Source organism: Mycobacterium sp. E735, from assembly GCF_001666955.1.
GTDB lineage: Bacteria > Actinomycetota > Actinomycetes > Mycobacteriales > Mycobacteriaceae > Mycobacterium.
The window spans coordinates 1-43442 of sequence record NZ_LZIX01000202.1 but is presented as its reverse complement, the minus strand read 5'-3'; the positions used below and the strand labels follow the sequence as shown (position 1 = coordinate 43442).

At 68.1% G+C, this 43442-nt stretch carries 39 protein-coding genes, 1 tRNA gene and 2 pseudogenes; 22 read left to right on the top strand and 20 right to left on the bottom strand.

What is annotated here, in order from left to right; translation table 11 throughout:
- Nucleotides 1-383: pseudogene (locus A5704_RS29810) on the top strand (homoserine dehydrogenase); the annotation flags it as partial.
- Nucleotides 384-473: 90 nt separating this feature from the next.
- Here A5704_RS29810 and lysA read toward each other — a convergent pair.
- Nucleotides 474-1892: a diaminopimelate decarboxylase gene (gene lysA / locus A5704_RS16220; protein WP_067783883.1), complete on the bottom strand. Its 1419-nt coding sequence runs from the start codon at nt 1890-1892 to the stop codon at nt 474-476.
- Nucleotides 1889-3541 (bottom strand): arginine--tRNA ligase, encoded by a 1653-nt coding sequence (gene argS / locus A5704_RS16215; RefSeq protein WP_067889877.1) that lies wholly within the window; start codon nt 3539-3541, stop codon nt 1889-1891. Before argS ends, lysA begins: the two co-directional genes overlap by 4 nt.
- Before the next feature lie 115 nt (nt 3542-3656).
- Between argS and A5704_RS16210 the strand changes: the two genes are divergently transcribed.
- Nucleotides 3657-3729: transfer RNA gene (locus tag A5704_RS16210), tRNA-Arg, on the top strand.
- Between the two features lie 75 nt (nt 3730-3804).
- Here the strand turns inward: A5704_RS16210 and A5704_RS16205 are convergent.
- On the bottom strand, nt 3805-5238 hold the full coding sequence (locus tag A5704_RS16205; protein WP_067889874.1) for an MFS transporter: 1434 nt from the start codon (nt 5236-5238) through the stop codon (nt 3805-3807).
- Between the two features lie 165 nt (nt 5239-5403).
- Here A5704_RS16205 and A5704_RS16200 point away from each other — a divergent pair, with 165 nt between their 5' ends.
- Genes A5704_RS16200 through A5704_RS16190 form a run of 3 tightly spaced genes read left to right on the top strand, consistent with a single transcriptional unit; the run spans nt 5404 to nt 7934 of the window.
- On the top strand, nt 5404-6147 hold the full coding sequence (locus A5704_RS16200; RefSeq protein WP_082954887.1) for a GntR family transcriptional regulator: 744 nt from the start codon (nt 5404-5406) through the stop codon (nt 6145-6147).
- A 12-nt stretch (nt 6148-6159) separates the two neighbouring features.
- Entirely contained in the window at nt 6160-6870 is a 711-nt protein-coding gene (locus tag A5704_RS16195; protein WP_067782021.1) for a phosphonatase-like hydrolase, read from the top strand.
- Complete coding sequence (locus A5704_RS16190) at nt 6867-7934, top strand: zinc-binding dehydrogenase (protein WP_067889868.1); 1068 nt, start codon at nt 6867-6869, stop codon at nt 7932-7934. The genes A5704_RS16195 and A5704_RS16190 overlap by 4 nt, the downstream gene beginning before the upstream one ends.
- Before the next feature lie 11 nt (nt 7935-7945).
- Here A5704_RS16190 and A5704_RS28405 read toward each other — a convergent pair whose 3' ends face one another.
- Nucleotides 7946-8158 (bottom strand): hypothetical protein, encoded by a 213-nt coding sequence (locus A5704_RS28405; protein WP_156737688.1) that lies wholly within the window; start codon nt 8156-8158, stop codon nt 7946-7948.
- Nucleotides 8159-8188: 30 nt separating this feature from the next.
- Nucleotides 8189-9955, bottom strand: a complete 1767-nt coding sequence (locus A5704_RS16185) for a GNAT family N-acetyltransferase (RefSeq protein ID WP_067747682.1) — start codon at nt 9953-9955, stop codon at nt 8189-8191.
- A 90-nt stretch (nt 9956-10045) separates the two neighbouring features.
- On the opposite strand from A5704_RS16185, the gene A5704_RS16180 reads away from it, so the two are divergent.
- Both A5704_RS16180 and A5704_RS16175 read left to right on the top strand, forming a co-directional pair.
- The gene (locus A5704_RS16180) at nt 10046-10825 is read left to right on the top strand and encodes an alpha/beta fold hydrolase (RefSeq protein ID WP_067889865.1); all 780 of its coding nucleotides are present in this window, start codon (nt 10046-10048) and stop codon (nt 10823-10825) included.
- Between the two features lie 189 nt (nt 10826-11014).
- Nucleotides 11015-11779: a S9 family peptidase gene (locus tag A5704_RS16175; RefSeq protein WP_067889862.1), complete on the top strand. Its 765-nt coding sequence runs from the start codon at nt 11015-11017 to the stop codon at nt 11777-11779.
- A 44-nt stretch (nt 11780-11823) separates the two neighbouring features.
- Here A5704_RS16175 and A5704_RS16170 read toward each other — a convergent pair whose 3' ends face one another.
- Nucleotides 11824-12324 carry a nitroreductase family deazaflavin-dependent oxidoreductase gene (locus A5704_RS16170; protein WP_067889859.1) on the bottom strand — a complete coding sequence of 167 codons (501 nt, stop codon included), beginning with the start codon at nt 12322-12324 and terminating at the stop codon, nt 11824-11826.
- 108 nt (nt 12325-12432) lie between these two features.
- On the opposite strand from A5704_RS16170, the gene A5704_RS16165 reads away from it, so the two are divergent.
- On the top strand, nt 12433-13131 hold the full coding sequence (locus tag A5704_RS16165; RefSeq protein ID WP_067747674.1) for a glycoside hydrolase: 699 nt from the start codon (nt 12433-12435) through the stop codon (nt 13129-13131).
- A gap of 19 nt (nt 13132-13150) precedes the next feature.
- Here the strand turns inward: A5704_RS16165 and A5704_RS16160 are convergent, their stop codons facing one another.
- Nucleotides 13151-13672, bottom strand: a complete 522-nt coding sequence (locus tag A5704_RS16160; protein WP_067889856.1) for a hypothetical protein — start codon at nt 13670-13672, stop codon at nt 13151-13153.
- Between the two features lie 132 nt (nt 13673-13804).
- Here A5704_RS16160 and A5704_RS16155 point away from each other — a divergent pair, with 132 nt between their 5' ends.
- Nucleotides 13805-14128, top strand: coding sequence for a DUF732 domain-containing protein (locus tag A5704_RS16155; protein WP_067303584.1), 324 nt, complete (start codon nt 13805-13807; stop codon nt 14126-14128).
- A gap of 44 nt (nt 14129-14172) precedes the next feature.
- On the opposite strand, the gene A5704_RS16150 is transcribed toward A5704_RS16155, so the two are convergent.
- Entirely contained in the window at nt 14173-14661 is a 489-nt protein-coding gene (locus A5704_RS16150) for an NUDIX domain-containing protein (RefSeq protein ID WP_231969136.1), read from the bottom strand.
- 61 nt (nt 14662-14722) lie between these two features.
- Nucleotides 14723-16018: a tetratricopeptide repeat protein gene (locus A5704_RS16145; protein ID WP_067783855.1), complete on the bottom strand. Its 1296-nt coding sequence runs from the start codon at nt 16016-16018 to the stop codon at nt 14723-14725.
- Nucleotides 16019-16178: 160 nt separating this feature from the next.
- On the opposite strand from A5704_RS16145, the gene A5704_RS16140 reads away from it, so the two are divergent.
- A complete protein-coding gene (locus tag A5704_RS16140; RefSeq protein WP_067761232.1) occupies nt 16179-17894 on the top strand; it encodes an NAD-binding protein in 1716 nt (571 codons plus the stop codon).
- Nucleotides 17895-17954: 60 nt separating this feature from the next.
- On the opposite strand, the gene A5704_RS16135 is transcribed toward A5704_RS16140, so the two are convergent.
- The gene (locus A5704_RS16135; protein ID WP_067761229.1) at nt 17955-18833 is read right to left on the bottom strand and encodes an LLM class flavin-dependent oxidoreductase; all 879 of its coding nucleotides are present in this window, start codon (nt 18831-18833) and stop codon (nt 17955-17957) included.
- A 70-nt stretch (nt 18834-18903) separates the two neighbouring features.
- Here A5704_RS16135 and A5704_RS16130 point away from each other — a divergent pair, with 70 nt between their 5' ends.
- Together A5704_RS16130 and A5704_RS16125 are read left to right on the top strand one after the other, a co-directional pair.
- A complete protein-coding gene (locus A5704_RS16130) occupies nt 18904-19317 on the top strand; it encodes a VOC family protein (RefSeq protein WP_067761247.1) in 414 nt (137 codons plus the stop codon).
- Nucleotides 19318-19411: 94 nt separating this feature from the next.
- Nucleotides 19412-19807, top strand: a complete 396-nt coding sequence (locus A5704_RS16125) for a VOC family protein (RefSeq protein WP_067889851.1) — start codon at nt 19412-19414, stop codon at nt 19805-19807.
- Nucleotides 19808-19810: 3 nt separating this feature from the next.
- Here A5704_RS16125 and A5704_RS16120 read toward each other — a convergent pair whose 3' ends face one another.
- From A5704_RS16120 to cysD, 3 genes are read right to left on the bottom strand one after another with little or no spacing between them, the layout of a single operon-like run.
- Nucleotides 19811-20296 carry an RrF2 family transcriptional regulator gene (locus tag A5704_RS16120; protein ID WP_067275957.1) on the bottom strand — a complete coding sequence of 162 codons (486 nt, stop codon included), beginning with the start codon at nt 20294-20296 and terminating at the stop codon, nt 19811-19813.
- 47 nt (nt 20297-20343) lie between these two features.
- Complete coding sequence (gene cysC / locus A5704_RS16115) at nt 20344-22194, bottom strand: adenylyl-sulfate kinase (protein WP_067761224.1); 1851 nt, start codon at nt 22192-22194, stop codon at nt 20344-20346.
- Nucleotides 22194-23123, bottom strand: a complete 930-nt coding sequence (gene cysD / locus A5704_RS16110; protein WP_067889848.1) for a sulfate adenylyltransferase subunit CysD — start codon at nt 23121-23123, stop codon at nt 22194-22196. Before cysD ends, cysC begins: the two co-directional genes overlap by 1 nt.
- Before the next feature lie 185 nt (nt 23124-23308).
- Here cysD and A5704_RS16105 point away from each other — a divergent pair, with 185 nt between their 5' ends.
- The gene (locus A5704_RS16105) at nt 23309-23746 is read left to right on the top strand and encodes a PaaI family thioesterase (RefSeq protein ID WP_067889846.1); all 438 of its coding nucleotides are present in this window, start codon (nt 23309-23311) and stop codon (nt 23744-23746) included.
- 3 nt (nt 23747-23749) lie between these two features.
- Here the strand turns inward: A5704_RS16105 and A5704_RS16100 are convergent, their stop codons facing one another.
- Complete coding sequence (locus A5704_RS16100; RefSeq protein ID WP_067275944.1) at nt 23750-24241, bottom strand: carbonic anhydrase; 492 nt, start codon at nt 24239-24241, stop codon at nt 23750-23752.
- Nucleotides 24242-24409: 168 nt separating this feature from the next.
- Here A5704_RS16100 and A5704_RS16095 point away from each other — a divergent pair, with 168 nt between their 5' ends.
- Genes A5704_RS16095 through A5704_RS16080 form a run of 4 tightly spaced genes read left to right on the top strand, consistent with a single transcriptional unit; the run spans nt 24410 to nt 29805 of the window.
- A complete protein-coding gene (locus A5704_RS16095) occupies nt 24410-25387 on the top strand; it encodes an ABC transporter permease (RefSeq protein ID WP_067761209.1) in 978 nt (325 codons plus the stop codon).
- Nucleotides 25384-26310, top strand: a complete 927-nt coding sequence (locus A5704_RS16090; protein ID WP_067783847.1) for an ABC transporter permease — start codon at nt 25384-25386, stop codon at nt 26308-26310. The genes A5704_RS16095 and A5704_RS16090 overlap by 4 nt, the downstream gene beginning before the upstream one ends.
- Nucleotides 26307-28145, top strand: coding sequence for an ABC transporter ATP-binding protein (locus A5704_RS16085; protein ID WP_067783845.1), 1839 nt, complete (start codon nt 26307-26309; stop codon nt 28143-28145). Before A5704_RS16090 ends, A5704_RS16085 begins: the two co-directional genes overlap by 4 nt.
- A gap of 25 nt (nt 28146-28170) precedes the next feature.
- Nucleotides 28171-29805 carry an ABC transporter family substrate-binding protein gene (locus A5704_RS16080; RefSeq protein ID WP_067783843.1) on the top strand — a complete coding sequence of 545 codons (1635 nt, stop codon included), beginning with the start codon at nt 28171-28173 and terminating at the stop codon, nt 29803-29805.
- Here the strand turns inward: A5704_RS16080 and A5704_RS16075 are convergent.
- The 4 genes from A5704_RS16075 to A5704_RS16060 all read right to left on the bottom strand — a co-directional run bounded on the left by A5704_RS16075 (nt 29792) and on the right by A5704_RS16060 (nt 36579).
- The gene (locus tag A5704_RS16075) at nt 29792-31036 is read right to left on the bottom strand and encodes an alpha/beta hydrolase (RefSeq protein WP_067761201.1); all 1245 of its coding nucleotides are present in this window, start codon (nt 31034-31036) and stop codon (nt 29792-29794) included. The two genes, A5704_RS16080 and A5704_RS16075, sit on opposite strands and share 14 nt — an antisense overlap.
- An 85-nt stretch (nt 31037-31121) precedes the next feature.
- Nucleotides 31122-33737 (bottom strand): ATP-binding protein, encoded by a 2616-nt coding sequence (locus tag A5704_RS16070; protein ID WP_067781529.1) that lies wholly within the window; start codon nt 33735-33737, stop codon nt 31122-31124.
- Nucleotides 33734-34885 (bottom strand): exonuclease SbcCD subunit D, encoded by a 1152-nt coding sequence (locus tag A5704_RS16065; protein ID WP_067781532.1) that lies wholly within the window; start codon nt 34883-34885, stop codon nt 33734-33736. Before A5704_RS16065 ends, A5704_RS16070 begins: the two co-directional genes overlap by 4 nt.
- A gap of 491 nt (nt 34886-35376) precedes the next feature.
- The gene (locus A5704_RS16060) at nt 35377-36579 is read right to left on the bottom strand and encodes a cytochrome P450 (RefSeq protein ID WP_067761196.1); all 1203 of its coding nucleotides are present in this window, start codon (nt 36577-36579) and stop codon (nt 35377-35379) included.
- Nucleotides 36580-36689: 110 nt separating this feature from the next.
- Here A5704_RS16060 and A5704_RS29805 point away from each other — a divergent pair.
- Both A5704_RS29805 and A5704_RS16055 read left to right on the top strand, forming a co-directional pair.
- A pseudogene (locus A5704_RS29805) lies at nt 36690-36856 on the top strand (hypothetical protein); the annotation flags it as partial.
- A gap of 17 nt (nt 36857-36873) precedes the next feature.
- Entirely contained in the window at nt 36874-37374 is a 501-nt protein-coding gene (locus A5704_RS16055) for a histidine phosphatase family protein (protein ID WP_156736470.1), read from the top strand.
- Nucleotide 37375: 1 nt separating this feature from the next.
- Here A5704_RS16055 and A5704_RS16050 read toward each other — a convergent pair whose 3' ends face one another.
- Entirely contained in the window at nt 37376-37918 is a 543-nt protein-coding gene (locus A5704_RS16050; RefSeq protein WP_067779649.1) for a DUF3558 domain-containing protein, read from the bottom strand.
- On the bottom strand, nt 37915-38472 hold the full coding sequence (locus tag A5704_RS16045; protein ID WP_067761192.1) for a DUF3558 domain-containing protein: 558 nt from the start codon (nt 38470-38472) through the stop codon (nt 37915-37917). The genes A5704_RS16050 and A5704_RS16045 overlap by 4 nt, the downstream gene beginning before the upstream one ends.
- A gap of 183 nt (nt 38473-38655) precedes the next feature.
- Between A5704_RS16045 and A5704_RS16040 the strand changes: the two genes are divergently transcribed.
- From A5704_RS16040 to A5704_RS16030, 3 genes are all read left to right on the top strand, one after another.
- Complete coding sequence (locus A5704_RS16040) at nt 38656-40413, top strand: ABC transporter ATP-binding protein (RefSeq protein ID WP_067889880.1); 1758 nt, start codon at nt 38656-38658, stop codon at nt 40411-40413.
- On the top strand, nt 40410-42308 hold the full coding sequence (locus A5704_RS16035; RefSeq protein ID WP_067761189.1) for an ABC transporter ATP-binding protein: 1899 nt from the start codon (nt 40410-40412) through the stop codon (nt 42306-42308). The genes A5704_RS16040 and A5704_RS16035 overlap by 4 nt, the downstream gene beginning before the upstream one ends.
- A 296-nt stretch (nt 42309-42604) precedes the next feature.
- Nucleotides 42605-43442 (top strand): BTAD domain-containing putative transcriptional regulator (locus A5704_RS16030; RefSeq protein ID WP_067889843.1); only part of this gene is annotated, 838 nt, incomplete at its 3' end.

The following is a 43442-nucleotide window of genomic DNA, read 5'->3' as shown; positions in this document are numbered from 1 at the left end:
GGGATCTCGCGGCTCGTGTCGGCGCGCCCCTGGTGTTGCGCGGCGTCGGAGTCCGGCGGGTCGCCGCCGACCGCGGCGTTCCGATCGAGCTGCTCACCGACAACGTCGAGGAGCTCGTCTCCCGCGAAGACGTCGACATCGTCGTGGAGTTGATGGGGCCGGTGGAACCGGCGCGAAAGGCCATCCTGCGCGCGCTCGAGCACGGCAAGTCGGTCGTCACCGCGAACAAGGCGCTGCTGGCGACCTCCACCGGGGAGCTGGCGCAGGCCGCCGAAAACGCCCACGTCGACCTGTATTTCGAGGCCGCGGTCGGCGGCGACCCGCCGGACTCCGACGCCGCGCAACACCAGGGGCGCGCCGACACGAGCCGCGAGATCGTCGGCGCTGCCCTCGATGATGCGGACAACTTCGCTTCCGACGTTGCCCAACCCGAGCACCGCTACGCCCACAGGCTTTTCGTCACGGGGCACCGTTCACCTCACTTCCAGACTCAGCAGATCGTCGACCGTCTCGCGGCGCAGGATCAGGCGGGACCGGCCCGCACGCACCGCCACCACCGCCGGACGGCAGATCATGTTGTAGCGGCTCGACAGCGAATAGCAGTACGCGCCGGTCGCGGCGATCCCGAGCAGGTCACCGGGCTGCAGATCGTCGGGCACCCACGCGTCGCGGACGACGATGTCGCCGCTCTCGCAGTGCTTTCCGACGATCCGCGCCAGCGTCGCCGGTGCGTCGCTGGCGCGTGAGACCAGCCGGGCGTCGTACTGCGCGTCGTACAGGGCCGTGCGGATGTTGTCGCTCATGCCGCCGTCGACGCTGACATAGCGGCGCTGGGCCGTGCTGCTCACGTCGACATCCTTGACGGTGCCCACCTCGTACAGCGTGATGGTGCCCGGCCCGGCGATGGCGCGTCCGGGCTCGACCACCAGTCGCGGGGTGGGCAATCCCACGGCCGCCGACTCGTTGCCGACGATGTCCGCCAGCTTGGCCGCCAGGTCGGCCACCGGCGGCGGGTCGTCGGTGCCCACGTAGGAAATCCCCAGCCCCCCACCGAGATCGACGGTCGAGATCTGACCTGTCTTGTCGACGCCGAATTCGTCGACGATTTGGTGCAGCAGCCCGATGACGCGGTGCGCGGCGACCTCGAAGCCGTCGACGTCGAAGATCTGCGAACCGATGTGGCTGTGCAGGCCCACCAGGCGCAGGTGGTCGGTGGCGAACACCCGGCGCACCGCGGCCATCGCCGCGCCGCTGGCCACCGACAACCCGAACTTCTGGTCTTCGTGTGCGGTGGAGATGAATTCGTGCGTGTGCGCTTCGACCCCGACGGTGAGGCGGACGTAGACGTCCTGAACGATGCCGGCGTCGGCCGCGATGGCGTCGAGGCGCTCGATTTCGGTCATCGAGTCCAGGACGACATGCCCGACACCGGCTTTGACCGCCGCCGTGAGTTCCGCGGCGGATTTGTTGTTGCCGTGGAACGTGATCCGCTCGGGCGGAAAGTCGGCGTGCAGCGCGATGGCGAGCTCGCCGCCGGTGGACACGTCGAGCGACAGGCCTTCCTCGTCGACCCAGCGGGCGATCTCGGTGCACAGGAAGGCCTTGGCGGCGTAACACACGTTCTGGCCGCCGCCGAAGGCCGTCGCGAGTTCGCGGCAGCGAGACCGGAAGTCGTCCTCGTCGATGACGAACAGCGGGGTGCCGTACTCCTGGGCGAGCTGGGTGACCGGGATCCCCGCGATGCTGGCTATTCCGTTGTCACCGCGAAGAATGTTGCGCGGCCACACATTCGGCGCGAGCCGAAGCAGCTCGTCGGGCGACTGCGGCCGCGGCGTGCTATCGGGGTGCCGGGTTTCTTCGGCGTGCCGAGGACCGGCGGGGTGCACGTTCACATTCGCTCCGGAGCGGTGACGCCGAGGATCGTCAGCCCGTTGGCGATGACCTGGCGGGTGGCCTGGCACAGCGCGAGCCGCGCGGTGTGCAGGTCGGTGGGCTGCTCGTCCCCCTGGGGCAACACCCGGCACGAATCGTAGAACCGGTGGTAGTCGCCGGCCAGGTCTTCCAGGTAACGGCACACCCGGTGCGGCTCCCGCAGGGACGCAGCCGTTTTGAGCACGCGGGGGAAGTCCCCGATGCTGCGCAGCAGCGTCCCCTCCTTGTCGTGGCTCAGCAACTCGAGGTGCCCGGTGTCGGGGACCAGGCCCAGCTCCGCGGCGTTGCGGGCCAGCGCCGACAGCCGGGCGTGCGCGTATTGCACGTAATAGACCGGGTTTTCGTTCGACGCCGACGACCACAGTGCCAGGTCGATGTCGATCGGCGTGTCGACCGAGGAGCGGATCAGGCTGTAGCGCGCCGCGTCGACGCCGATCGCGTCCACCAGGTCGTCGAGGGTGATCACAGTTCCGGCCCGCTTGCTCATCCGGACGGGCGCGCCGTCGCGGACCAGGTTGACCATCTGCCCGATCAGCACCTCGACGTGGGCCGGGTCGTCACCGAACGCGGCGGCCACGGCCTTGAGCCGGGCGATGTAGCCGTGGTGGTCGGCGCCGAGCATGTAGATGCACAGGTCGAAGCCGCGCTGCCGCTTGTCCAGGTAGTAGGCGATGTCACCCGCGATGTAGGCCGGCTTGCCGTCGCTCTTGATCACGACGCGGTCTTTGTCGTCGCCAAAGGCGCTGGTGCGCAACCAGGTTGCGCCATCCTTCTCATAGATGTTGCCGGTCTCGCGCAGCCGGGCGATGGCCTGGTCGACGCGGCCGCTGGTGTGCATCGAGTCTTCGTGGGTGTAGACGTCGAAGTCGGTGCCGAACTCGTGCAGCGACTCCTTGATGTGAGTGAACATCAGGTCGACACCGATCTCGCGGAACGTCTCGTGCATCTCGGCGGCGGGCAGGCTCAGCGCGTCGGGCGCCTTGCCCAGCACCTGCGCGGCGATGTCGTTGATGTAGGCGCCGGCGTAGCCGTCCTCGGGCGTCGGTTCGCCCTTGGCGGCGGCGATCAGCGAGTTGGCGAAACGGTCGATCTGGGCGCCGTGGTCGTTGAAGTAGTACTCGCGCTCGACGGCGGCGCCCTGGGTGCTCAACAACCGGCCCAGCGCGTCGCCGACGGCGGCCCAGCGGGTGCCGCCGATGTGGATGGGCCCGGTGGGGTTGGCCGAGACGAACTCCAGGTTGATCTTGTGGCCGGCCAGCAGGTCGGAATGGCCGAAGGTGTCGCCGGCGTCGATGACGTTGTTGACGACCACCGCCTGCGCCGACGCCTCGAGGCGCAGGTTGATGAAGCCCGGCCCGGCCACCTCCGCCGAGGCGACTCCGTCGGCCCGTGACAGCGCCTCGGCCAACCAGCCGGCCAACTCGCGGGGGTTGGCGCCGACCTTCTTGCCCAGCTGAAGCGCCAGGTTGCTGGCGTAGTCGCCGTGCTCGGGGTTGCGGGGCCGCTCCACCGTGACCGTCGCCGGCAGGGCGGCAGCGTCCAGCCCGCGCTCGGCCAGCACCGCGGAAGCGGTGCTCCTGAGCAGCTCAGCGAGGTCAGCGGGGGTCACAAGCGTCCATCCTATTGGCTGAGGTGCCCGCGCCCCGAATCCATTGCGGTGGTCGAGCGGTCACCGCGATGCGTTAGTCTGTCTGGGCCCACCTGGCGCATCATGATCTCCATGCGCCCCCGTAGCTCAGGGGATAGAGCGTCTGCCTCCGGAGCAGAAGGCCGCAGGTTCGAATCCTGCCGGGGGCACCCCCTCGAACAGCGCGCTTGCGAACGGGTCCCACAGTGGGCACAAGCCAGGCGGTATGCGGTTCTCCTCACACGTCATGCGGTGAGCGGCTCCGGCGAGAGCCGTTGTCGCGAAGTGGCGTTCGCCGAAGGCCTGGGCCTCAACCGGTCGCTGACCTCGTCGAGCGCGCGGCCACGGGGTTCCGGCAGCAAGAATGTCGTCGCGATCGCCGCGATGTAGCAACCGAACGCCAGCAGCGTCACGGCCCGTAGCCCCGAAGACGCGAGGACGAGCGGCACCACCAGCGCTCCCCCGAATGCGCCCACCTTGGCGACGCCCGACGACAGGCCGTGCAGGCTGCTGCGGAAGGTGGTCGGGTACGACTCGGCGGCCAACAGCATGGTGGTGTAGTTCGGACCGAACGCGATGCCGAACAGAGAGAGTCCGAAGACGATCCCGAAGGGCAGGACGGCGCTGCTCAGGCTCGGCACCACGGTGATCAACAGCATGGCCGACGCACATAGCGTGAAGCCGACGATTTGGAGTCGACGCCGGGGCCATCGGTCGAGAACGAAGAGCCCGGCGATGGCGCCGACCAGGCTGAAGCAGACAACGAGCACGGCGTTGAGCGCGATGTTGGACAACGTGGAGCCGTGCGGGCTGATGGTCTTGATCAACAGCGGCTGACTCACCGAGTTGCCGTACACCGCGACGTTGAAGAAGAACCAGCTTCCGGCGGTGCCCAGCAGAGTGATGAGCACCTTGCGATTCGTCGACGCCAAGCGCAGCCCACCGATCGAAGCCTTGGAAACCGTTGCTGCCGTAAACGTTTCGTTGCCCGCTCCGGCGAACTTCTCGAAGTCATGGCGCGCCTGCCGCTCGTCGCCATGCTCGGCCGTCCAACGGGGCGACTCCGGCATGTGGCGACGCTGGTAGAGAACCAGCACCGACGGCAGCACGCCCAGCCCGAGGATCACTCGCCAGGCCAGACCGTTGTCGACACCGACCGCGAGGACCAGCAGGCTGACGAGATAGGCACAGACCTGACCGAACACGTAGAACAGGAACGTCAGGCCGACGAGCTGGCCACGATTTCGCGCGTTGGCGTACTCGGTCATGATGACGCCGCTGGCCGGGTAGTCGCCGCCGATGCCCACGCCGAGAATGAGCCGGCCGACCAACAACACCGTGAAGTTCGGGGCGAATGCCGACACCAGGGCTCCGATGATCATCAGCACGGCTTCGAGCCCGTAGACGCGCCGGCGGCCGAAGAGGTCGCCGAGCCGGCCGAACACCATTGCGCCCACTGCGACCGCTAGCAGCGTCGAGCTTGTCAGCATCGAGATCTGACCGCCGCCGAGGTGGAATTGCGGTGCGGCCAGCAGCGTCACTGAGCCGATGACGTTCAGGTCGTAGGAGTCGGTGAAGAACCCCGCACCGGCGGTCGCCGCGGCCTTGAAGTGGAAGACGCCGAGTTGGGCGTCGTCGATGGACTTTCCGACGCTCTGGTTGTTGGCGACGTCAGTCATGGGAGCTCCGATTCCAAGGGCGCCGACTTGTCATTACAAGGACCCTCCGGCAGCGGTTCAGTAGCTGTCAACGCAGGAACGGATTGGGCAGCGGATGTTCATATTCTCTTAACCGACAGACTGATTCGCAGGTCGGAGCCCCGGACACACATGTATAGTCAAGTCGTGGCAATCGCATTGCATGAGGTCATCGCCGACAGCCTGAGGGAACAGATCCGGCTCGGTGAATTGGTCGTCGGTGCGCCGCTTCCGTCGGAGTCTCGGCTGTGCCAACAGTGGAACGCGTCGCGCGGACCGGTGCGCCAGGCGCTGGCCACCCTGCGCGCCGAGGGCGTAATCGCCGGCGGGCGCGGCAAACCGCCGGTGGTCTGTTCCGCCGCGACCGGACAGCCCTTCGACACGCTGCTGTCGTATTCGGCGTGGGCGCACTCGATCGGCCGCACGCCCGGGCAGCGGACCCTGGAGCTGGCGCTGCGGCGGGCCGACCAGCACGCCGCCTCGGTGCTGCACGTCGACATCGACGCCCCGGTCGTCGAGGTGTTGCGGCTGCGCTACCTCGACGACGAGCCCGCGATGCTCGAGCGAGCGGTGTTCGTCGAGCACGTCGGCAGGCGCCTGTTCGACTTCGACTGCGATTCGGGATCCCTGTGGGCGTACCTGCTTTCACAGGGCGTGCAGTTCGCCCGGGCCTCCCATGTGATCGACGCGGTGGCCGCCGACGCGCTGGACGCGCGGCACCTCGGTGTGCCTCAGGGGGTTCCGTTGCTGCGTCAGCAGCGAACCACCCGCAGCCCGGACGGCGAAGTCCTCGAATACCACGACGACCGGTACCTGCCGGGACTGGTCAGCTTCACCCTCGAAAACACCCTTGACGCGCGCTGCGCCCTGAGCCGCAACGCCAAGCCCTGAGGAGCCGAGTTCATGACGATCTTCGCGCCCGAAATCGTGGTCCTGGACATGGCGGGCACCACGATCGACGACGGTCAGCAGGTCTACCGCGTGCTCGCCGAGACCGCGCGAGCCCACGGGGCAGCACCGTCGGAGGCCGAAATCACCCGCTGGCACGGCGCCTCGAAGCACGAAGCCCTGCGTGAACTGCTCGCCTCCCGCTCCGGAACGCCCCCGAGCACGGGCGAGCTGGAAGTGGTGGTCAACGATTTCCAGGCCCGGCTCAGCACGGCCTACGCCGATCACCCGCCGCGCCCGCTGCCGGGGGTCCTGGAGGCGCTGTCCACGTTACGCGGGCGCGGCGTAAAGGTCGCACTGACAACGGGATTCGACCGCATCATCGTCGAATCGCTGCTGTCGGCGCTCGGATGGATGGACGACGCGGTGGCGGACACCGTCGTCTGCGGCAGCGATGTGGCCGCCGGGCGCCCCGCGCCCTACATGATCTTTCGCGCCATGGAACGGCTGGGCGTGACCGATGTGGCGCGCGTCCTGGTTGCCGGTGATACCCCCCGCGACCTCCAAGCCGGCACCAACTCCGGTGCCGCGCTGGTGGTGGGCGTCCTCTCGGGAGCCAGCGACGCCAACGAACTCGGTGCCCACCGGCACACCCACCTGCTGCCGTCGGTGGCCGATCTACCCGGCCTGCTCGGCGTGCGCCCGGTGGCGATGAGCGCTCCATGACCGGCACAGCCGTCGACCGACGGATCGACGCCACCGCCGCGGCGGTATGGCGGGGCGGCGACCGGATCGCCGTCGAGCGCGTGGCGGTGCCGCCGCTGGGACCGGCCGACGTCCTCGTCCGGGTGCGCCTGGCCACCGTGTGCGGCAGCGACCGGCACACCGTCAGCGGCCGTCGTGCACAACCGTGCCCGTCGATTCTCGGCCACGAGGCCGTCGGTGAGATCGTCGCCGTCGGACAAGCGGGCAGGTGCGACGTGGACGGCCAGCGCCTACACCCCGGGCAACGCGTCATCTGGTCGGTCACGCTGCCCTGCCAAACCTGTGACCGCTGCCGCGCCGGAGTGACCGCCAAATGCCGCACTGTCCGCAAGGCCGGGCACGAAGCGCTCGACTCGGGTTGGGCGTTGTCCGGCTCCTATGCCGAATATGTCTTCCTACCCGGCAACTTGGCGATCGCGGTCGTCGGCGACGACCTCAGTGACGCCGTCGCCGCTCCCGCCGCCTGCGCGACGGCCACGGTCACGGCGGTGATCGACCGCGCGGGGCCGCTGACCGGCAGGCGGGTCATCGTCGTAGGGGTCGGCATGCTCGGACTCAGCGCTGTCGCGGCGGCGGCCTCGGCCGGCGCTTCCGTGGTCACGGCGGTCGATCCCAGCGCCGAAAGAAGGCAACTGGCAAGGCAATTCGGCGCGACCGACGAGGCGGCATCGGCACCCGACGTGGACAGCTGCGACGTCTTGCTGGAGTTCTCCGGCTCATCGACGGCCTTGCAGGCCGGATTGGCCGCGCTGGACAGTCAGGGCGTCGCCGTCCTCGCCGGTTCGGTCGCCCCCGACGCCGCCATCGCGCTCGACCCCGAACACGTGGTTCGCCGGCAGCTGTCGATCTTCGGCGTGCACAATTACGAGCCACGGCACCTCAGTGCGGCGCTGAGCTTTCTGCGGGCGACGCACGATCGGTTTCCCTGGGGGGAGCTGGTTGCCCGGCCCCGGCCGCTCGCGGACGTCGCGAGCCTGCTCGTCGGATCCCCCGGCCCCTCGCCGCGATATTCGGTCGCGCCCTAGGCCTTACGGGGTCAGCGCCGGCCGGGTGGCCAGCGGTGCCAGGTCACCGGTTGGCGTTGAGCAGCTGCCGGTTTGGGAAATACCGCCGCGCTGCTGTCGTAGATATGGATGGTCTTGACGCCTTCCAGATTCCAGAACAGCGCCGCCCGCGCCGACGGCACGTACACCGCCGCGAAACGGAAATGACTGGTGCACAGACAATCGGGGACTACGCCATCACGCACGCTGAAACGTTGACCGCGGATAAACCGGACTCAGATGGTGCGTTTCAGCCCGACGTGGGCGGCGTGGTACCCGAGCCGGCGATAGAACGCCCGAGCCCGTTCGCGAGCCTCGTCTGTGGTCACCTGCGCCAGCTGTGCGCCGTGCGCTCGGCCGTAGTTGTGTGCCCACTCGACGAGTGCAGTACCAAGACCCTGTGCGCGTTCGGCTTTGGCGACCCGTAATCCCTCGATCTGCAGCCGGGTGGCGCCGCCGCGGGAAAGACCGGGAATGATCGTCAATTGCACGGTCGCGACGACCATGTCGGAACCGTTCATGACGACGCCGAGGTAGTTGGATCGGTCGCGAACGACGATGTCGTAGGCCGCCTCGTAGCGTTCGAGTTCGGCGGCTTCGCGTTCCTGACCGAATTCGTCGTCGGAGAGCAGCTGGGCGATCACCCCCACGTGTTCGCGCGTCGCGCGCTGCACACGATATGTGCGGCCCGCCACCCGCAGCAGTCCCCGAACCGAGGACTGCGCCAGTGCCTGTAGGCGCGCCACCAACAGGTCCAGCCACGCCCCCACGTTGGTTCGTGCCTCCGCGGTATCCGGGTAGCGGCATCGCAGATGTAGCCCGGACTCGTCCTGGATGAACCAGAGCATGACGCCGTCGGTGTCAACGCTCGCGCTCACATACTGGGCGTCGAGTCCGACCGAGTCGATGCGCACCGGAAGTCTGCTTTGGTCCAGCCAGGAAATCGCGAACATGCCTGGCGCGATGGGCATTCCACCCCACGGAGCCAGTACGTCGGCCAGCGGCCAGGAACCAAGCTGCACGGCCTCTTTGACGGCGGTGGCCGCGGCGTGGGGCTCGGCAACCGCCGACTCCAGGACCGAATTGGTGATGAACCAGCCCACCGAGTCGTGCCATTTGTCTTCAAATCGGCTATGCACGGGGAAGACCGCGCGCAGCGGCGCCCCGGCCAACTCGCGGGTCACCGCGGTCATGGCGACCACGGCGAGTGCCAGCGTCGAGACACCGTCGTCGCGTGCCTGCGCGGCGAACGCGGCGCCGTCATCGACATCGAACACGTCACGCACTTCAACGCGTTCCGGATGCGGCCCGGACTCACCCAACGGCAGCGGAAACCGTGGCATCACCCCACCGCTGTCGCTGATGATTTGTGCCCATCGCGCGCGCACGCGTTCCGGTGCCGCGGGAAGGTCCAGCAATGCCTGCGTGTGCACGACAAATGCCGGCGGCGGTTGCGGCGACGGCATACGTCCGATCCGGGCGTCGGCGAGCATCGACAACAGGTCCCGCGCAATCACCAGCATTGACCACATGTCCACGTGGGCGTGGTCGGCGGCGATCACCACCGTCAATCCGGCGGCAGTCTCCAGCACACACAATCGATGTGAGGGCCGCTGATAGGGCGAGCACGTCGCATTGAGAACCACTCGCAGTGCGTCGTTGACCGCCTGGCCCGCAGCGATCTCGTGCTCTACCCACTGGCCTGGGTGAATATCGATCTCATGCAGTTGCGGATCGCCGTCCGCCCCGGGTGTGAATGCCGTTCGCAGGGTGCCGTGGCGGGCGATCACGGCCAGCCACGCATCGGCCAACGATTGGCGGCTGACCCCCGCCGGCAACCGAATGGACAGAGCCATCCAGGAGCCGGGTCGTGCGCCGGCACCAACGTGTATGCGCTGGTCGAAGGACACCGGGAGCCGGCGGCCGAGGTCAGACACCGAGACGTCGTAGCCCCAGAGTCGTCCAAAGGGTAGCCGCAGGTGCGCGACGTTGGTCAGCCGCATGGCGGTACCTTAACGCCCCGGTTAGCCTGAATGCTCGGTCTGCGCGGTCGGCTCCGGGGCGAGCCGTCCGGTCGTGAGAAGAGTTGCGTGATGTCCACTTTCGTGGTTCCTGGAGCGGAGCTTGCGGTTGAACTGAGCGATGAAGGTGGTCATCCGGTAGTTCAACTGCATGGACTTACCTCCAGCCGCGCGCGTGACCGGGTGCTCAATCTCGACCTCGGCAGGGGCCTGAGCGGGACCCGACTGCTGCGGTACGACGCACGCGGCCATGGCAAGTCGACCGGGCGCAAGGTCCCGGAGGATTACCGATGGGAAAGCCTTGCCGAGGATCTCCTGCAGCTACTCGACAAATGGTTTCCCGGCGAACGGGTGCACGGAGTGGGCCCCTCCATGGGTGCCGGCACACTGCTGCACGCGGCCGCCCGCGAGCCGGACCGCTTCGCCGGCCTCACGCTCATGGTGCCGGCCACCGCGTGGGAAACCCGGCCCGCGCAGGCCGAGATCTACCGGGTTGCGGCCGAATTTATCGAAACCGAGGGAGTCGGGGCATTCATCGCGTCGGCGCGTGGGGCGACTCCGCCGCCGGCCACGGTCAGCGCGCCCGAAACAGTTCCCGATGTGGCCGACGCGCTGCTGCCGTCACTGTTTCGGGGCGCGGCTCTCAGCGACCTGCCCGCTCGCGAAGCGGTCGCACGAATCGATGTGCCGACGACGATTCTGGCCTGGGTCGGCGACCCGGCGCATCCGATGTCGACAGCGGAATCGCTTGCCGCACTGATGCCGCGGTCAACGCTCACCGTGGCGCACACCCCGGCCGATGTCGAGACCTGGCCCCAGATCCTGAGCCAAGACGTCGCCCGCAGGGGGTGAGTTGTACGCGGTTGTCGCACAACGGCTTTCGTTTCGGCCGTGAGCGATCCGGCACGCTCACCCGCAATATGCCTCTGAACTGCGAACACGTGGCTCGATTCCGCAGTTATTGTTCCCGCCGGGGACACAAACCTTCTCGCAGGTAGGTCGGCCTTACGACCGCCGGCCCGGGCGGGTTAGATCGTCAGCATGGGCGAACGCGTCACATTTCAGGGCTCGACGGGCGCGCAACTGGCCGGCGTCATCGAAGTGCCCGACGGGACGGTGCGGGGCTGGGGCGTGTTCGCCCATGGCTTCACGCTCGGCAAGGACTCGCCCGCCGCGGCGCGGATCTGCAAGCAACTGGCCACCGACGGCATCGGCATGCTGCGCTTCGACGCGCTGGGCCTCGGCGGGTCCGAGGGCGACTGGGGCGACGGGTCGTTCACCGTCAAGGTCGACGACATCGCCAGGGCGTGCGAATTCATGACCGGCCGCGGAACGCCGGCCGACATCCTGATCGGGCACTCGTGGGGCGGCGCCGCGGTGCTCGCCGCGGCCCGGCAGTCGCCGGGAGTGCGGTCGGTGGTGACGGTCGCGGCGCCGGTCGACCCGAGCCACGTCGAAAAGCATTACGACGCAGTCGTCGACCGCTGCCTGACCGAGGGCAGCGCCGAATGGATGGTCGGCGGGCGCACGCTGACGCTCAAGCGGGCGTTCGTCGAGGACGTGCGGCGGGCCCACCTGCGCGACAAGATCAAGGGCTTGCGCCTGCCGCTGCTCATCCTGCACTCGCCCACCGACAACACGGTCGGCATCGAGAACGCCAGCGAGATCTTCCGCTTGGCCCGGCACCCGCGCAGTTTCGTCTCGCTCGAGGGCTCGGATCACTTCCTCACCGCGCGCGGCCAGGCTCACCGGGCCGGGCGAATCGTCGGCGCCTGGGCCGACGCGTACCTGGGCGATACGGATTAGGCGGCGAAGCGCGAACGACTCTGTGCGACAGCGCCTATCGTCGTTCAGTTCCGCGGCAGGACGAACGCCTCGATATGCCGCTTGCCTGCCCGCACCTCGTACTTGCGCCAGCCGGGATACAGCTCGAGGCCCTTCGCCCAGATCTCGTCGCGCTCGCCCGGCGTGGCGAGCCGCGCCGTCGTATGCCAGGTGTCGCGGCCGATAGTCACCGTCGCCTCGGGGTGGGCCTTCAGGTTGTGATACCAGGCGGGATGCTTGGCGCCGCCGAAGTTGGATGCGATGAGGGCCAGGCCATCTGGATGGGGGATCCCATACACGGCGACGGTGCGGGGCTCGCGGGATTTGGCGCCGGTGGTGGTGAGCATGACCACGGGGATGCCGGTTGCGACGCCGGCGAAGCTGCTTCTGCCGCCGCTGACCTTGGTGATGAACCGGTCCAGGTGGTGCGCCGTGGGGCGCAGCAGCGCCACGCCCACCGTCGTGGAGGCGAAGCGGCGCATCACCCGGTGGAAGGCGTTGGCATCGGCGAAGGTCTGGCCGGACATGGGTGTCATTGTGACGCGACGGAGCATGGCGTGGGGCGTATTCGCCCGACCCGAATAACCCGTCGAAAACGCCCCACGGGTGTCGCCCGCGACATTAAGCTGCTGGTCGTGGGCGTGAATGTGTTAGCCAACGGCCGGAGTCGTTGGCTGGCGATCGTGGCCTCGCTCGTCCTGTCGGCCGGCATGGTCTACGCCCAGGGCGCGAAGCCGCGACCCTCCGCGCCCGCCCCGCCGCCGGCGGCCGCCACCAGCGTGGCCGCCGGACCGGCCGATGCGGCGCCCAGCGCACTGGCCAACGCCCCGCACACCGCGACACCGGCGGAAGTGGAGATGCTGACCGCAAACGCGCCGCCCGCCGCCGGCCAGCAATTCCAGGTCGCGCTGCCCCACGGCATCGGGTCCGAGGACAGGCTGCAGGTCAAGACGATCTGGGCGGAGCGCGCCATCAGCGTGCTGTTTCCGCAGATCACCACCATCGGCGGATACCGGGAGGACGCTTTGCCGTGGCATCCCAACGGGCTGGCGATCGATGTCATGATCCCGAACCACGCCAGCCCCGAAGGCATCGAGCTGGGCAACCAGATCGCCGGCTACGCCCTGGCGAACGCCAAACGCTGGGGAATCAACCACGTGATCTGGCGGCAGAAGATCTACCCGGGCGTTGGTGGAGGAAGCTGGACCGCCGACCTCGGTTCGGAGACACTCAATCACTACGACCACGTTCATATCGCCACCAACGGTGGCGGGTACCCGACCGGGCACGAAATTTACTACATCGCCTCGATGACGCCCGCGCCGCAGCAGTGATCCTGGGCGACAACGACATTCATGCGGGACCGGCGGCAAACGCCGCCACCGGCATTTCGACGCTTCCGCCGCAGGGACCGCCGTTGATGTCGGTATGCCAGGTGCCGCGCAAAGATCCGTCCGGCTGTGGCGTGTAGAACGCCCACGACCGCGCGGGTGCCCACACCTTGGGGACGCCGTCACCCATGTAGCAATCCCATTGGAAGTCGAAGCGCTCGACCCATCGAGCCCCGTCCCAGGTGTAGTGCGAGGGCTGGGGCAGGGTCGGGTTCTTGGGGACGGGGCCGTTGGTGGCGGTGGCCACGCACTTGCGCGAGCAGGCGGTGACGAAGACATAGTCGGCGCTGAATGTGGGTTCGGATTGGGCCGCCGCCGCACTGGTGCCTGACTTGTTGACGGCGTACCTGACCAGCGAATACTTCCCACTCCACGACGGCAGCGCGGCGTGCACGGGAATCGCGGGCAGGGGCTGGACCGCCGCGGCGACGGCGGCGAACGCCGCGACGCCGCGAAACCGCCATCGGGAAGACATCGGGTCCATGGTGCGGGCTCAACGACGCGCCCCCGACGGCCCACCAAGAATTCGTTGAGAACCCGTTAAGCCCCCGTGCTGATTCTGTGATCAACGCACCCAGCGTCCACGAGAAACCCAAATCAGCACTAGGAGACCCCGATGTTCACTCGCCGTTTCACCGCCTCCGTCGTCGGCACCGCCGCCCTGGGCCTGGCCGCGCTCGGCCTCGCCGGCACCGCGGGCGCGAGCTCGGTCGACGACGCGTTCCTCGCCCAGCTGGCCGCCGATGGCATCACCCCGCCGAGCGCCTCGGTCGCGGTCAAGGACGCGCACGCCGTGTGCAACGCCCTCGACCAGGGTCACTCGAGCAAGGAGGTCATCAACGCGGTGGCCCAGGCGACCGGCCTGAGCGCCAAGGGCTCCAAGACGTTCGCCGTCGACGCCGCTTCGGCCTACTGCCCGCAGTACGTCACCTCGGCCTGAAACCTGACACCACGATGCGGGGACCCGGCGGGTCCCCGCATCGTTCATGCTCGCCGCAGCAGAAACAGGCCGTAGGCGGCGATCGACTGCGCGTCGGCGATCACCCCGGACCGGATCATCTGCTCGACGTCGTCGCGGTCGAACCAGGCGCTGCGCAGGTCCTGTTCCTCGTGCTCGAGGTCCGGTTCCCCCTCCTCGACGATCCCGGTCGCCAGGAACACCCAGCCGCGCTGGCTGCTCATGCCCGGAGCGACATCGAGCCGGCCCAGCACCTCGAACGACGTCGCGCTCAAGCCGGTCTCCTCGCGCAGCTCACGCTCGGCCAACTCGGCAGGCTCGGTGTGCGTCAGGCCGGGGGCGGTGCCTTGCGGGAACTCCCACCGCCGCTCCCCGAGCGGGTACCGGAACTGCTCGACGAGCCGGAAGCGGTGACCGTCGAACGGCATCACCAGCGCATAGTCGGGTTTGTCCACCACCCCGTAAATGCCGGGGCTGCCGTCAGGGCGACGGATGTCGTCTTCGCGGAGCACCATCCACTGGCTCCGGTAGATCTCGCGGGACGCGACGCATTCGATGAAAGGCACCAACCCAGTATCACTGGGCTGCCGTGAAGCGGTCGTACGTGCGGCGCAGGGCACCGCGGTCGACGGAGTGCAACACCCGGGTGAGGGCTTCGAACACGTCGACGTAGCCGACGGTGGGATCTGCCGCGTCACCGCGGGTGTATTGCCACGGCAGGGACCGTCCGCGGCGCAGCACCTCCCCGAGATACCACACGGCGCCATCGACGAACGGCGCATTCCGCTCCTCGTCGAGGAGCTGCTCTGGGGTCGCGCCCTTCTGGATGACGAGCTCTTCCAACGCGTCCAGGGACTCCGGGGAGAAGTCCCAGACGGCGTCGCCGCCGTAATGGCCTGCCCATACCGGAAATTGGGCGCCGCGCTCGGCAAGCCAGCACCGCAGGTATTCCTCGTCTGAAAATCGCTGCGTGGCTTGATGTTTGGCACGCAGACGGCGCTTGATGGCCCCTTCGACCCGATCACGGGTCTCGGTCACCCACCGGTATTCCTCCGCGCGGTCGCGCCACTTGGCCAGTTCCTCACGGGCGGCGACGGTGATGGGATTGTCGTCGCCGAAGACCCGCGCTTCGTCGTCGACCAGGGCTTGCCAGGTGGCGACCTTGTCGCGGCAGTCGTCCGGTTCGGGCTCCCACAGCGCGATGGTGTGCCGAGCGATCAGCGTGTGGCGGTGGTCATCGCCCAGCTTTTCGCGCATCACCTCGACCAGCGACTCGAGCTCGGCCACCGCGCCGGGACCGTCGACCGATTCGCCGTGCCATTGCGCCAGCGCCATGCGCATACCCAGCGTGTCCTCGTGGTGTTCGCCGAGCACCCGGCGGCGGGCCTCGAGGACCCGCTCGCCCTCGGCGATGGCGCCCGCATAGTCCCCGAGCTCCTTGCGCTTCTGCGCCACCCGGTCCCTGGACGTGAGCGCGGTGGGATGCTCGGGCCCCAGCACCCGTTCTTCGTCGGCCAGCAGTTGTGACCACTCGGCCAGCGCGGCCCGCGCCTCGCGCTGGGGCCGGTCCGCGAACATGTGGCGTGCGGTCAACGTGGTGATGTGATCGCGGCCGAGCAGCTGCTCGAGCTCGGGCACCAGCTGCTCGAGGGCGGCATAGGCGCCGGCCTGGTCGCCCATTTGGAGCTGCAGGTGCACCAGCGCGAGCTTCATGTCCAAGACGTTGGGGTGACGCTCCCCCAAGATCGGGCGGCAGACGGCAACCAGCTCGTTCATCAGCGGCAACGCCCCGGCGAAGTCGGCCGCGGCGATGCGTTCCGAGATGAGCCGGGTCAAGGCGGCGAGCGGCCCGGGCAGTTCCGGCGGCGTCATACCGCTATCGAATCCCTCGCAGGGCCTCGTGGCAATTCACCTCGCCGCTGGCGCGTCCGGTGTCGCGCTGGCATGAAACGGCACGGTGCCCGATAGTCATAGGAACGAACGCCAACGTCTCAGAGGTGGGTATGCCGTACGCCCGGAAGGGTGCGTAACCATGCGCGGTCACATCATCGTCAGCGGTGACGACGCGCTGGCGACCACGATCGTCGAGGAGCTCAACAACGCCGGCGTGCACATCGTCAAGCTCAGGACCGCCGGCGAACTCGAACACGCGGAAGTCGCCCGCGCCCGCGCGGTGATCTGCGTCGGTGACGACGACGCGACGAATCTCGAAATCGCGTTGCTGGCAAGGAAAGTCAACCCGCGGGTGCGGGTGGTGGCGCGGCTGGGCAACGACGTGTTGCGGACGGCGATGGCCGCCGACAAGCGCCCCGGAGCGATCCTGGACGTCGCCGACCTTGCGGCGCCGTCGGTCGTCGAGGCCTGCCTGGCGCACACCGTGCACCCGTTCGAGGCGGCGGGCATCGAGTTCGTCGTCTCGGGCGCCGAGGCGCCGTACAGCGCGACGCTGCGTGAAATCTACGGTGACCTGGCACCGGTGGCGGTCATCCATGGCGAGGACTGCGCGACCCCGGGCGAGGTGGTGTCGTGCCCCGGCCGTGATTTGGCGGTGCACGCCGGTGACTGGACCGCGATGATCGGCACCGCGGACGAACTGGCCGCCCGCGGCATCAAGGTCCCGCGCCCCACCGTGACGCGCTACCGCCTGCCCCGGCTGCGGCGGACACTCGACGGCGTGCGCGCGCTGCGTGACGACGTCAACCCGATGTTCGGGCGGGCCCTGGTGGCCGCGGCGTGCTTGCTGCTCGGGTCGACGGTGGTCCTGCGCTTCTGCTACCAGCCGAATCCGAAGATGACGTGGCTCGACGCGTTGTACTTCAGCACCGAGACGATCGCGACCGTGGGGTACGGCGACTTCAGCTTCCTTCAGCAGCCCACCTGGCTGCGGCTCTACAGCATCATGTTGATGTTCGCGGGCGTGACGACCACGGCGCTCCTGGTCGCATTCATCGCCGACCTGCTGATATCGCGACGATTCGCCCACTCGGTCGGACGCCGCCGGGCCCGCCATCTGCGCAACCACGTCATCGTCGTCGGGCTCGGCTCGTTCGGCAGCCGGGTGGTCGCCGACCTGAGGTCGGCCGGATACGACGTGGCCGTCATCGAGCGTGACGAGAACAACCGCTTCCTGTCGACGGCCGCCGACCTCGACGTGCCGGTGATCTTCGGCGACGCCACGCTGCGCAAGACGCTGGAGGCCGCCCGCGTCGAGCACGCCCGCGCGGTGGCGGTGCTGACACAGGACGACATGGTGAACATCGAGACCGGCATCGTGTTGCGCGAGATGCTGGGGCCGCGGGTGATGCCGCACGTCGTGCGGCCCGACGTTCCCCTCGTGCTGCGCGTGTACGACCGGAAGCTGGGGGCCGCGGTGGCGCAGCGGTTCGGGTTCGAGAACGTCCGATCCACCGTCGAACTCGCCGCACCATGGTTCATCGGCGCCGCGATGGGCCTGCAGGTGCTCGGCACCTTTTCGGTCGGGCAGCGCTCCTTCATGGTCGGCGGAATGCATGTGGCGCCCGGCAGCGAGCTCGACGGGCTGAAGATGTTCGAACTGTCCACCCAGACCCGCGTCATCGCGATCACCCGGCAGGACGCGCCCGTGGAGCTGCATCCGCGTCGGGACGCCTGGCTCCGCGGCGGCGACACGGTCTATCTCGTGGGGCCTTACCGCGAGCTGATGGCGACGCTACGCAAGGGGCAGCCCCCGCAGCAGCCCGCCGCCGGGGAAGAGCGCGCGTCGGCCTAGTGGCGATCGCAAGCGCGGCGAAGCCGGGCGCTGCGGGTCGCCGCCGTCGGGCCAAGCCCTTTACAGCCGGCCGGCCACGTCCGCCGCGCGGCGTAGCTGGTCGATGTCGGAGCTCGTCGGGATGAGCTGTACCTCGTCGGTGCCGATGGCCTCGAACTTGCGCAGCACTTCCAGCAGCTCGTCCTCGGTGCCCGCCCAGCCGGTGGTCGGCGCCATGGCGTCGACGTATTCCGGCGGTATCCAATTCATGTAGCGCCGCAGATGACGATGCACCTGGGCTCGGGACTCTTCGGGCGACCCGAACGCGAACCAGAACGACGTCACCAGGTGCGGTTCGCCCTTGCCCGCCCGCGCCCACGCGTCGCGGGCGACGTCGAAGAGCTCGTTCTGTTTGGCGACGTCCAGGTCCAGCGTCGTCCCCGCCAGCCCGGTGGCCCAGGAAGCGGCGCTGCGGATGGTCTTCGGGCCGATGCTGCCGACAAACAGCGGCGGACCGCCGGGCTGCACCGGCGCAGGCCCGACCGGTAGCACCGACTCGGTGAGCTTTTCACCGGCCCACACCCGCTTCATCACGGCCACGCGCTCGGCCATGTCGCGCATGGTCTGGGTCGCCGGGTCGGCGCCCACGGCGTGGTAGTCCTCGTGCCGCCCGCCAACGCCGATGCCCACACTCAGCCGCCCGCCGCAGAGCATGTCCCCGGTTGCGAGCGCCTTGGCCAGCATGACCGGGTCGTGCAGCTGCGGCACGATCACGGTCGTCAGCAGCCGCACTCGGCTCGTCCAGGCGGCCAGCGCGCCCAGCAGCGTGAGGTTGTCCGGGTTCTCGAATGCGATGCGCTCGCCCCAGCACAATGACGAGAACGGGCCGTCGTCGATCGCGCGCGCCCAGTCCTCCAAAATTCCCGCATTCAAGTCCGGCTCCATCACCGGCAGCGTCATCGCAGTTCGCACGCGGCGATTCTGGCATGACCGGTAAACATTCGGTGGCGCAAGTGGCAGCATGGAGCAGATGGGTTTCACCAGCAGTTCGATCGCGCACGTTCGCCTCACCGTCACCGATATCGAGCGATCCCGGCAGTTTTACGAGAGCGTGTTCGGTTGGCCGGTCCTGCTGGAGGTACCCGATAACGCCGACGAGGCCACCCGCAAACAGCTGAGCTTCCTGTTCGGTGGGGTCATCTACGACCTCGGCGGCACGCTGCTGGGGCTGCGGCCGGTCGCGACCGATCGCTTCGACGAGGATCGCGCCGGGCTCGACCACATCGCGTTCCGGGTCGCCAGCAAGGACGAATTAGACTCTGCGGCAGCGCATCTCGACGAGCTGAGCATCGCACACGAACCGGTGAAAGACATCGGCCCGTCCTACATCCTGCAGTTCCGCGATCCCGACAACATCGCCCTGGAGCTCACGGCGCCGAAATAAGAACGCCATGTTGTGGCGAACGTGCGCGGAACGACGGCGGAGACGGCGTGTCGGCGCGCAAACACGCACGCTCGTCAAGGAGTAAAGAGGAATTATGGCCATCAGTTTCAACCACGCCATCGTCGCCGCCCGCGACAAGCAGGAGTCCGCGTCGTTTCTAGCCGAATTGTTCGGCCTGCCCAGCCCAAAACCATTCGGCCACTTCATGGTTGTCCAGCTCGAGCACGGCGCCAACCTGGACTATGCGGACGCTCCCGAGGGCGCGGAGATCCCGCGGCAGCATTACGCCTTCCTGGTGTCCGAAGAGGATTTCGACACCATCTACGGAAAGATCCGGTCACGAGGCCTCGAGCACTGGGCGGACCCGGGCGCCAAACGGCCCGGCGAGATCAACCACAACGACGGCGGGCGCGGGGTGTACTTCCTCGACCCCTCGGGCCATGCCATGGAGATACTCACCCGCCCTTACGGGTCGGGGGGCCAGCGCTAGCGCCTATTCGCCGGCGCGGGGCGTGCCGTGACGCACGCTTTCCTGTGTTCGATAGTCGTCGGCGAATTGGGCGACGTGCTTCGGCAGCGCGTTGGCGGCGACGTCAGCCAGCGTCGTCTCCTCCAGCACCGAACGCATGCTGGCGCGCAGCGCCCGCCAGACATCGGTGAGCGCCGCGGTGGGCCCCGAGTAGGGCAGGTCCCCCAGACCGATGTCGCGCACGCTCGCCAGCGGGCCGTCGATGCAGCGCAGCACGTCGGCGATGCTGATCTCGTTGCCCGGCCGGGCCAGTTCGTAGCCGCCTTCGCGGCCCCGATGGCTTCTCACCAGGCGGTCGGTGCGCAGATTGGTCAGGATGTCGACGAGGAACTGCGGCGGAATGCCCTGCGCCTGGGCCAAGTCGTCGGTCTTGACCAGCGTCCCGTCGGGGACCGTGGCGAGCTGGACCATGGCCCGCACCGCGTACTCCGCCTTCGCCGACATGCGCACTCTGAGGATTGTGCCACCCGGCGGCGGCAATCAGTCGCAGCCGTGCGCTAAGCGCGCGATTCGAGCAGATCGACGATGCTCTGCGCCTGCTCCTCGACGCTGAGCTCCGGGGTCAGCCGCAGGTCGGGATTCACCGGGGGTTGATACGGGCTGTCGATGCCGGTGAACTGCGCGATTTCGCCCGCGCGCGCCTTGGCGTACAGCCCCTTCGGATCACGCTGCTCGCATTCTTCGATCGGGGTGTCGCAGAACACCTCGACGAAGTCGAACCCCGCGGCGGCGTGCACATTACGCGCCATCTCACGTTGCTCGGTCAGCGGGCTGATCGCCGGTACCAGCACGACATTGCCGCAGTCGGCGAGCAGCGCCGCCACGTGCGCCAGCCGGCGCAGGTTCTCGGCGCGGTCTGCCATGCTGAATCCCAGGTCGGCGTTCAGGCCGTGCCGCAGGTTGTCACCGTCGAGAACGTAAGCTGCGACGCCCTTTTCGAGGAGCTTCTGCTCGACGAGCATGGCCACCGACGACTTGCCGGAACCGGAGAGCCCGGTGAACCACACCGTCTTGCCCCGCGGCCGGGCTTCGGCCACCTCCGATGACTTGTGCCGCACGGTGTTCGGGCTCGCCGTCTGCGCCGAGACGTCCCGCAACACCATGCCCGCCGCCACGGTGCCGTTGGTGTGCGGGTCGATCAGGATGAACGACCCGGTGCTGGCGTTGCGCGTGTACTCGTCGAGCAGCAGCGGCACCTGCGTGCGCAATGAGATGCGACCGAGTTCGTTGAGCTGCAACGCCGTTGCGGCCTTGTCACGGTGCAGGGTGTTCACGTCGAGCCGGTAGTCCAGCCCGGTCACCCGGGCGCGGGTGGTGCGGGTGGTGTGCTTGATGACGTAGTCCCGGCCGGGCTCGAGCGTCGCGTCGTCGGCCATCCAGCACACGGTCGCGTCGAATTCCTGGGTGACCCGGGGATGGTTGTTGGTGCGGGCGATGAGATCACCGCGCGAGATGTCGATCTCGTCGGCCAGGCTGATCGAAACCGCCATCGGCGGAAACGCCTCTTCCACTGGACCATTCGGCCCGTCGATGGCGGTGATCCGAGTGGTCTTGCCGATCGGCAGGACGACGACTTCGTCGCCCGGACGCATGACCCCGCTGGCCACGGTGCCCGCGTAGCTACGGTGGTCCTGATGTTCGCGGGTGTGCGGCCGGATGACGTACTGAACGGGGAACCGCACGTCGACCAGGTTGCGGTCGCCGGCGATGTAGACCTCCTCCAGGTGCGACAGCAGCGCGGGGCCCTCGTACCAGGGCGTCTGGTCCGACTTGGTCACCACGTTGTCGCCGTGCAGCGCGGACATCGGGATGGTGGCCACGTCGTGCACATCGAGGCGCGCGGCGAACGCGTGGAATTCGTCGCGGATGGCCTCGAATTTCTCTCTGTCCCAGCCGATCAGGTCCATCTTGTTGACGGCAAGCACGATGTGCTGGATGCCCAGCAGCGAAGCCAGGAAGGCGTGCCGGCGAGACTGCTCCAGCAGCCCGTGCCGGGCGTCGACGAGCACGATCACCAGCTGGGCGGTTGACGCGCCGGTCACCATGTTGCGGGTGTACTGGATGTGGCCCGGGGTGTCGGCGATGATGAATTTCCGCTTGGGCGTGGCGAAATAGCGGTAGGCGACGTCGATCGTGATGCCCTGCTCGCGCTCGGCGCGCAGACCGTCAGTCACCAGCGCGAGGTCGGTGTAGTCGTGGCCGCGCTCCTTGGACGTCTGCTCCACCGCCGCCCATTGGTCCTCCATGACGGCCTTGGAGTCGTAGAGCAGGCGGCCGATCAGCGTGGACTTGCCGTCGTCGACGGAACCCGCGGTGGCCAGGCGAAGCAGCGTCGTCGGTGTGGCCATCAGAAGTACCCCTGCCGTTTGCGGTCTTCCATGCCGGCCTCCGAGATGCGGTCGTCGGCCCTCGTGGCGCCGCGTTCGGTCAGCCGGGACACCGCGGTCTCGGCGATGACCTCATCCACCGTCGAGGCCTCCGATTCCACGCATCCGGTGCAGGTCACGTCGCCGACGGTGCGGAACCGCACCGTCGCTTCGAACACCGGCTCGTCGTCGCGCGGGTGCATGTGCCGGTCGACCGCGAGCAGCATGCCGTCGCGGCGAAACACCTTGCGGCGGTGGGCGTAATAGATCGAGGGCAGCGCGATGTTCTCCGCGCCGATGTAGGACCAGATGTCGAACTCGGTCCAGTTGGACAGCGGAAAGGCCCGGATGTGCTCGCCCTTGTGGTGCCGGCCGTTGTACAGGTTCCACAGCTCGGGGCGTTGCGCCTTCGGGTCCCACTGGCCGAACTCGTCGCGGAAGCTGAACACCCGTTCCTTGGCCCGCGCCTTCTCCTCGTCCCGGCGGGCCCCGCCGAACGCCGCGTCGAACTTGTTCTCCCGGATCGCGCGCAGCAGCGTCACGGTCTGGATCGAGTTGCGCCCCTGCTTCGGCTCGACGACGCGGCCCGCGTCGATGTCCTCCTGGACCGAGGCGATCACCAGGCGCACGCCGTGTTCGGCGACCAGTTCGTCGCGCGTCGCGATCACCTCGTCGAAGTTGTGCCCGGTGTCGACGTGCATCACCGGGAACGGCAACCGCCCGGGGCGGAACGCCCGCAGCGCCAGGTGCAGCATGACGATCGAGTCCTTGCCGCCGGAGAACAGCAGCACCGGCCGCTCGAACTCGGCGGCCACCTCGCGGATGATGTGGATCGCTTCGGCCTCGAGCGAGCGCAGGTGGCTCAACTCGTACTGGCCGGCGGCGGGACCCGCCTTCAGATCGCTGGTCATGGCTTCCTCGGTTAAACCTGGTAGAGTCGGTCAAGTTTGGCAGCTTTGCCCTCTATAGCATCAGTTCGTGGCGACGGTTGTCAAGTGGGCGCCGCTCATGGCGCGGACGACGCCCATCCGACGCATCGGGTCAAGACCGGCGGTGACCCTTTTCCGGCCGATGCCCGATGCGAAAGCATGAACGGATGACCTCCGACTCCGCACCCGCCGGCCCGCCACCGAGCGGCCGCGACGTCATCGCGCAGTTCCTCCCCCAATCGCCGTTCGTCGCGAAGCTGGGCATCGTCGCCGACCGGCTCGACGACCACGAGGTGCGCCTGCGGCTGCCGTGGGACCCCTCCAACGTGACGATCGGGGACATGGTGCACGGCGGCGCGATCGCCACCCTCGCCGACGTCACCGTCATGGCGGCGGCATGGTGCGGCGCGCAGGCACCCCCCGACCTTCGGGGCGTGACGGTGTCGATGGCGCTGGACTTCATGGCGCCGGCCCGGGCCGGCGACGTGATCGGCGTGGGCCGGGTGTTGCGGCGGGGCCGATCGCTGGTCAACTGTGAGGCCGAGATCGTCGACGCGTACGGCAAACTCGTAGCGAAGGCCCTCGCCACCTACAAGGTCGGCTGAGCGCTATGCCTTGATTTCCTGGAGCTTCCCCGTCGCGACGTCGAAGACGAATCCGCGCGCGGACTCGTGCTTGGTGACGAACGGGCTGTTCTCGATGCGGCGCAACGACTGCCGGACGTCCTCGGCGACGTCGGGAAAGGCTTCGGCCGCCCACGCCGGCTTGACGCCGGTCTCCTCTTGAATGGCCCGCTTGAAGTCGTCGTCGGTGAAGGTGAGCATCCCGCAGTCGGTGTGGTGGATAAGGATGATCTCCCGCGTTCCCAGCAGCCGCTGACTGATGGCCAGCGAGCGGATGACATCGTCGGTGACCACGCCGCCGGCATTGCGGATGACGTGCGCCTCGCCCTCGTTGAGACCCAGGGCGCGGTAGACGTCGAGGCGGGCGTCCATACAGGCGACGACGGCGACGTGCTTGGCGGGCGGCATCGGCAGCGGACCCTGGAATGTGCTGGCATATTGCGCGTTGTTGGCCAGGTAATCCTCGGTAACCGTCACGTCAGCCTCCTCGGGAGTGTCGCAGCACCGCGGTGGATGTTAACAACGGGCCACCGAATATTGACGCATGAAAATCAGCCCGATCACAAGGATCCGGTCGGCGCACCGGGCCGGTACGGGCCCGGCTCGTTAACCTGTCCCAATGCGAGACGGGCGGTGCGGTCGGGGATGATTCGTTTCTTGGCGCGCCGGTTGCTCAACTATGTCGTGCTGCTGGCCCTCGCCTCGTTCCTGACGTTCTGCCTGACGTCGGTCGCATTCAGGCCGCTGGACAGCCTGTTGCAGCGCAGCCCGCGGCCGCCGCAGTCCGTGATCGACGCGAAGGCCCGCTCCCTCAATCTGGACAAGCCCATACCGATCCGCTACGCGCAGTGGGCCTCGCACGCCGTGCGCGGCGACTTCGGCAAGACCATCACCGGACAGCCCGTCGGTGCCACGCTCTGGCGCCGGGTCGGCGTCACCCTGCGGCTCCTGGTGGTCGGATCGCTGGCGGGCACCGTCCTGGGCATCGCGGCCGGGGCCTGGGGCGCCATCCGCCAGTACAGACTCAGCGACCGCGTCGTCACGATGGTGGCGCTGCTGGTGCTGAGCACCCCGACGTTCGTCATCGCCAACCTGCTGATTCTTGCCGCGCTGCGGGTGAACTGGGCTCTGGGCGTGCACCTTTTCGACTACACGGGGGAAACCTCGCCCGGCGTGAGCGGCGGCGTCTGGCATCAGCTGGTGGACCGGTTGCGGCATCTGGTCCTGCCCACGCTCACGCTGACGCTGGCGGCCGCCGCCGGATACAGCCGTTACCAGCGCAACGCGATGCTCGACGTCCTGGGCCAGGATTTCATCCGCACCGCGCGCGCCAAGGGGCTCACCCGCCGGCGTGCGCTGGTCAAGCACGGACTGCGCACGGCGCTCATCCCGCTGGCCACCCTGTTCGCCTACGGGGTCGCCGGGCTGGTCACCGGCGCGGTGTTCGTCGAGAAGATCTTCGGCTGGCACGGCATGGGCGAATGGCTGGTGCAAGGGATCGCGACGCAGGACACCTACATCATCGCCGCGATCACGCTGTTCTCCGGCACGGTGGTGTTGCTGGCGGGTCTGCTCTCGGACGTGTTCTACGCGGCCCTCGATCCGCGGGTGCGGGTGTCATGACATCCGAGGCCAAAGTGGATGGCGCCCAGGGGATTCCGACGCCAAAGGCCGCGGAGTTCACCTCGCGCCGCACCCTGGTGCTGCGCAGGTTCGTGCGCAACCGGTTGGCGGTCGCGTCGCTGACGTTGCTCGTGCTGCTGTTCGTCGGCTGCTACGCGCTGCCCGCGGTGCTGCCGTACTCCTATGACGACCTCGACTTCGACGCGTTGCTGCAACCACCGAATTCCCGGCACTGGTTGGGCACCAACGCGCTAGGCCAGGACTTGCTGGCGCAGATCCTTCGGGGCATGCAGAAGTCGATGCTGATCGGTGTCTGCGTGGCCGTCATCTCGACCGGCATCGCCGCCACCGTCGGCTCGATCGCGGGCTACTTCGGTGGCTGGCGGGACCGGGCGCTGATGTGGTTGGTTGACCTGCTGCTGGTGGTGCCCAGCTTCATCCTGATCGCCATCGTCACACCGCGGACCAAGAGCTCCGCCAACATCCTGATGCTCGTCTTGCTGCTTGCCGGATTCGGCTGGATGATCAGCTCACGCATGGTGCGCGGCATGACCATGAGCCTGCGCGAACGCGAATTCATCAGGGCCGCAAGGTACATGGGCGTGTCCAGCCGCCGCATCATCCTGCGCCACGTGGTCCCCAACGTGGCCTCCATCCTGATCATCGACGCCGCCCTCAACGTCGCCTCGGCCATCCTGGCCGAGACCGGGCTCAGCTTCCTCGGGTTCGGCATCCAGCCGCCGGACGTCTCGCTGGGCACGTTGATCGCCAACGGCACCCAGTCCGCGACGACGTTCCCTTGGGTCTTCCTGTTTCCGGCGGGCGTGCTGGTGTTGATCCTGGTGTGTGCCAACGTGACCGGGGACGGCCTGCGCGACGCGCTCGACCCCGGCAGCGGCATGTTGCGGGGTGGTGCCCGGTGAGCGCGCTGCTGGAGGTCACCGACCTGGCCGTCAGCTTCCCGACGGACGGCCAACCGGTGACCGCGGTCCGCGGCATCAGCTATCGCGTCGCCCCCGGCGAAGTCGTGGCCATGGTCGGCGAATCCGGCTCGGGCAAGTCGGTTTCGGCGCTGGCGGCGGTGGGCCTGCTGCCCGAGTACGCGCGGGTGCGCGGCTCGGTGCGATTGCACGGCACCGAGTTGCTCGGCCTCGGCGACGACGCGATGTCACGCTTCCGCGGCAAGACGGTCGGCATGGTGTTCCAGGACCCGATGTCGGCGCTGACGCCCGTCTACACCGTTGGCGACCAGATCGCCGAGGCGATCGAGATCCACCAGCCGCACGTGGGCAAGAACGCCGCGCGCCGGCGCGCGGTGGAACTGCTCGAGCTGGTCGGCATCGCGCAGCCGGAACGGCGCGCCCGCGCGTTTCCGCACGAGCTGTCCGGCGGTGAGCGACAGCGGGTGGTGATCGCGATCGCGATCGCCAACGACCCGGACCTGCTGATCTGCGACGAACCCACCACCGCGCTGGACGTCACCGTGCAGGCGCAGATCCTCGAGGTGCTCAAGACGGCGCGCGACATCACCGGCGCCGGGGTGCTGATCATCACCCACGACCTGGGTGTGGTCGCCGAGTTCGCCGACCGGGCGCTGGTGATGTATGCCGGCCGCGTCGTCGAATCGGCGGGGGTGCATGATCTCTACCGCGATCGCCAGATGCCCTACACCGTCGGGCTGTTGGGTTCGGTGCCGCGGCTCGACGCGGTGCAGGGCACCCGGTTGGTGCCCATCCCCGGCGCGCCGCCGTCATTGGTGGGTCTGGAGCCGGGCTGTCCCTTCGCTCCGCGCTGCCCCCTGGTCGTCGACGAGTGCCGCGCGGCCGAACCCGAGTTGCTGCCGGTCGGTGTGGATCACCGGGCGGCGTGCATCCGCACCGACCAGGTCAACGGGCGCACCGCCGCGGACATCTACGGTGTCAACACCTCCGCACGCGGGGAGACGTCCGGCGACTCGCCGGTGATCGTCCGCGTGCGCGATCTGGTCAAGACGTTCCAGCTGACCAAGGGGGTGGTGTTGCGCCGGACCGTCGGTGAGGTCCGCGCGGTCGACGGCGTCAGCTTCGAACTGCGGCAGGGCCGCACCCTGGGCATCGTCGGCGAGTCCGGTTCCGGCAAGTCGACCACCCTGCACGAGATCCTGGAACTCGTTGCGCCGCAATCCGGCTCGATCGAAGTCCTCGGCGCCGACGTCGCGACCCTCAGCGCGTCGCACCGGCGATCCTTGCGCCGCGACATCCAGGTGGTGTTTCAAGACCCGGTGGCCTCACTGGACCCGCGGCTGCCCGTGTTCGAGCTCCTCGCCGAACCTTTGTCAGCCAACGGCTTCGGTAAGGACGAGACCAACGCGCGCGTCGCCGAGCTGCTCGACATCGTGGGGTTGCGCCGCGCCGACGCCGCCCGCTATCCCGCCGAGTTCTCGGGGGGTCAGAAGCAGCGCATCGGCATCGCGCGGGCGCTGGCACTGCAGCCGAAGATCCTGGCGCTCGACGAGCCGGTCTCCGCCCTCGACGTCTCCATCCAGGCGGGCATCATCAACCTGCTGCTCGACCTCCAAGAGCGGTTCGCCCTGTCGTACCTCTTCGTCTCCCATGACCTTTCGGTCGTCAAACACCTCGCGCACCAGGTGGTGGTCATGCATGCCGGCACGATCGTGGAACAGGGCGACAGCCGGCAAGTGTTCGGCAACCCGCAGCACGAGTACACCCGGCGACTGCTGGGCGCGGTGCCCCAACCGAATCCGGGCAAACGTGTCTAGGCGGGTCACGACGGCGCTCGTCGCGATGGCGCTTGTCATCTCCGGATGCTCGCCGGCCATCAACTTGGCGCCGCAAACCGGCCAGCACGCCCAGATCGGCAGCACCAGCGATATCAACCCGCAGGACCCCGCCACCCTGCAAGACGGCGGTAGCCTTCGGCTCGCGCTCAGCGACTTCCCGCCCAACTTCAATGTCCTACACATCGACGGTAATTCGGCCGAGGTCGCCGCGATGATGAAGGCCACCCTGCCGCGAGCGTTCATCCTCGGCGCCGACGGATCGACCACGGTCGATACCGACTACTTCACCAGCGTCGAACTCACCGGCACCGCACCGCAGGTGGTGACCTACACCATCAACCCCCGGGCCGTGTGGTCCGACGGCACTCCGATCAGCTGGGAAGACATCGCCAGCCAGATCCACGCTCTCAGCGGCGCCGACAAGACATTCGAGATCGCCGGCCCCAGCGGCGCCGACCGCGTCGCGTCGGTCACCCGGGGTGTCGACGACCGGCAGGCCGTGGTCACCTTCGCCAAGCCGTACGCCGAGTGGCGCGGCATGTTCGCCGGTAACGGCATGCTGTTCCCCAAGAGCATGACGGCCACACCCGAGGCGTTCAACAAGGCCCAACTCTTGGGACCCGGCCCGTCGGCCGGCCCCTTCATCGTCACGTCGCTGGACCGCACGACGCAGCGAATCGTGTTGTCCCGCAATCCGAAATGGTGGGGCGCCCGCCCACGCCTGGACAACATCACCTACCTGGTGCTGGACGACGCCGCGCGGCTGCCCGCGCTGCAGAACAACACCATCGACGCGTCCGGCGTCGGCACCGTCGACCAGCTGACCATCGCGCAGCGCACGAAGGGAATCTCGATCCGCCGCGCCCCCGCCCCGGCGTGGTCCCACTTCACGTTCAACGGCGCGCCCGGGTCGATCCTGTCCGACAAGGCGCTGCGCATCGCGGTGTCCAAGGGCATCGACCGGCGCACCATCGCCAAGGTCGTCCAATACGGACTCACCAGTGATCCGGTGGCGTTGGGTAACCACATCTATGTCGCGGGCCAGAAAGGCTACCAGGACAACAGTTCTGCGGTCCCCTACGACCCGGACGCCGCCCGGCGGGAGCTTGACGCCCTGGGCTGGAAGCAGGGCGGCCAGTTCCGCGAAAAGAACGGCCGCCAGCTGGTCATCCGCGACCTGTTCTATGACGCCCAGGGCAGCCGGCAGTTCGCCCAGATCGCACAGCACAGTCTGGCGCAGATCGGCGTCAAGCTCGAACTGGTGGCCCGGTCCGGCAGCGGGTTCTTCACCAACTACATCAACGTCGGGGATTTCGACATCGCCCAATTCGGTTGGCTCGGAGACGCTTTCCCGCTTTCGTCGCTCACCCAGATCTACCTGTCGACCGGCGAGAGCAACTTCGGCAAGATCGGCAGCCCCCAGATCGATGAGGCCATCGAGCGGACGCTGGAAGAACTCGATCCGGACAAGGCGCGGGGCCTGGCCAACGACCTCGACAAGCTCATCTGGGCCGAGGGGTTCAGCCTGCCGCTGACCCAATCCCCCGGCGACGTCGCCGTGCGCAGCACGCTGGCCAATTTCGGCGCCGCCGGTCTCGGCGACCTGCGCTACACCGCCATCGGATTCATGCGCGGCTGATCCCGCGACGCAGCCGCGCCGGGATAGGCAGGGCGCCCTCCACGGTCGCGGCGACCCCGATCGCCTTCCACAGCAGCCGCAGCTCGGGACGCGCCGGAAGGGCGTCGAGCGCAGGCGCTCTCGCCGCGAGCGCGTCGATCTCACCCCGCCACACCGCTCGGGCGATGGCAATCGCGGCGGGCTCGCGGAAGTCGAGCGCGCTGTGCGCCATGGTGGGCAGCTTCAGCAGCACCACGTTGGGCAGCAGAGCCGCCTCGCGCTCGGCGACCGCCGGCGGGGTGATCAGATCGCGGCCGCCGGAAACCACCACGGTAGGCCAGCCGAAATGCGGCATCTCTGCCACCAGGTCATAGGGCTCGTCCTCGAAAGTGGCCGTCTCCGTGCGTGCTTCGCGCTCCGCTACGGCGGGGTCGAGCGGTAGCCCGTCGGGTTCGGCGGCGTAGTTCAGCTCGCGGAACGCGATGCGGCTCACCAGGTCTTCCTCGTAGCGGTACGGCAGGTTGCTCAGGGTGGCGAACCGGGACAGCGCCCACCACAGCAACTTTCGGCCGTCCAGCAGCAGGTCGAGTTGTCGCTCCAGCAGCTCGGCTCCGCCGTAACCGTAGATCGTCGCGACCACCTGGGTGGCCGCCGCCGTCATCACGCCGGCGTCGACGAGTTTGCGCATTTTCGGAGCCAGCGCGGCCGTTTCGGGGCTGTCGCCCCTGAGCAACAGCCTGCGAATCGCGCGGCGGACGATCACGATGTCGTGCCGCGACAGCAGCGGCGAATCGAGGATCATCGCCCGCACCCGGCCCGGATGGCGCACGCCGAACCCGGAGGCGATGTAGGTGCCGTACGACGCACCGTAGATGACGGCGGTCTCGACGTGGGCATCGTCGAGTACGGCGGCGATGTCGTCGACGACCTGGTTCACGGTGATCGCCTCGGGAGGCAGATCCGCACCGGAGTCGTCGTGCCGCGACATGCCCACCCCGCGGTGTTCGATCATGATGACGTCAAGGCCGGCCGCGGCCGCGCGGCGCCGCAGCCCCTTGTACATCTGCACCGACGCCACCCCGGGACCGCCCGGGATGATGACCAGCGGGTGCGCCGACTTGCGGCCGGTGCGCACGTAGTACAGGTCGAATTCCTCGCTAGTCTCCGGCGAGATCGGCCGGCGCACAGGCCGGACACCGGGCAACGCCGCGAGCTTCTCCTGCACCCGGCGCCGTTTAGCGTTCATCGTCATCGGTGTCGGCCCGCCATGACACCATTCTGCCGGGCCTGCGGGCGGCCACCGCGTCCGGTGTGGTCGACGCAGCTCAGCGCCGGTGCTAGGCGCTGAGATCGATGCGGTGAGCGCCCTTGACGCCGTCGTACCGGTCGGGACTGCAGGTGAGGACGATGACCTGCCCGTGAGTGCCCACCGTGTCGAAGACCTCCCCCATTTTCGCCAGCCGATCGGGGTCGGTGAACCCCAACGCGTCGTCGACGACCACCGGAACGGCGTCCTGCTTGGCGACCAGGGCGGCGCCGGCCAGCCGCGCCAAGATGCCGAGTTGCTCCTTGGCCCCACCCGACAGCGAGTCGTAGGGCACCGTGATTCCGTCGAGCGTGCGGCTGCGAATGCAGAGGTCGCTGTCGATCTCGACCTCGAACGTGGGACCGAACACCGGGCGACCCAACCGCTGCAGTTCCGCGCGGTAGGGCTCGACGTACCGCTGCCGGGTGGTGTCGCGGTGACGCGTCATGACCGAGCGCAGCAGGCGCGCCGCCCTGGCCCGGCCGCCGACGCGGATGTGCTCACTGGCGGCGTGTTCGCGTTCGGTTTCCGCGGCGTCGAGCTTGCCCTGGCGGCCCTCGCTGCCCATCACCGACAGTTCGATGGTGATCTCGCGCAACGCGCGGGCGGCCTCTTCGTAGCGCTCGCGCAGTTCTTCCGTTTCCTTTACGGCGGCGCGCAATTCGGCGTTCACCGAGTCCGGGCTTGCCGCCGCGAGTTCCGCGGCGAGCTCGGCATGCCGACGTTCGGCGGCGAACGCGGCCCGCAGCGCCGTCTCCGCCGCCGACGCCAGTTCGTCGTCGCCGGCCGACGCCCGCTCCTGGGCCAGCCGGTCGGTGGCCGCGTCGAGTTCGCAACGCTGGTTCTTCAGCGCGTCCTCGAGAACCGTTGCGCGGGTGGCCAGCTCGGTGAGCCGGGCAGTGACGGTGGTGGCGATCCGGCGTCGGCCGTCGCACTCGGCGATCGCGGCCTGGCCAGCCGCCTGAAGCGCTTCAAGCTCGTCGCGGGCGGCTCCGATGCCGGTAGCCGCGCTGTCCGCCGGTTGCGCGGAGCGCAGCTGCGCGAGTCGCGAACGCAGCTCGTCGACCTCGTCGTCCCCGCACAGGCCGGTCAGGGTCGCGGTCAGTTGGTCGCGGCTGCCCTCCAGTTCGCGGCGACGCTGATCGGCGGCCCTGGCCGTGGCCAGGTCGGCCACCCGCGCGTCGGCCAACGCGGCCGACAGCTCCTCTTGCGCCGCAGCGTGTTTCGCCTGGACATCGAGGGTGGTTGCGCCGGGAGTGATCCACGCGGTCAGGACGCCGGGGACTTCGACCGCGGTGGGCCCGGTGGTCGTGATGGACCAGGTTTGGCCCTCGGACAACGCGACCCGTTCGCCATCGATGGACAGCTCGATGTCCGCGGCGGCGGCGAACTCGACCGCCGCCGACGTCGACGCCAACTGGTCGCCGATGCGATCGACCGCGGACGCGGCCGTCTCGATCCGGCGCAGCTGCTGCTCGGTGAGCGCGATCTCGCCGAGTTCCGCGGACACCTGCTCGCAGTCGCGCTGGATCGCGTCGATCTTGGCCAACCGGGCGCTCAGCCGATCGGCCTCCTCGCGGTCGGCGAGCTGAGTGACGGTGCGGCGGGCGGATTCGGCGCGGTGATGCAGATCCGCGACGGCCTCGGCGGCTTGCCGGGCGGCGGCCTCGGCGGCCTCGGCCTCGGCCTGCGCCGCCGCGCGCGCGTCGGCGGCCTCTTTCGCTTGTGCCTCGGCAGCCACGACAGCCGCTGTGCGGGTAGCGATTTCGGCGAGAAGCTGCAGACGTGAGGTGCGGGCCGTGGTGGCCGCCGCGCTAGTAGCCGCCGCGGCGGTCGCGATCAACTCGGCCTCGCGTGCTTGCCCCGTGAGTTCGGCGACCTTTTCCGCGGCCTGCTGCGCGGCGGTGAGCCGGGGGCGCGCGGCGATGCGCTGCTGGGACAGGTCGGCCACCTGTTGCGTCAGGGCCGCGTGCCGACCCACCCGCTCGTCGACCTCGGCGACCGCCGCCGCGCACTCCGCGACCGCGGCCTCGGCGTCGGCCAGGCGGGTGATCGCCGCGGCCCATTCCCCGGTGGGACGCCCCGTGGGGGTGAAGTAGCGTCCGTATTCCGCGTCGATGCGTTCGATGAGCAACGGCTCGGTGCCCGACAACGCCGCGGCGTCGCCGGCCGCCACGTCGAGCGCGCGCGACAGGGCGTCGCAACCGGAGAGATCCACCGCGGCGGTCGACGCCGACTGCAGCACCCGCTGGGCGTGCCACAAATCGCTGTCCACCGTCTCGGCCAGCATCGCGCGGACCCGTTCGTGCGCCTCGTCGCCGGTGAGCTGCTCGCGGTGCGGCGACTGGATCGTCAGTTCGGTTTCGCATTTCTTGTGGAACCGCTTGCGATAGGTGAAACGATAAGGGCCGCAGCTCAATTCGGCGCTAACCTCGGATCCGACGTCGCTGTGGGTGGGCTTGACCTGCTTGACTTCCTTCTTCGTCGAGCGGTCCCGGGACTCCAGCAGCAGATCGAGGGCCTCGATCATCGACGACTTGCCGATCTCGTTGGCGCCGCACAGCACGACGACACCGTGGTCGGGAAATTCGATCTCCCGGTGCGCGATGCCGCGATAATTCGTCAGGGTCAGGCGGTGCAACTTCATGCGGCGCCCCGGTCGGTGAGGCGTAGCAACAGCGCCAGCGCCGCCTGCGCGTCGGCGGCAGCATCGGAGGCTGGCTCGCGCGCGGTCGCCACCAGCTCGTCGACCGCCGCGGCGGCGAATCCCCCGATACCCAGATCGCTGAATTCGCCGTCGGCCGGGATTACCGCCAGATCGGTGCGGCGTTCCCACAGGCCGAGCCAGGCATACAACCGCGCGTACTTGTCGAGACACGCATCCAGCGCCGCCCGATCGGTGACCGTCAGGGATCCGGTGAGCGCCAAGCGCACCACGGTGCGGTCCTTGTCTGCCATCAGGTCCAGGTTCAGGTCGAGGTCGGCGATGTCACGGCGAGTGTCGACCTGGTGATGCATGGTGACGAAGCGCCACCGGCCGACATGCCGTGATTCCACCGAGGCGGTGCGACGCGGGTCGCTCTCGTCGATCTCCACGACGAGGACATGACCGGGGTCGGATTCCACGTCGTCGAAGTTGGTGACCTCCGGCGAACCGGAGTACCAGATCCGGCCGCTGTCACCGACATTCGTCCGTGAATGCTTGTCCCCCAGTGCAACGTAGTGCACCGTACCGGTCGCCAGCGCGCGGTCGAGGGTGGCCAGGCGGATCAGGGAGGGCTTGTCCCGGTCCGGGTCCAGGACGTCGACCCCGCCGTGCGCGACGAGGATCCGGGTGACCGGTTCGGGCGCGAGGCCTTCGAGAACGTCGGCGACCAGGTCGGTGGTCGGCGCCTTGGATCGCCATGGCGCGGCGACGATCTCCAGCCCGGGCCTGACCCGATGGGCGCCGGCCTGGTCGAGCACCACCACGTTGTCGGGACGTTCGGCGGTGAACAGGGCGCTGGTGTACACCGAGGACGCGTCGAGCGGGTCGTGGTTGCCCGGTAGCAGGTAGACCGGAATCCCGATGGCGCGCATGGCTTCTAACGACTGCCCGACGACCTGCGGGGGAAGCTGATTGTGTTCGAAGACGTCGCCGGAGACCACGACGAACTCGGCGCCCACCTCCGTCGCCAGCGCCCCCAGGCCGGCCACCGCGTCACGCCGGGCAGCCGAGTACCGCGGCTGAGCATCACCGGCGAGAAAGTGCCGGGTCATGCCGAGCTGCCAGTCGGCGGTGTGCAGGAATCGCATGGCGGCGGCTCCCTTTCGGACTCCGTGATTACCAGGGCATCGCGAGCTTAAATCCGCGCACCGACAAGACGCGGGACCTCGCCCGGCAGGTCTCCGAGCGGGTATTTTGCGTCACGGGCAGACCGGCGAGCCGCCGGCGCCGATCCTGCCGGCCACCGCGGCCGCCCAGCGTGGGGGGAAACTCGGCGGCGGGTAGGTGCCGTGATCCGCCGGTTCTTCCGACCCCCGCCCGGCTGGGTCGATGCCGCAACCCGCCAGGTCGTCGAGGTCGACCTGGCCACCTACGGAACGACTATCGCCCCGAACAGCCCGCCGAACTCGCCGACTGCCTCACCCCGACGGCTGGTCGATCCACATCTGTCGGAAAGGGTAGTTGGGTACGCCAGGTGGGCGTAGCTAATTTACCCAGGTCACGTCATCAAGGCCGAATGTTGAGTCATGGCGCCGCGATTGGTTATTTTTGCGCGGATCAAAGACCAGGCGCGACCTTTTCATGCCAGGACGGCCGGCAAAGTTTCCCAGCCGCGGACTGTCGATGTCGTGGTCATGCGTGCCGCAGACATATCGATGTCCCACTCCGGGAAGCGGTTGAGCACCTCATCGAGCGCCACGCGTCCCTCCATCCGGGCTAACGACGCTCCCAGGCAATAGTGCACGCCAACACCGAAGCCGACATGGGCTCCGGCTTTGCGGTGAAGGTCGAAGACGTCGCCATCGGGCGGGAATTGCCGATGGTCGCGGTTTGCGGCACCGGCGAGCAACATCATGATGCTGCCGGCCGGCACGTGTTGTCCGTAGTAGTCCACGTCGCGTGTGAGGGTGCGCGCGATGTGTGGCGCGGGGGGTTCGAAACGCAGCAGCTCCTCGATTGCGCCGGCAATCAGGCTGCGATCGGCGACCAGCTCCCGCCGCTGCTCGGGGTGCTCGGCCAAAACCTTGCCCGCCCAACCGATTAGCCGGGTCGTTGTCTCGGCGCCGCCCGCGGCGACCAGCGTGATGCAAATCAGCAGTTCCTCGCGGGTCAACCCCCGTCTGGTGCCATCGAGGTCGGTGAATTCGACGCTGAGCAATTCGGTGACCACGTCGTCGGAGGGATGTTCAGCGCGCCAATCGAGGTAGTCGGCGAACAGCTGCCCGGTTTCCAGCCCTGTGGACGCGGCTTTCATTTGTCCGCCGGCCTCGGTGTTGACGTGACTTTCGGCGAGGTCAAGGACCTCCTGCCGCATCTCATCGGGAATTCCCAGCAGCCTGCACACGACTCTCACCGGCATCTCGGCACCCAAATTGGCGATGAAGTCAAAGCCCCCGGTACCAACGAACGGATCGAGACTCTCGGCACAGAATTGCCGCGCGGTGGCCTCGACCTCGCGCATTTTGCGTGGCGTGAACATGCGAGAAAGGCTCTGGCGATAGATGTCGTGAAGGGGCGGGTCCTCCATCAGGAACACGCCGGGCGGAATCGGCATGTCAGCCTTGATCAACTCGAGAATGTTTCCCCGCGCAGAGCTGAACGTCTCATGGTCATTCAGCGCCGCATGCACGTCGTCGAATCGGCTCAGCGCGTAGAAGTCGTGTTGGTCGTTGTACGACAGCGGCGCCTCCTCGCGGAGCCGCCGAAACAGCGGATACGGGTCGGCGTTGAGTTCGACGTCGTAGGGGTCGTAGAACACCTCACTCGCAGTCTGGACACCCATATGCCTGCAACTCCCTCCAACCGACGCATCCGACCGTTCGTCGGACGGACTACTGGTAAGTCAGGACAGCACGCCACTGGGAGCCGCAATAACCTAGACACGCACAACCCTGCTCATCCTCAGACTGCATCGTGCCCGGCTACCTCTCCGAAGTCCACCACGTCACCGACCACGCGAAATCCCGGCACCGACATCGACGGCCGACCCCGCACCAACACCTTCCACCACCGGAGAAAAACTCCTCCACGACGACGACGATGACGACGACGCCGCATAGGGGTTAGCGTGACTCCCGTGGAAGACCAGCGCACGTTGTTGTTGATGCGTCACGCGAAGTCTGACTACCCGCCCGGCGTCGCCGACCACGAGCGGCCGTTGGCGCCGCGAGGAATTCGCGAGGCCGGCCTCGCGGGCGACTGGCTGCGCGCCAACGCCCCGGCCATCGACGCCGTGCTGTGTTCCACCGCGACGCGGACCCGGCAGACGTTGGCCACCACGCGTATCGACGCCCCGGTGCGGTACAGCGAGCGGCTCTACGGCGCGACCCCGGGCACGATGATCGAGGAAATCAACGCCGTGAGCGAGGACATCGGGACGCTGCTTGTCGTCGGTCACGAGCCGACGATGTCCGCGGTGGCACTCGGCCTCGGCGGTGCCGGCACCGATGTTGCCGTGGCGGAACGGATTTCGATCAAGTTCCCGACGTCGGCGATCGCCGTGCTGACGGTCACGTCGGGATGGAAGGGCCTCGAACTCGGCCGCGCCGCCCTGATCGGGTTCGAAATCCCGCGCTGACTCAGGAGTTCGTAGCCAGCGTCAGCTCCATCAGCTTGAGCGCCTGACCGCACGCGTCGATGCCGGGCGCCTGGGGGTTGACCCACCAGCCGACCACGCCGGCCGCGTCGCTGGCCACCCCGCACGCACCGTTCGGGTCGTCCGGGCGCATCACGATGGAATCGATCCCGGCGATGTTCCGCGTCTCGACCTTGTACTTGAGGAAATCGGCGACCTTGCGCTCGTTGCTCAGGCTGCCCTGCTCGAACCAGAACCGGGTGATGTCGATCAGGCCGGCCGGGTTGGCCGCCTGCCACCGGCAGATCGCCCCGACGAAGGTGCTCTGAATGTCGAGCGGATCCGCGCCCACCGTCTTGGCGAGGATGTCGCTGGTGAGCACCTCGCACTCCTTGAGCAGGTTCGGATACTGCTGCTGGGAGTTGTTGTTACGCGTCGGACCGCCGGCCTTCACGGCGTTACCGGCGACGGACCTCGAACATCCGGTCGACACGACGAGCGCGGTGATCAAGACGGCGACAAGGGCGCGGACGCTACTTCTGCTCATTTGGAGTTCGCAATCGACTGGCGCGCCAATTCCTTGGCTATGTCGCACGGCGGCGGGAACGGCTTCTGACTGAAGCTGATAGACCATTCGATGAAGTCGTCCTGGAATTGGATGCCCACCTCGCACAGCGAGTCACCCAGATTGGGCTCGTTCCCGATGGCGATGAAGCCGCCGTGGCCATTGATGTTGATGTCGTCGACGCTCGCGCGCGACAGCTCCTCGGTCTTGCGTTCACGCCCGATGGGACTGCCGCGATACCAGGAGAACGAAAAGTGCGGGCCGAGGATGCCGCCACCGGCCAGCCACTGGCAACCGACGGAGTTCCGGGCGGTGTTGATCAGGCCGGTCACCTTGGTCAGCTCCGCCACGGTCTGATCGTTGATGCCGCCGCACTGGGGAAACATCGGCCCGTGGTGGCCCTCCGAGTTTCCCGGCGCCGTCGACGACGTCGCGCCCGGTTTGTTGCTCCCGGAATCCGAGCACGCCGCAACCGTGGGGATCAGGATCGCCAAGGCTGTCGCCGCAACGGCCAGCGCCCTCGAGTTACGCCGCACCGCTACCCTGCTTCTTCTCAGCCTGCTGCCGGTCCACACGATGCACTGTAGCGGCAGCTCAGCAGGTCAACCACCGACGCGCCTGAGCAGGCGTTTCAGTCGCGTCACCGCATGCGGCGGCCGAGTTAGACCATCCGGCGGTTGCTGGCGGCCGCGGGACGCGCCGTGTGCGACAGTTACGAAATGCTCCTGGCACTGCTGCGCCAGTACATCCGGCCGTACCGGCGGCTGGTCGCGGCGCTTATGGTGCTCCAGCTCATCAGCACGCTGGCATCGCTGTACCTGCCGACGGTCAACGCCGCCATCATCGACGAGGGCGTCGCCAAGGGCGACACGGCCACCATCGTCAGGCTCGGCCTGGTGATGCTCTCGGTCACCGGCCTGCAGGTGTTGTGCGCGATCGCGGCGGTGTACTTCGGCTCGCGAACCGGCATGGGCTTCGGTCGCGACCTGCGCGCCGCGATGTTCGAACACGTCACCACCTTCTCCGAACACGATACGGACCGCTTCGGCGCGCCCACGTTGTTGACGCGCAGCACCAACGACGTCCGCCAGATCCAGTACCTCGTTCAGATCTCGAGCACCGTGCTGGTCACCGCGCCGATCATGTGCATCGGCGGGATCGTGATGGCCATCCACCAGGAGGCGGCGCTGACCTGGCTGCTGCTGGTCAGCGTTCCCATCATGGCTGTGGCCAATTACTGGGTGATGTCGCACATGCTCCCGCTGTTCCGCAGGATGCAGGGCCTGATCGACGGCATCAACCGGGTGATGCGCGACCAGCTGTCCGGCATCCGGGTGGTGAGGGCGTTCGCCCGCGAAGGCTACGAGCGGGAGCGGTTCGGCCGGGCCAACGCCGCGCTGTCCGATACCGCGCTGACCGCCGGCAACTGGCAGGCGCTGATGCTGCCGGTGACCACGCTGACCGTCAACGTGTCCAGCGTCGCGCTGATCTGGTTCGGCGGGCTGCGCATCGATCGCGGCCAGATGCAGGTCGGGTCGCTGACCGCGTTCCTGGCGTACTTCACCCAGATCCTGATGGCGGTGTTGATGGCGACCATGACGCTGGTGGTGCTGCCCCGAGCCTCCGTCTGCGCCGAACGGATCACCGAAGTTCTTTCGACCGAGGCCGCCGTCGACGACCCGCGGAGCCCGGTGTTCCCGCGCGGCGGGATCACCGGAATGGTGCGCCTGGCGGGCGCGACATTCACCTATCCGGGCGCCGACAGGCCCGTCCTGCAAGACATCTCGCTGACCGCGCGGCCCGGCACCACCACCGCCATCGTCGGCAGCACCGGCTCGGGCAAGTCGACGCTGGTGTCGCTGATCTGCCGGCTCTACGACGTCACCGGCGGCGCCGTCCTGGTGGACGACGTCGATGTCCGCGATTACCGCACCGAGCGGCTCTGGTCCGCGATCGGGCTGGTTCCCCAGCGCGGCTACCTGTTCTCGGGGACCGTGGCGGACAACCTGCGCTATGGCAAGGCGGACGCGACCGACGACGAGATGTGGCAAGCGTTGCGCGTGGCCGACGCCGACGGGTTCGTGCGCGCACACGATGACGGGCTCAGAATGCGAGTGGCTCAGGGCGGAATCAACTTCTCCGGCGGTCAGCGGCAGCGACTGGCCATCGCGCGGGCGGCCATCCGCCGACCGGCCATCTATCTCTTCGACGACTCGTTCGGCGCGCTCGACGTGCACACCGACGCGCGGGTGCGCGAATCGCTGAAGCGGATTACCGGTCAGTCCACCGTCATCGTTGTCACGCAACGGGTTTCGACCGCCGCCCAGGCCGACCAGGTGATCGTCGTCGACAGCGGGAGACTGGTCGGCACCGGCACGCACGAATCGCTGCTCGCCGACTGCGCCACCTATGCCGAGTTCGCCGACTCCCAATCGGTCAGCGCCGTCCGATCGGGCCAAGTCGGGGGCGCGCCATGACCGTGACGGCCACTCGCGGCTTGACCCCGGCCCCGGCCGGACGCTCCCGCGACTTCTGGGGTTCGGCCGCCCGGCTGGTGAGACGGCTTGCGCCCCAACGCCGGCTGAGCATCGCGGTGATCAGCCTCGGCGTAACCGGCACGGTGATCGGGGTCGTCGTTCCGCGAATCCTCGGCCACGCCACCGATCTGCTGTTCAACGGCGTCATCGGACGTCAGCTCCCCGCGGGCATCACCAAGGCACAGGCGGTCGCCGCGGCCAGGGCCAGGGGCGACAACACCTTCGCCGACCTTCTCTCGGGAATGAGCGTGGTGCCGGGCAGAGGCGTGGACTTCGCCGCGGTGGCACGAACCCTGGTGCTGGCGTTGGGTTTGTATCTCGCTTCCGCGCTGCTGATCTGGGCGCAAGCGCGCCTGCTCAACGTGACCGTGCAGCGCACCATGGTCGCGCTGCGTTCCGACGTCGAGGACAAGATCCACCGGCTGCCGCTGTCGTACTTCGATGGGCGCCAGCGCGGCGAGCTGTTGAGCCGGGTGACCAACGACATCGACAACGTGCAGTCGTCGCTGTCCATGACCATCAGCCAGCTCGTCACGTCGGTGCTGACCATCGTCGCCGTGCTGGCGATGATGCTGTCCATCTCGCCTCTGCTGGCCCTGATCGCCGTGGCGACGGTGCCGCTGTCGCTGGTGGCCACCCGCGCGATCGCGCGGCGCGCGCAGCGCCTGTTCGTGGCCCAATGGACGAGCATCGGTCGCCTCAACGCCCACATCGAGGAGACGTACAGCGGCTTCACGGTGGTCAAGACGTTCGGCCATCAGGCCGCCGCGCGCGAACAGTTCCGCGACCACAACGACGACGTCTACCGGGCCAGCTTCGGCGCGCAGTTCTTCTCGGGACTCGTGGCACCGGCGACGTCGTTCATCGGCAACCTGGGCTACGTGGCCGTCGCCGTGGTGGGCGGCCTGCAGGTGGCCACCGGCCACATCACCCTGGGCGGCATCCAGGCCTTCATCCAATACGTCCGGCAGTTCAACGCCCCGCTGAGCCAGGTCGCCGGGATGTACAACACCCTGCAGTCCGGCGTGGCCAGCGCGGAGCGGGTGTTCGATCTGCTCGACGAGCCCGAAGAAACGGCGGACCCCGAACCGACCGCCGACAGCGGGGCCACACATCGCGCCGGACGAGTCGAGTTCGAACACGTGACCTTCGGGTACCGCCCGAACACCCCGGTGATCCACGACCTGTCGATGGTGGCCGAGCCGGGCAGCACGGTGGCGATCGTCGGGCCGACCGGGGCCGGCAAGACCACGCTGGTGAACCTGCTCATGCGGTTCTATGACGTCGACTCCGGTCGGATCCTGGTCGACGGTGTCGACATCACCACCGTCAGCAGGCAGTCGCTGCGCTCGGGGATCGGCATGGTCCTGCAGGACACCTGGCTCTTCGACGGGACGATCGCGGAGAACATCGCCTACGGGCGGCCCGGGGCCGGCGCGGACGAGGTGGTGCGGGCCGCGCAGGCGGCTTATGTCGACCGGTTCGTGCACACGCTGCCCGCCGGCTACGAGACCCGAGTCAGCGGAGGCGGCGGCAACATCAGCGCGGGCGAGAGGCAGTTGATCACCATCGCGCGGGCGTTCCTCGCCCGGCCGCGGCTGCTGATCCTGGACGAGGCGACCAGCTCCGTCGACACCCGCACCGAGGCGCTCATCGCCCGCGCCATGTCCGAACTTCGCCGCGACCGTACGAGTTTCATTATCGCGCACCGCCTTTCGACGATCCGGGACGCCGACCGCATCGTCGTGATCGAGGCCGGCCGGATCGTCGAACAGGGCAGCCACGCCGAGCTGCTGGCCCGGCGGGGCGCCTACTACGCCATGACCAGGGCCTAGTCCGACGCGGGGGTCGCTGTGACGTCACGTTGAGAATTTATTGAGGCAACGAAAAGGCCAAGATCGGAACCTTGTCCGCCTTGTGCGTGTTCGCCTGAGCGCCAGACCCGTTCGCGACAGGCGCCCCACGTCCTTGTGGCGGGGAACGCTTTTCATCACCCGCGGTGCGATCAGCGCCCAGCCGTCGAACACGCACAATTCGCGGGTCACTACCGAAATCGCAGGGATTGATATCACAATGGCAAGCTAGGACATCTCAAAGGTGCGCTGCGCAGGACCGGAAGGACCGATAGGCGATGGTGGACAAACGTCTCGAACTCGGTCTGCTCGGACCGTTGGAGATGAGTGTCGACGGCAGCCTGGTGGCATTGGGCACTCCCAAACAGCGGGCGGTGCTTGCCATGCTGTTGATGAACCACAACAGTCCGGTCGGGGTCGACCGGCTCATCACGGCCCTATGGGACGACGAGCCGCCGTCGGGGGCACGGGCCAGCATCCATTCGTATGTGTCCAATCTGCGCAAGCTGCTCAGCACCGCCGGCATCGACCCTCGGGTGGTGCTGGCGGCGGCGCCGCCGGGATACCGGCTCAGTATCGCCGAAAACGCTTACGATCTCGGACGCTTCATCGCCGAAAAGACCGCGGGTGTACACGCCGCAGCCACCGGCAAATTCGAAGACGCCAGCCGGCACCTGGCGGCCGCGTTGGCGGAATGGCGCGGACCGGTGCTCGAGGACTTGCGCGAGTTCCAGTTCGTCGACACCTTCGCCACTTCCCTTGTCGAGGAAAAGATTCTGGTCCACGGCGCGAAGGCAGAGGCCGAAATCGCGTGCGGGCGTGCGTCCGCCGTGATCACCGAACTGGAGGCGCTGACCGCCGAACACCCCTATCGCGAGCCGCTGTGGGCGCAGTTGATCACGGCTTATTACCTCACCGACCGCCAATCCGACGCCCTGGCCGCCTATCGACGCGTCAAGACGACGCTCGCCGACGACCTGGGAATCGATCCGGGCCCGACGCTGCGGTCGCTCAACGAGCAGATCCTGCGGCAGGAACCGCTGGACGTGAAACGAACCGCCAAGACCGCCGCCGTCGACACGGTGACGGTGCTCGAACAACACACCATGGTGTCCG

Coding starts and splice junctions, on each gene's coding strand:
- A5704_RS16175 (WP_067889862.1), top strand. CDS start 11,015: ATGGGCGAACGCGTCACATTTCAGGGCTCGACGGGCGCGCAACTGGCC.
- A5704_RS16105 (WP_067889846.1), top strand. CDS start 23,309: ATGACCTCCGACTCCGCACCCGCCGGCCCGCCACCGAGCGGCCGCGAC.
- A5704_RS16040 (WP_067889880.1), top strand. CDS start 38,656: ATGCTCCTGGCACTGCTGCGCCAGTACATCCGGCCGTACCGGCGGCTG.
- A5704_RS16190 (WP_067889868.1), top strand. CDS start 6,867: ATGACCGGCACAGCCGTCGACCGACGGATCGACGCCACCGCCGCGGCG.
- A5704_RS16130 (WP_067761247.1), top strand. CDS start 18,904: ATGGGTTTCACCAGCAGTTCGATCGCGCACGTTCGCCTCACCGTCACC.
- A5704_RS16185 (WP_067747682.1), bottom strand. CDS start 9,955: ATGCGGCTGACCAACGTCGCGCACCTGCGGCTACCCTTTGGACGACTC.
- A5704_RS16065 (WP_067781532.1), bottom strand. CDS start 34,885: ATGCGATTCCTGCACACCGCCGACTGGCAGCTCGGCATGACCCGGCAC.
- A5704_RS16070 (WP_067781529.1), bottom strand. CDS start 33,737: ATGAAGTTGCACCGCCTGACCCTGACGAATTATCGCGGCATCGCGCAC.
- cysC (WP_067761224.1), bottom strand. CDS start 22,194: ATGGCCACACCGACGACGCTGCTTCGCCTGGCCACCGCGGGTTCCGTC.
- A5704_RS16145 (WP_067783855.1), bottom strand. CDS start 16,018: ATGACGCCGCCGGAACTGCCCGGGCCGCTCGCCGCCTTGACCCGGCTC.
- A5704_RS16125 (WP_067889851.1), top strand. CDS start 19,412: ATGGCCATCAGTTTCAACCACGCCATCGTCGCCGCCCGCGACAAGCAG.
- A5704_RS16205 (WP_067889874.1), bottom strand. CDS start 5,238: ATGACTGACGTCGCCAACAACCAGAGCGTCGGAAAGTCCATCGACGAC.
- A5704_RS16170 (WP_067889859.1), bottom strand. CDS start 12,324: ATGTCCGGCCAGACCTTCGCCGATGCCAACGCCTTCCACCGGGTGATG.
- A5704_RS16080 (WP_067783843.1), top strand. CDS start 28,171: ATGGCGCTTGTCATCTCCGGATGCTCGCCGGCCATCAACTTGGCGCCG.
- A5704_RS16060 (WP_067761196.1), bottom strand. CDS start 36,579: ATGGGTGTCCAGACTGCGAGTGAGGTGTTCTACGACCCCTACGACGTC.
- A5704_RS16035 (WP_067761189.1), top strand. CDS start 40,410: ATGACCGTGACGGCCACTCGCGGCTTGACCCCGGCCCCGGCCGGACGC.
- A5704_RS16095 (WP_067761209.1), top strand. CDS start 24,410: ATGATTCGTTTCTTGGCGCGCCGGTTGCTCAACTATGTCGTGCTGCTG.
- A5704_RS16195 (WP_067782021.1), top strand. CDS start 6,160: ATGACGATCTTCGCGCCCGAAATCGTGGTCCTGGACATGGCGGGCACC.
- cysD (WP_067889848.1), bottom strand. CDS start 23,123: ATGACCAGCGATCTGAAGGCGGGTCCCGCCGCCGGCCAGTACGAGTTG.
- A5704_RS16075 (WP_067761201.1), bottom strand. CDS start 31,036: ATGACGATGAACGCTAAACGGCGCCGGGTGCAGGAGAAGCTCGCGGCG.
- A5704_RS16090 (WP_067783847.1), top strand. CDS start 25,384: ATGACATCCGAGGCCAAAGTGGATGGCGCCCAGGGGATTCCGACGCCA.
- A5704_RS16050 (WP_067779649.1), bottom strand. CDS start 37,918: ATGAGCAGAAGTAGCGTCCGCGCCCTTGTCGCCGTCTTGATCACCGCG.
- A5704_RS16150 (WP_231969136.1), bottom strand. CDS start 14,661: ATGGTGCTCCGCGAAGACGACATCCGTCGCCCTGACGGCAGCCCCGGC.
- A5704_RS16135 (WP_067761229.1), bottom strand. CDS start 18,833: ATGACGCTGCCGGTGATGGAGCCGGACTTGAATGCGGGAATTTTGGAG.
- A5704_RS16140 (WP_067761232.1), top strand. CDS start 16,179: ATGCGCGGTCACATCATCGTCAGCGGTGACGACGCGCTGGCGACCACG.
- A5704_RS16180 (WP_067889865.1), top strand. CDS start 10,046: ATGTCCACTTTCGTGGTTCCTGGAGCGGAGCTTGCGGTTGAACTGAGC.
- A5704_RS16155 (WP_067303584.1), top strand. CDS start 13,805: ATGTTCACTCGCCGTTTCACCGCCTCCGTCGTCGGCACCGCCGCCCTG.
- A5704_RS16160 (WP_067889856.1), bottom strand. CDS start 13,672: ATGGACCCGATGTCTTCCCGATGGCGGTTTCGCGGCGTCGCGGCGTTC.